Annotated in this window: 47 protein-coding genes and 1 pseudogene (1 of these 48 running past the window's edge); 21 read left to right on the forward strand and 27 right to left on the reverse strand. The window is 67.4% G+C overall.

The window, feature by feature from the left end:
• Both ACFP3H_RS09520 and ACFP3H_RS09525 read right to left on the reverse strand, forming a co-directional pair.
• A pseudogene (locus tag ACFP3H_RS09520) lies at positions 1-602 on the reverse strand (hypothetical protein); the annotation flags it as partial.
• Positions 603-909: 307 nt separating this feature from the next.
• Positions 910-2,199 carry an adenylosuccinate synthase gene (locus ACFP3H_RS09525; protein WP_378602670.1) on the reverse strand — a complete coding sequence of 430 codons (1,290 nt, stop codon included), beginning with the start codon at positions 2,197-2,199 and terminating at the stop codon, positions 910-912.
• Between the two features lie 242 nt (positions 2,200-2,441).
• On the opposite strand from ACFP3H_RS09525, the gene ACFP3H_RS09530 reads away from it, so the two are divergent.
• On the forward strand, positions 2,442-3,071 hold the full coding sequence (locus ACFP3H_RS09530) for a hypothetical protein (RefSeq protein ID WP_378602673.1): 630 nt from the start codon (positions 2,442-2,444) through the stop codon (positions 3,069-3,071).
• Entirely contained in the window at positions 3,068-3,856 is a 789-nt protein-coding gene (locus ACFP3H_RS09535; RefSeq protein ID WP_378602676.1) for a site-2 protease family protein, read from the forward strand. Before ACFP3H_RS09530 ends, ACFP3H_RS09535 begins: the two co-directional genes overlap by 4 nt.
• Here the strand turns inward: ACFP3H_RS09535 and ACFP3H_RS09540 are convergent, their stop codons facing one another.
• Positions 3,857-4,984: an FUSC family protein gene (locus tag ACFP3H_RS09540; RefSeq protein WP_378603189.1), complete on the reverse strand. Its 1,128-nt coding sequence runs from the start codon at positions 4,982-4,984 to the stop codon at positions 3,857-3,859.
• A gap of 64 nt (positions 4,985-5,048) precedes the next feature.
• The gene (locus ACFP3H_RS09545) at positions 5,049-5,483 is read right to left on the reverse strand and encodes a DUF3151 domain-containing protein (protein WP_378602679.1); all 435 of its coding nucleotides are present in this window, start codon (positions 5,481-5,483) and stop codon (positions 5,049-5,051) included.
• 2,930 nt (positions 5,484-8,413) lie between these two features.
• Here ACFP3H_RS09545 and ACFP3H_RS09550 point away from each other — a divergent pair.
• Entirely contained in the window at positions 8,414-9,241 is an 828-nt protein-coding gene (locus ACFP3H_RS09550; RefSeq protein WP_378602682.1) for an Rv0361 family membrane protein, read from the forward strand.
• A gap of 96 nt (positions 9,242-9,337) precedes the next feature.
• Complete coding sequence (locus ACFP3H_RS09555) at positions 9,338-10,396, forward strand: fused (3R)-hydroxyacyl-ACP dehydratase subunits HadA/HadB (protein ID WP_378602684.1); 1,059 nt, start codon at positions 9,338-9,340, stop codon at positions 10,394-10,396.
• Positions 10,397-10,474: 78 nt separating this feature from the next.
• On the opposite strand, the gene ACFP3H_RS09560 is transcribed toward ACFP3H_RS09555, so the two are convergent.
• A complete protein-coding gene (locus ACFP3H_RS09560; protein ID WP_378602687.1) occupies positions 10,475-11,593 on the reverse strand; it encodes a BTAD domain-containing putative transcriptional regulator in 1,119 nt (372 codons plus the stop codon).
• A gap of 28 nt (positions 11,594-11,621) precedes the next feature.
• Positions 11,622-12,659: a class II fructose-bisphosphate aldolase gene (gene fbaA / locus ACFP3H_RS09565; protein ID WP_378602690.1), complete on the reverse strand. Its 1,038-nt coding sequence runs from the start codon at positions 12,657-12,659 to the stop codon at positions 11,622-11,624.
• A 189-nt stretch (positions 12,660-12,848) separates the two neighbouring features.
• On the opposite strand from fbaA, the gene ACFP3H_RS09570 reads away from it, so the two are divergent.
• Together ACFP3H_RS09570 and ACFP3H_RS09575 are read left to right on the forward strand one after the other, a co-directional pair.
• The gene (locus ACFP3H_RS09570; protein WP_378603192.1) at positions 12,849-13,496 is read left to right on the forward strand and encodes a DedA family protein; all 648 of its coding nucleotides are present in this window, start codon (positions 12,849-12,851) and stop codon (positions 13,494-13,496) included.
• A gap of 5 nt (positions 13,497-13,501) precedes the next feature.
• Positions 13,502-14,194 carry a DedA family protein gene (locus ACFP3H_RS09575; RefSeq protein WP_378602693.1) on the forward strand — a complete coding sequence of 231 codons (693 nt, stop codon included), beginning with the start codon at positions 13,502-13,504 and terminating at the stop codon, positions 14,192-14,194.
• Here the strand turns inward: ACFP3H_RS09575 and ACFP3H_RS09580 are convergent.
• From ACFP3H_RS09580 to clpB, 11 genes are all read right to left on the reverse strand, one after another.
• Positions 14,191-15,279, reverse strand: coding sequence for a glycoside hydrolase family 76 protein (locus ACFP3H_RS09580; protein WP_378603195.1), 1,089 nt, complete (start codon positions 15,277-15,279; stop codon positions 14,191-14,193). The two genes, ACFP3H_RS09575 and ACFP3H_RS09580, sit on opposite strands and share 4 nt — an antisense overlap.
• Positions 15,280-15,410: 131 nt before the next feature.
• The gene (locus ACFP3H_RS09585) at positions 15,411-16,076 is read right to left on the reverse strand and encodes a TrmH family RNA methyltransferase (protein WP_378602696.1); all 666 of its coding nucleotides are present in this window, start codon (positions 16,074-16,076) and stop codon (positions 15,411-15,413) included.
• Positions 16,077-16,097: 21 nt separating this feature from the next.
• Positions 16,098-16,409 (reverse strand): DUF4190 domain-containing protein, encoded by a 312-nt coding sequence (locus tag ACFP3H_RS09590; protein ID WP_378602699.1) that lies wholly within the window; start codon positions 16,407-16,409, stop codon positions 16,098-16,100.
• A gap of 123 nt (positions 16,410-16,532) precedes the next feature.
• Positions 16,533-17,564 carry an alpha/beta fold hydrolase gene (locus ACFP3H_RS09595; protein ID WP_378602702.1) on the reverse strand — a complete coding sequence of 344 codons (1,032 nt, stop codon included), beginning with the start codon at positions 17,562-17,564 and terminating at the stop codon, positions 16,533-16,535.
• Positions 17,565-17,726: 162 nt separating this feature from the next.
• Positions 17,727-18,413 carry a lysoplasmalogenase gene (locus ACFP3H_RS09600; protein ID WP_378602705.1) on the reverse strand — a complete coding sequence of 229 codons (687 nt, stop codon included), beginning with the start codon at positions 18,411-18,413 and terminating at the stop codon, positions 17,727-17,729.
• Position 18,414: 1 nt separating this feature from the next.
• Complete coding sequence (locus ACFP3H_RS09605) at positions 18,415-19,473, reverse strand: beta-ketoacyl-ACP synthase 3 (RefSeq protein WP_378602708.1); 1,059 nt, start codon at positions 19,471-19,473, stop codon at positions 18,415-18,417.
• 69 nt (positions 19,474-19,542) lie between these two features.
• A complete protein-coding gene (gene pyrE, locus ACFP3H_RS09610; RefSeq protein ID WP_378602711.1) occupies positions 19,543-20,106 on the reverse strand; it encodes an orotate phosphoribosyltransferase in 564 nt (187 codons plus the stop codon).
• A gap of 5 nt (positions 20,107-20,111) precedes the next feature.
• The gene (locus ACFP3H_RS09615; protein WP_378602714.1) at positions 20,112-20,918 is read right to left on the reverse strand and encodes an SDR family NAD(P)-dependent oxidoreductase; all 807 of its coding nucleotides are present in this window, start codon (positions 20,916-20,918) and stop codon (positions 20,112-20,114) included.
• Between the two features lie 57 nt (positions 20,919-20,975).
• Positions 20,976-22,073 carry a type III secretion system chaperone family protein gene (locus ACFP3H_RS09620; protein WP_378602717.1) on the reverse strand — a complete coding sequence of 366 codons (1,098 nt, stop codon included), beginning with the start codon at positions 22,071-22,073 and terminating at the stop codon, positions 20,976-20,978.
• 119 nt (positions 22,074-22,192) lie between these two features.
• Positions 22,193-22,972 (reverse strand): DUF5666 domain-containing protein, encoded by a 780-nt coding sequence (locus ACFP3H_RS09625; protein ID WP_378602720.1) that lies wholly within the window; start codon positions 22,970-22,972, stop codon positions 22,193-22,195.
• Between the two features lie 63 nt (positions 22,973-23,035).
• Entirely contained in the window at positions 23,036-25,609 is a 2,574-nt protein-coding gene (gene clpB, locus ACFP3H_RS09630; RefSeq protein ID WP_378602723.1) for an ATP-dependent chaperone ClpB, read from the reverse strand.
• Positions 25,610-25,820: 211 nt separating this feature from the next.
• Here clpB and ACFP3H_RS09635 point away from each other — a divergent pair, with 211 nt between their 5' ends.
• From ACFP3H_RS09635 to ACFP3H_RS09705, 15 genes are all read left to right on the forward strand, one after another.
• On the forward strand, positions 25,821-26,810 hold the full coding sequence (locus tag ACFP3H_RS09635) for an NADP-dependent oxidoreductase (RefSeq protein ID WP_378602726.1): 990 nt from the start codon (positions 25,821-25,823) through the stop codon (positions 26,808-26,810).
• Positions 26,811-26,834: 24 nt separating this feature from the next.
• On the forward strand, positions 26,835-27,548 hold the full coding sequence (locus ACFP3H_RS09640; protein WP_378602729.1) for a DUF6882 domain-containing protein: 714 nt from the start codon (positions 26,835-26,837) through the stop codon (positions 27,546-27,548).
• A gap of 123 nt (positions 27,549-27,671) precedes the next feature.
• Positions 27,672-27,986: a WXG100 family type VII secretion target gene (locus ACFP3H_RS09645; RefSeq protein ID WP_378602732.1), complete on the forward strand. Its 315-nt coding sequence runs from the start codon at positions 27,672-27,674 to the stop codon at positions 27,984-27,986.
• 4 nt (positions 27,987-27,990) lie between these two features.
• Entirely contained in the window at positions 27,991-32,862 is a 4,872-nt protein-coding gene (locus ACFP3H_RS09650; RefSeq protein WP_378602735.1) for a WXG100-like domain-containing protein, read from the forward strand.
• Between the two features lie 11 nt (positions 32,863-32,873).
• Complete coding sequence (locus ACFP3H_RS09655; RefSeq protein WP_378602738.1) at positions 32,874-33,779, forward strand: hypothetical protein; 906 nt, start codon at positions 32,874-32,876, stop codon at positions 33,777-33,779.
• Between the two features lie 1,091 nt (positions 33,780-34,870).
• Positions 34,871-35,329, forward strand: coding sequence for a hypothetical protein (locus ACFP3H_RS09660; RefSeq protein WP_378602741.1), 459 nt, complete (start codon positions 34,871-34,873; stop codon positions 35,327-35,329).
• A 781-nt stretch (positions 35,330-36,110) separates the two neighbouring features.
• Positions 36,111-36,662, forward strand: coding sequence for a DUF3558 domain-containing protein (locus tag ACFP3H_RS09665; protein WP_378602744.1), 552 nt, complete (start codon positions 36,111-36,113; stop codon positions 36,660-36,662).
• Positions 36,663-36,679: 17 nt separating this feature from the next.
• Positions 36,680-37,072: a hypothetical protein gene (locus ACFP3H_RS09670; RefSeq protein WP_378602747.1), complete on the forward strand. Its 393-nt coding sequence runs from the start codon at positions 36,680-36,682 to the stop codon at positions 37,070-37,072.
• Positions 37,072-38,439, forward strand: coding sequence for a PPE domain-containing protein (locus tag ACFP3H_RS09675; RefSeq protein ID WP_378602749.1), 1,368 nt, complete (start codon positions 37,072-37,074; stop codon positions 38,437-38,439). Before ACFP3H_RS09670 ends, ACFP3H_RS09675 begins: the two co-directional genes overlap by 1 nt.
• On the forward strand, positions 38,436-39,218 hold the full coding sequence (locus tag ACFP3H_RS09680) for an ESX secretion-associated protein EspG (RefSeq protein ID WP_378602752.1): 783 nt from the start codon (positions 38,436-38,438) through the stop codon (positions 39,216-39,218). The genes ACFP3H_RS09675 and ACFP3H_RS09680 overlap by 4 nt, the downstream gene beginning before the upstream one ends.
• A gap of 272 nt (positions 39,219-39,490) precedes the next feature.
• Positions 39,491-39,856 (forward strand): hypothetical protein, encoded by a 366-nt coding sequence (locus ACFP3H_RS09685; protein WP_378602755.1) that lies wholly within the window; start codon positions 39,491-39,493, stop codon positions 39,854-39,856.
• 146 nt (positions 39,857-40,002) lie between these two features.
• On the forward strand, positions 40,003-41,160 hold the full coding sequence (locus ACFP3H_RS09690; RefSeq protein ID WP_378602758.1) for a globin domain-containing protein: 1,158 nt from the start codon (positions 40,003-40,005) through the stop codon (positions 41,158-41,160).
• 22 nt (positions 41,161-41,182) lie between these two features.
• Positions 41,183-41,941, forward strand: a complete 759-nt coding sequence (locus ACFP3H_RS09695; RefSeq protein ID WP_378602761.1) for an FAD-binding oxidoreductase — start codon at positions 41,183-41,185, stop codon at positions 41,939-41,941.
• A complete protein-coding gene (locus ACFP3H_RS09700; protein WP_378602764.1) occupies positions 41,934-42,110 on the forward strand; it encodes a hypothetical protein in 177 nt (58 codons plus the stop codon). Before ACFP3H_RS09695 ends, ACFP3H_RS09700 begins: the two co-directional genes overlap by 8 nt.
• Positions 42,111-42,175: 65 nt before the next feature.
• Positions 42,176-42,589 carry a hypothetical protein gene (locus ACFP3H_RS09705; protein ID WP_378602767.1) on the forward strand — a complete coding sequence of 138 codons (414 nt, stop codon included), beginning with the start codon at positions 42,176-42,178 and terminating at the stop codon, positions 42,587-42,589.
• Positions 42,590-42,997: 408 nt separating this feature from the next.
• On the opposite strand, the gene ACFP3H_RS09710 is transcribed toward ACFP3H_RS09705, so the two are convergent.
• The 10 genes from ACFP3H_RS09710 to ACFP3H_RS09755 all read right to left on the reverse strand — a co-directional run.
• Positions 42,998-44,167 (reverse strand): globin domain-containing protein, encoded by a 1,170-nt coding sequence (locus ACFP3H_RS09710; protein ID WP_378602770.1) that lies wholly within the window; start codon positions 44,165-44,167, stop codon positions 42,998-43,000.
• 604 nt (positions 44,168-44,771) lie between these two features.
• A complete protein-coding gene (locus ACFP3H_RS09715; protein WP_378603198.1) occupies positions 44,772-45,119 on the reverse strand; it encodes a heat shock protein transcriptional repressor HspR in 348 nt (115 codons plus the stop codon).
• A gap of 53 nt (positions 45,120-45,172) precedes the next feature.
• Entirely contained in the window at positions 45,173-46,375 is a 1,203-nt protein-coding gene (dnaJ, locus tag ACFP3H_RS09720; RefSeq protein ID WP_378602773.1) for a molecular chaperone DnaJ, read from the reverse strand.
• A gap of 18 nt (positions 46,376-46,393) precedes the next feature.
• On the reverse strand, positions 46,394-46,948 hold the full coding sequence (grpE, locus tag ACFP3H_RS09725) for a nucleotide exchange factor GrpE (RefSeq protein ID WP_378602776.1): 555 nt from the start codon (positions 46,946-46,948) through the stop codon (positions 46,394-46,396).
• Positions 46,945-48,810 carry a molecular chaperone DnaK gene (gene dnaK / locus ACFP3H_RS09730; protein ID WP_378602779.1) on the reverse strand — a complete coding sequence of 622 codons (1,866 nt, stop codon included), beginning with the start codon at positions 48,808-48,810 and terminating at the stop codon, positions 46,945-46,947. The genes grpE and dnaK overlap by 4 nt, the downstream gene beginning before the upstream one ends.
• A 291-nt stretch (positions 48,811-49,101) precedes the next feature.
• Positions 49,102-50,856, reverse strand: a complete 1,755-nt coding sequence (locus tag ACFP3H_RS09735; protein ID WP_378602782.1) for a dynamin family protein — start codon at positions 50,854-50,856, stop codon at positions 49,102-49,104.
• A gap of 11 nt (positions 50,857-50,867) precedes the next feature.
• On the reverse strand, positions 50,868-52,574 hold the full coding sequence (locus tag ACFP3H_RS09740) for an IniB N-terminal domain-containing protein (protein WP_378602785.1): 1,707 nt from the start codon (positions 52,572-52,574) through the stop codon (positions 50,868-50,870).
• A 174-nt stretch (positions 52,575-52,748) separates the two neighbouring features.
• Positions 52,749-54,269 (reverse strand): dynamin family protein, encoded by a 1,521-nt coding sequence (locus ACFP3H_RS09745; protein ID WP_378602788.1) that lies wholly within the window; start codon positions 54,267-54,269, stop codon positions 52,749-52,751.
• A 183-nt stretch (positions 54,270-54,452) separates the two neighbouring features.
• A complete protein-coding gene (locus ACFP3H_RS09750; RefSeq protein WP_378602791.1) occupies positions 54,453-56,357 on the reverse strand; it encodes a dynamin family protein in 1,905 nt (634 codons plus the stop codon).
• Between the two features lie 9 nt (positions 56,358-56,366).
• Positions 56,367-57,671, reverse strand: the end of a protein-coding gene (locus ACFP3H_RS09755; protein ID WP_378602793.1) for a hypothetical protein. The gene runs 19,950 nt beyond the window's last position; the window shows 1,305 of its 21,255 coding nt (coding positions 19,951-21,255); its start codon lies beyond the right edge, outside the window; the stop codon is at positions 56,367-56,369.

The following is a 57,671-nucleotide window of genomic DNA, read 5'->3' on the forward strand; positions in this document are numbered from 1 at the left end:
AGGCCGCCGCCGACCGCGCCGACGGCCGCTGCCGGGATTCCGGCGGCCGCGGCACCGACCAGGGCACCGCCCACGGTCGCCGCGGCGATCTTGTCGGAGCGGCTCGGGTCGATGCCCACCGAGCGGCCCTGGGTGGCGATGGCGGCTTCGTCGTTCGCGGCGTCGTTGGCGGCGCCGTCGAGCAGGTCGTCGGGGACCTCGGCCGGGACGGGAGTGGTGAAGTCGCCGACGCGCAGGGTGCGCTCGGGCGGGGTGATCGGGGCGACGGGGGCGACCGGCGCGGGCAGGTGCAGTTCCTCGACGACGATCGGCGGCGCGGGAGTGGCGTACTCGGGCACCGGGCGCGTCTGCGGGCGCTCGGGGGCGAGGTGGGCCAGCGAGTCCGGGGCGCCGGGCTTGGTCAGGTCGGAGCGGCCGCCCTCATCGGTGGCCAGCGGCGCGGTGACACCGGGCTGCACCGGACCCACGTTCCCGCCCGGCTGCGGCACCGCGATGGCCACACCGGCACACGCCACGGCCAACGCCATCGGCAGCACGCCCACGGCCGGGCGGGCGATCCGCCGCACCGTCGAGGAGTTCACATTCATATTCCGACGGATCACGTCGACACCCACTAACCACACTCACAGGACAGCGGCACGTCCCCGCGTGCCGCCCGGCGAACTCTAGCGGTAGCCACGAGATCGCTACAAGCTGGCCCGTCTCCTCGCCGATCGATCAGCACACCTGTCAGCTCGACTTATTACCGTCCGACACACTCGAAAGATCGATGGCTGAAAGGTGTCTGGGAGCCGCTCTGATCGCCAATGTCGTTCAGCGGGTGGCTACCTCGAAGATTCCCGGCACCGAACGAAAAAGTCCGGCACCGAAACTCGGTGCCGGACTTCGCCGTCGACATTCAGCCCGGCATCACGCCAGTACGTCGTGCCGCACGATCGTCTGGTCGCGGCCGGGGCCGACGCCGATGCACGAGATGCGCGCACCCGAGAGTTCTTCCAGGCGAAGCACATACGCCTGCGCGGTGGCGGGCAGCTCCTCGAAGGTGCGCGCGTGGGAGATGTCCTCCCACCAACCCGGCATCTCCTCGTAGATGGGCTTGGCGTGATGGAACTCGGTCTGGGTGGTCGGCATCTGCTCCACGCGCTTGCCGTCGATCTCGTAGGCCACGCAGATCGGCACCGTGTCCAGACCCGACAGCACGTCCAGCTTGGTCAGGAAGTAGTCGGTGACACCGTTGACGCGGGTGGCGTAGCGGCTGATCACCGCGTCGAACCAACCACAGCGACGCGCGCGCCCGGTGGTGACGCCGACCTCGCCGCCGTTCTTGGCCAGGAACTCACCGAAGTTGTCGAACAGCTCGGTCGGGAACGGGCCCGAGCCCACGCGGGTGGTGTAGCACTTGAGGATGCCCAGCACCGTGTCGATCTTGTTCGGGCCGATACCCGAACCCACCGCCGCGCCACCCGCGGTCGGGTTGGACGAGGTGACGAACGGGTAGGTGCCGTGATCGACATCGAGCAGCGTGCCCTGCGACCCCTCGAGCAGCACGGTGTCGCCGCGCTCGAGCGCCAGGTTCAGCTCCAGGCGGGTGTCGGAGATGCGGTGCTTGAACGACTCGGCCTGCTCGAGGACCTCGTCCACCACCTGCTGCGGATCCAGCGCGCGGCGGTTGTAGATCTTGACCAGCACCTGGTTCTTGAACTCCAGCGCGGCCTCGACCTTCTGGGTGAGGATCTTCTCGTCGAGCACATCGGCCACCCGGACGCCGACGCGAGCGACCTTGTCCTGGTAGCAGGGCCCGATACCGCGACCGGTGGTGCCGATCTTGCGGTTGCCGAGGAAGCGTTCGGTGACCTTATCGATGGCCACGTGATACGGCATGATCAGGTGCGCGTCGGCGGAGAGCAGCAGGCCGGAGGTGTCGACTCCGCGCTCTTCCAGCCCGGCGAGCTCCTCGAGCAGCACACCGGGATCGACGACAACACCGTTGCCGATGACGTTCTTGACACCCGGGGTGAGGATGCCCGACGGGATCAGATGCAGGGCGAACTTGTCGCCGTTGGGTAGCACCACCGTATGACCGGCGTTGTTGCCGCCTTGGTATCGGACCACCCACTGCAACCGCTCACCGAGCAGGTCTGTAGCTTTGCCCTTACCCTCGTCGCCCCATTGGGCGCCGATGAGGACGATTGCCGGCATTTCGGAGTCTCCTACAGATCGACGGCAGCACACGCAGCGCTGCAGCTACCTGCCGTACTGAGGCGGTGGCCGGAGACACAGTCTAGCCGACACCTGTTCACGGCCCGTCGACCTGCCCCGTCGAGGCCCTCGGGGCCGCGAGGTGGCCCTGATCGGTTACGGTTACCAGTCGGCAGTGAGTGTGCGTGACCGAGGAGGGTGTAGGCGTAGTTTTGAGTACCCACGTTCTCCGATGCGGCGATATGCCCGTGCCGATCGCGCTGTCCTCGCTCCCCAATACCCAGACCGCCATCATGCCCGACGTCGCGGTGATCGATGAGCTGCTGCCGGTGCTGGCCGCCGACAGCCTGCCGCGCCTGATCGTGCTCGGCGCCGACGCCTCCCTCGCCGTGGTCCTCACCCACCTCATGCGCACCGAACGGTTGCACGTGGAAGTGGGATTCGTACCGGTCGACCCCACCTACGCCTCGAAGGTCTATCAGACCGGCACCGGCAACGCCGCCGCCAAACGCGCGGTGGAGGGCAAGGCGATCGAGACGCCGCTGATCCGCGACGACACCGGCACCGTGCTGGTGGGACGCGCGAGCATCACCGGCGTCGACGGCGCCAAGCTCGTCGGCGAGGCCTACGTCGACGACACCAAACTGTTCACCGGCACCGTCACCACGATGCTGATCTCGCCCACGATGACCATGCCCGGCGTGCGCGCGCGCGTCCGCAAGGGACTGCGCAAACGCACCTGGGTGTCCGGGCGCGCCGCGCAACTCGGCACCCCGGGCGCGGTGGTGACCCGCGACGGCGTCCTCGCCGACCGGACCGTGCCGCGCTCGACCTTCTACCGCTTCGAACAACCCTGGCTGCTGGTGCGATGACCTATTCCTTCCCGTCGGATCGACGCACCGGACACGGTGCCGTGCGGCCGAGCCCGGTGTTCCTGCTGATCGTGCTGATCACCGTCGGGTGCGGTGCGCTGGCCTGGGACGCCGGGATCGACTCGGTGCGCGCCAAGGTCGCGGTGTTCGGGCTGGTGGTGTTCGGCTGGATCATCAGCCTGTGCCTGCACGAGTTCGCGCACGCGTACGTGGCCTGGCGGGCGGGCGATCACGAGGTGGAGGTGCGCGGGTACCTCACGCTCAACCCGCTCAAGTACAGCCACCCGGTGCTGTCGATCGCGCTGCCGCTGCTGTTCATCGCGCTCGGCGGAATCGGCCTGCCCGGTGGTGCGGTGTATGTGGACACGACCCGGTTCAAGACGAGCGTGCAGCGGCTGGTCAGCGCGGTCGGGCCCGCATCGAACGCGCTGTGCGCGGTGGTGCTGCTGATCGTGATCCGGGTGTTCGGGTCGGTGGCCGAACATCCGGTGTTCTGGACCGGGCTCAGTTTCCTGGCGTTCCTGCAGATCACGGCGTTCCTGTTGAACATTCTGCCGGTGCCGGGACTGGACGGGTACGGGATCATCGAACCGTCGCTGAGCTACCAGACGCGCCGCGCGCTCGACCAGTTCAAGCCCTACGGGATGCTGATCCTGTTCGCGCTGATCTTCTTCACCCCGCTCAACCAGGTGTTCTTCAACGCGGTCTACGCCCTGTTCGAGCTGTCCGGGGTGCCCGACAGCTGGGCCGCCTACGGCAGCCAACTCGCCCGCTTCTGGCGCTGATCACTCCTCCGGGGTGACATACGGGTTCGGCACGGTGGGCGGGAGCAGGGCGATCGCCGAGATGCGCTGCATGCCGCACACCACCATCAGATCCACCACGATCGAGCGGATCTGGGCGAACACCACGTGCGCCGACAACCCGGCCCCGACGACGAGTTCGGGGCGCGCGTTCTTGGCGACGCTGCGCAGGGCCCGGGTGGCCTCGGCCTGATCGGGTTGCTCACCCGGATCGGCCAGCATCATCTTGCGGACCACGTCGGTGGCGTGCCCGAGTTGGTCGACCAGGTCGATCAGGCGCGGATCGAGAACCTCGTCGTCGCGGACCAGGGTGAGCGAACGGCGCAGCAGGACCCGGGTGTTGCGCACGGCGTTGTCGAGCGGGTCGGCCGCGTTGTGCAGGCGTTCCAAGCGTTTTCGAGAGTTCCAGTACAGCGGCGATATTCGACTGACCTCACGCCCGCCCGCGAGCGCGTCCCGCAGCGAGTCGATCTGGCTCTGGGTGTTGCGCACCGCCGAGAGCGAATCGGCCACCTTGTTCGAGTTCTGTTCGAGCAGGCCGTCGGCGCAGGAGATCATCGACTTGCTCATCACCGAGAGCACATCGGCGGCGTGCTCGCGAGCGCGACGCACCGGATGCAAGGGGATCAGCGCGACCATCAGCACGCCGACCAACCCACCGATCAACGCGTCGATCATCCGATTGGGGCCCTCGGCGGGCGCCTGGTTCAACGTGGAGATCAGCACGGCCGAACCGGCCGCCTGCATGGTCATCAGCGCGCCGCTGCCCAGGAACACCGACACCGCCATCGCGCCGCCGACCACCAGGGCCACCTGCCACACACCCGTACCGACCTGGGCGATGAACAGGTCGCCGATGCCGATGCCGACCGCGACACCCACCACCAACTCCACCGACCGGCGCACCCGCGCGCCGAACGAGACACCGATGGAAACCACCGCGGCGGTCGGGGCGAAGAACGGTTCGGGATGGTGGATGACGTCGTGGGCGATGAACCACGCCAGCGAGGCACCGAGCGCGCACTGGACGATCGGGATCGTCGACAGCCGCAACCGCGCGACCGACGCCCGATACCGGTCGACGGTGCTCACCTTGGCCGCCGCGACCACCGGGGTCGCGACGGCGGTGAATGGCTTGTGCTCGCTCACCTCGGACTCGGATCCGACCGGCGGCTCAGTCCAAACCGAGCTCGGCCGCGGCGCGCGAATCGCAATCCTCGAGCAGGTCGAGGCAGCGCGCGTACTCCTCGGTCTCCCCGATCGTCTGCGCGGCGCGCGCCAGGGCGGCGACGCTGCGCAGGAAACCCTGATTGGGTTCGTGGCTCCACGGGACCGGGCCGAAACCCTTCCAGCCGTTGCGGCGGAGCAGATCGAGGCCGCGGTGGTAGCCGGTGCGGGCGAAGGCGTAGGCGGCGACGGTGTCGTGGTTCACCTCGCCGTTGGCGCGCTGCAACGCGTTCTCGGCGAGCTGGGCCCAGGCGATCGAGGCGGCCGGGTACTTCGCGGCGACATCGACCGGGTCGGTGCCCGCCGCGATGGCGTCTTCGGCGTCGGTCAGTTCGGGAAGGAGGACCGGCTGCGGTCCGAGCAGGTCACCGAAGGAGGTCATGGGTTCATTGTGCACCGAGGGTCCGACAGGTGTCGTACGGCCCGCCGCAGGTGATCGCGTACCGGACTCGGGAACGCTGCGCGCACGCGCCTACTAGGCTGAGTGCGGAGTGCAACGTTCGAGCCTGAGCGAGGGGTACAGAGGTGTCCGACCCGACCGACGAGAACAACCCGACAGCAGAGCCTGCCGGTCCCGGCGCGTCCGCGCGCGACACCGACGCGTCCGTGCCCCCTCCCGGCGGACCACGGTCGGTCACCGAACCCGACCGGGCGGTGCCCGGCGGGGGTGAGACGGTGGTGATCCGACGTGGCGACCTACCCGGCGCTCCTGCTGCGGGGCAGCGGGATTCGAGTGGGCAGCAGTCGTGGGGTCGGCCCGGGTTCACGCCCGGTGGGGTGCGGCCCGGTGGGCCCGCGCCTCGGGGTAACGCTGGTGCGCAACCGAATTCGGGCGACGGTGGGTGGCGTCGGGTCGACGGTCAGGGTCAGCCGGGTGAGGCTCAGGGTCGGCCGGTGCGGGCTCAGCCGGTGGGGCGGCCGGGAGCGCCGCGGGTGAGTGGGCCCGGTTCTGTTGGGCCGCAGGGTAATCCGCCTGCTGGGCAGGAATCGGGTGGCGGGTCGCCGCTGGCCGGGTTGTCGAGGGGGTTGCCCGGAAGTGAGCGGCCGGTCGACGGTCCTCGCGGTGAGCGTGTCAACCCCGCCGCTGCTGATGCGCCGACGACGGCTATGCCGATTCCGGGGCGCAATGTCGGTGCGGGACAGGGGGGTTCCGAGGATCGCACGGTGAAGTTCGGGGGGTCGCGGGAGGCTCAGAAGGATATTCCGACCGGGGCTATGGAGCAGGCTGATCGGCCCGACGCGGGGGCGAGTGCCGATGCCCGTGTGGCTGATGGTGCTGATTCCGCTAGCACGACGAAATACTCTGTGGCCGGGGCTGCTTCGTCCGGTGATGCTGCGGACGGGGGTGCATCGGAATCCGCTGCTCCCCCGGCAGAGTCGGGTTCGGGACGTTCCGCTGCGGCTGGGTCGGCGACGACGGCTGACGCGGAAGTAGGTGGGGGCGCTGAGGGCGGTTCCTCGGCAAGAGAATCGGGTTCGGGGACGGATGGTGCTGCGTCGGATTCGGGCGGTCTGGGTAAGGCTGTGGGCGCTGCGTCTAGTGGGCTCGGTTCGGCAGCAGCTGGTGCAGGCTCGGCCGGTGCAGGCTCGACCGGTGCGAGCTCGGCTGGCGCAGGTTCGACCGGTGCAGGCTCGGCTGGCGCAGGCTCGGCTGGCGCAGGCTCGGCTGGCGCAGGTTCGGCCGGCGCAGGCTCGGCTGGCGCAGGCTCGGCTGGCGCAGGCTCGACCGGCGCAGGCTCGACCGGCGCAGGTTCGGCCGGTGCAGGTTCGGCCGGTGCAGGTTCGGCCGGTGCAGGAGCAGGCGGTGCGGGTTTGACCAAGGGTGGGGCAGGTTCGGCTGGTGCCGCCGGTGCGGCTGCGGCGGCCGTGAGCATCGGGAGTCGCGATAGTGGCGCTGCCGGAGGCGCGGGCGATGAGGGTGGAGCTGCTGTGGGAGCGGGTGATTCGCGCGGCGGTAAGTCGTTCGACGCTGATTCGACCGAGCGGTTCCAAACCAGCACGCCCCAGGGCGGTCCCGATTCGGAGGATCGGACCGTTTCCATGCGGACGGCGAGTTCGTCCGATGTGCCGACCACCGCGATGCCCGCGCAGCGCGCACCGGGCGGAACCGATCGGGTGGTGCCCCCTGCGGGCGGACGCCCGGCGATGACACCGCCGCCCAACACCCCGCGCGGTCCCGCCGGCCCTCGCCAAGCCGGTCAGCAGGGTCCTGGCGGACCCAACCAGCAGGGCCCCGGTGGACCCGGGCCGCAGGGTCCTGGCGGTTTCGGTGGACCCGGTCAGCACGGACCCGGCGGCCCCGACCAGCGCGGCCCAGTCGGACCGGGCCCGCAACGGCCCGGCGACAACGAACAGCAAGACATCGACGAGCTCGGCCAGCAAGCGACGACCCGATTCGGCGGACCCGGCCAGCGTGGCCCAGGCGCTCCCGGCCAGCAGGGTCCCGGCGGACCCGGCCAGCAGGGCCCCGGCGGACCCGGACAACAGGGTCCCGGCGGACCCGGACAACAGGGTCCCGGCGGACCCGGACAACGCGGAGTTGCTGGTTTCGGGCACCCCGGTCCCGGTGGACCCGGACAGCGAGGCCCCGGCGGATTCGCCGGTCCCGGCCCGCAAGGTCCGGGCGGTCCCGGCCAGCAACGTCCCGGCGGTCCCGGCGAGCAAGGTCCCGGCGGATTCGCCGGTCCCGGCCAGCAAGGCCCCGGCGGTCCCGGCCAGCAACGTCCCGGCGGTCCGGGCGAGCAACGTCCCGGCGGTCCGGGCGAGCAAGGTCCCGGCGGACTCGGCCAGCAGGGTTCGGGCGGACACGGCGAGCAGGGACCTGCGGGTCCCGGCCAGCAAGGTCCGGGCGGTCCCGGCCAGCAGGGCTCCGGCGGTCCCAGCCAGCAGGGCTCCGGCGGTACCGGCCAGCAGAGCCCGAGTGGGCTCGGCCAGCACGGACCAGGTGGACCCGGACAACAGGGGCTCGGCGGTCCCGGACAACAAGGACCCGGGCAGCGTGGGCCGGGCGGGCCCGCGCAGGGGCCTGCTGGTTTCGGGCAGCGTGGGCCTGTGGGGCCGGGGCAGCGTGGAACCGGGCAGCCGGGTAATGCTGCGCAGCAGGGGTCTTTCGGGGCCGGTGAGCATGGGCCTGGTGGCGGGCGGCAGGATGCTGCGGCTCGTGGGCAGTACGGTGCGGCGGCGCTTGGACAGCAGGGATTCGACGGGTCCCGTGGTCCGGGGTTCCAGGGTCCGGCAGGTCCGGGGCAGCGGGTTGATGGTGGGGCTCAGGATGAGCTCGGTCAGCGGGATCAGGGGTCCGGGAACGGGCCTGTGGGTTTGAGTAAGGACGGCGCGGACGGTTCGCGGCCCGGCGGGCCGGGGCAGCAGGGTGGTGGGCACGGGCCTGCCGATGCTGGTGAACGGCCGGGCGGGCCGGGACAGGCTGGGCTCGGGGCGGTCGGGCTCGGTAAGGACGGGGCCGACGGCGGGCCGGGTGGGCAGTCCGGCTGGCAGGGTGGCGATTCCGAGGGAGTCGAGCAGACTCAGCCTTCGCCGCCGCGGGGGGCCGGTGGTCCGGCTCGGGTGCCCGCTTCGGCGCCTTCGCCCGCGGATGTGCAGCCGACGCGGCCCGCGGTGCACCTCGCCGACGGGCAGCAGCGGCCGGTGGCGGCGCCGCAGCGGGTCGGCGCGGCCTCGGGTGCGTCCGGGGAGTCGGGCGCCAAGCGGTCGAAGAAGTGGCTGTTGGCGGCGGTGGGCGCGGTGGTGTTGGTCGTCGCCTTGATCGCGGCGGCGGTCGCGTTCTTCGGCGGCGCGGACAACTCGCCCGAGGGTCAGGTGCGCGCGGTGATCGAGGACTACACCGAGGCCCTGCGCGCCGGTGACCTCGAGGCGTTGCGCGGCAGCACCTGTGGCGAACTGAACCAGTTCTATACGGGCATCACCCCGGAACAGTTCACCGGCGTGCACCAGGTTTCCACCGAACGCGGGTCGATTCCGGTCGTTTCCAGCGTGGACGCGGTCCGCATCACCGGCGATACCGCCCTGGCCGAGGCCACCGTGCACACCGCCGCGGACCCGAACAAACGGACCGCGCGGACCTTCGACCTGCAGCGCACCGACGGCAGCTGGAAGGTCTGCGACCCCGCGGGTACCCCGTAGTTCGACTCGGCCCGTCGTAGCGGACTTTCTGTCTGCTATGACGGGTCACACATAACTGGTGATCCAGATGGGTAAACAAGTAAAGTCTTCCGGATCATGAGCAGGGAACAGTCAGTGGAGCAGTCGGACATCGATACTGTGGTCCCGGATGCGACGCTGGTTGGTCAGCGCTTCGGCTTCCGCGATCACTACGAGGTCGGCCGCGAGAAGATCCGCGAATTCGCCAGGGCCGTGCAGAACCTGCACCCCGCCCATCAGCACGAAGTCGACGCGCGCAAGCTCGGGTACGACGGCGTGGTCGCGCCGCCGACCTTCGCCTCGGTGATCGGCATGAGCGCCACGCGCGCCCTGCTCGACAGCGTGCTCACCGAATACGACCTGTCGCAGGTACTCCAGACCGACCAGGTCTTCGAGCTGTTCCGCCCGATTCTGGCCGGCGACCGGATCAGCACCGAGATCGAGATCGAGTCGATCCGCCAGTTCGGCGACAACGACTTCATCAACGTCGGCTTCAAGCTGCGCAACCAGCACGACCAGGTCACCGTGCAGGGCACCACCACGATCGTGGCCCGCCGCGGCGTGGAGGTCGACCCCAATATCGTCGAGGCCGTCGAGAACATCAGCATGCACGCGCGCCCCGACACGATCGCCGGCGTCGGCGCCGACGACCTGCTGATCCGGCGCACCGGCCCCGCCGCCGAGCTGCCGCAGCGCGAACTCGTCGCGGTCAACACCGCCCCCGAATTCGACACCCTGACAAAGGGATTCGAGCTCCCCCCGGCCACCGCCCGCCTCACCCGCGGCGACCTGGCCAACTACGCTGGTGTGTCCGGCGACCCCAACCCCATCCACTTCAGCGACCGTGCCGCCGAACTCGCGGGCCTGCCCACCGTCGTCGCGCACGGCCTGCTCACGATGGGCCTGGCCGCGCAGTACCTGACCGACTGGCTCGGCGACCCGACCGCGATCGAGAAGCTGAGCGTCCGCTTCTCCGGCTTCGTCCCCGTGCACCCCACTGAAGCGGGCGTCATCGAATTCTCCGGCAAGATCAAGTCGATCGACCCCGACCGCCGCGCCGCCACCGTCCTGCTGAGCGGAATCTCCGAGGGCCGCAAGCTCTTCGGCCGAGCCGCCGCCGAAATCCGCCTCACCTAGGCACTGGACAGTTGATCACCACGCTGTGGTGGCGAAATCTCCCTGATTTCCCGCCACCAGAGCGTGGTGATCTTGAAATCACGCCACGGCGATGAAGATCAGGACCGTTCCGCCGATGCGGATGATGTCGCCGTCGGCCAGCAGGGCGCCGCTGTCGATGGGGAGTTCGTTGACGTAGACGCCGTTGGCGGAGTGCAGGTCCTTGATCAGCAGGCCGGCGCGGCTGGGCATGATGTGGGCGTGGTAGCGGCTGGCCTTGGGGTCGTCGAGGACCAGTTCGTTGTCGGTCATGCGGCCGATGCGCAAGCCGCCGTGCGGAATTGGCAGGGTGCGGCCGTCGGCGAAGCGCAGGTTTCCGTTGCGGATGGACTGGGGAACCTCGGTGACGGTCTCGGTCATCGCGGCGGCTACCTGGTCGGATCGCTTGGCGGCCAACACATTCAGCGGTTCCTGACGCAGGACCTGGCGTTCCAGCTCGAGCAGGCCCGCGCCGGGATCGATGCCCAGCTCCTCGGCGAGCACGTTGCGTACGCGGCGGCACGCTTCCAGCGCGTCGGCCTGGCGACCCGACAGGTACAGCGCCGTGATCAACTGGCCCCACAGCGGTTCGCGCAGGGGGTGCTCGTTGGTCATCGACACCAGTTCGCCGATCACCGAAGACGCACGCCCGCAGGCGATTTCGGCGTCGACACGAGCCGAGGCGGCGAGTAGTCGCTCCTCGTTCATCGCGGTGGCGAAACCGTCGGCGAACTGCAAGCCGACGAGGTCGGCCAGGGCGCGACCGGACCACTCACGCAGGGCGGCGCCGAAAAGATTGCTCGCGCCGGGGTGATCGCCCAGGTCCAGGCAGCGTGAACCGGCTTCGCGCGCGCTCTCGAAACGGCCGAGATCGCAGGCGGTGTCGGGGATTTCGAGGCGATAGCCCGCGCCCTCGGTCCGCAGCACCTGCGCCGAGTCGATGCCCGCGTTGCGCAGGGCCTTGCGGATGTTCGATACGAACACCTGCAGGCTGGCGGCGTAGGAATCCGGCGGATCCTCGTTCCACACCATCTCGGCGAGCACCGCCGAAGACACCGCGCGCCGCCGGTTGACGGTGAGCGCGGCAAGCAGAGCGCGCGGCTTGGGCCCGCCGACCGCTACCGGCTCACCACCGACCAGCAGTCGAACGGGCCCGAGCACACGGACATCAAGACTCATGAGCTCGGGCCCCGTTTGTCGACGAAAATCAGGAACCGCTGACCGAACGACCAGCCGACTTCAAGTCGTTGCAGGCCTCGGTGACACGCTCGGCCATCGAGGTCTCGGCCTTCTTGAGGTAGCTGCGCGGGTCGTAGACCTTCTTGTTGCCGACCTCGCCGTCGATCTTGAGCACGCCGTCGTAGTTGGCGAACATGTGACCGGCGACCGGGCGGGTGAAGGCGTACTGGGTGTCGGTGTCGACGTTCATCTTCACCACGCCGTAGCGCAGCGAATCCTCGATCTCGGACTTCAGCGAGCCCGAACCACCGTGGAAGACGAAGTCGAACGGCTGCGCGCCGGGCTCGAGGCCCAGCTTGGCGGCCGCGACCCGCTGACCCTCGGCCAGCACCTCGGGCTTGAGCACCACGTTGCCCGGCTTGTACACACCGTGCACGTTGCCGAAGGTGGCGGCGAGCAGGTACTGCCCGTTCTCACCGGCGCCGAGCGCGGCGATGGTCTTCTCGAAATCCTCGGGCGAGGTGTAGAGCTTGTCGTTGATCTCGGCCTCGACACCGTCCTCTTCGCCGCCGACGACGCCGATCTCGACCTCGAGGATGATGTTGGCCGAACGACAGGCCTTCAGCAGCTCCTTGGCGATCTCGAGGTTCTCGTCGATCGGGATGGCCGAGCCGTCCCACATGTGCGACTGGAACAGCGGGTTCAGCCCGGCGTTGACACGGTCCTGCGAGATCGCGATCAGCGGACGCACGTAGGTGTCGAGCTTGTCCTTGGGGCAGTGATCGGTGTGCAGCGCGATCGTGACGTCGTAGCGCGCGGCCACCACGTGCGCGAACTCGGCCAGCGCCACCGCACCGGTGACCATGTCCTTCACGCCGAGGCCGGAGGCGAATTCGGCGCCACCGGTGGAGAACTGGATGATGCCGTCACTGCCCGCGTCCGCGAAGCCCTTGATGGCGGCGTTGATCGTCTCCGACGACGTGCAGTTGATAGCCGGGAACGCGAACGAGTGCGCCTTGGCCCGGCCGAGCATCTCGGCGTAGACCTCCGGGGTCGCGATAGGCACAGCAGTGACCTCCGTGTTGTGGGGAGCAAAAACCAATTCTGTCAGGCCACAGCCTAAATTAGGAAGGCGAGAGCGGGATCACCCGGCACTCATCTCACGGGTCGGACCGGTACTGTGGGGGCCGTGACTTTGCTGGCGGTATCGGATGCGGTGACGAGCAACTTGGCGTTGACCCAGTTGCTGGACCCGATGTATCTGCTCCAGGAGACATGGCTGAAGAACGCGGTTCTCCCGGCCATCCTGGCGATTGTGTTCATCGAGACGGGGTTGCTGTTCCCGTTGCTGCCCGGTGACTCGCTGCTGTTCACCGGTGGCATGTTGGCCGCGCAGGGCAGTCCGAGCATCTGGGTGCTGGTGCCGCTGGTGATCGTGACCGCGTTCGCGGGTGATCAGTGCGCGTACTGGATCGGTCGCAAGATCGGCCCGGCCATCTTCAAACGCGAGGACAGCCGCTTCTTCAAGAAGCAGTACGTGGTCGAGACGCACGAGTTCTTCGAGAAGCACGGGCCCAAGACGATCATCCTGGCCCGGTTCGTGCCGATCGTGCGCACGTTCATGCCGGTGCTGGCGGGCGTGTCGAAGATGAGCTACCGCAAGTACGTGGCCTTCGACATCGTCGGCGCGGTGCTGTGGGGTGGCGGCGTGACGATCATCGGGTACTTCCTCGGCAACGTCCCGTTCATTCGGGAGCACGTCGAGGCGATCTTCCTGCTGATCGTGTTCGTGTCGATCCTGCCCGCGATCATCACCGTCGGTAAGAAGGTGCTCGACCGCCGCAATGCTCCGGCAGTCCCGGTGCAGGGCGAGCTGGCGCCGTCGACGAACGAGACGCACTGATCGCTGTGACCGCAGTACCGGCAACCCTGGCAGTGGGCACCTTCGATCCGTTGATCTCGGCGGGTCCGGTGGTGATCTGCGCGGTGGTGCTCGTTTTCGTCTTCCTCGAGTGCGCGTTCATCATCGGGCTGTTCCTGCCCGGTGATTCGATGCTGATCACCGCGGGCATCGTGCTGGCCTCCCACGCCAACGGCGAAACGCAGGTGTGGGCGTTGTCGGTGGGCGCCATGATCGCGGCCATCGCCGGTAATCAGGTGGGCTATGTCATCGGGGCGCGCACCGGGCATCGCCTGGTCGCGCGCAAGAACGGGCGATATATCAACACCAAGAACCTGGCCAAGGTCACCGGCCTGTTGGAACGACACGGATTCCTGGCGGTGCTGGTGGCCCGCTGGATCCCGTGGGTGCGCACGCTGTGCCCGATGGTGGCCGGTGCGGCCAAGATGGACCATCGCCGCTACACGATCGCCAGCACGCTCGGCGCGATCATCTGGGCGCCGGTGCTGCTGCTGATCGGGTACTACGCGGGCGAGTTCCTCGAGCAGGTGCCGTGGCTGATGCCCGCGGTGATCGGCACGCTGATCGTCGGCCTGATCATCGGGACCATCCTGGGGCTGCGGCACTACCGCCAGGAGATGGCCAAGCCCGCCGAGGAGTACGACCTCGAACCCAGCGTGGCGGGCGAGACCGAGCGTTAGAGCCCGGCCGCGGTGACCTGGTAGGCCGCCTCCATCAACATCCAGCCCGACAGCTGCACCGACAGGTCGCGCTCGGGCACGGCCGAGGCGGTGACCGAACCGCCCGCGGTGAACTTGCCCGCGCCCGCGCTGCCGCCGGGCAGCCTGGCCGGTTTGTTCCAGTCGAAGCCGAACAGCGGTTCGCCCTCGACCTCGAGGCGGTTGGCCCAGGCGGCGGTGGCCGAGGCCTTGACGATGGCGGCGGCGGTGCGCCGGTTGGTCTCGGAGATCTTGTCCTCGCCCGGCAGCATCAGCGCGACCACCGCGAGGTAGCGGGCCAGGATGCCGTTGAACAGACCGCCGTCGCCCCCGCCGCCGCCGTTGATCACCAGGCGGGTGGTCATGTGCTCCTCGACCGCGGCCAGCAGCGAGCCGACCCGCGCGGCGTGGCGCTCGTCGTCGGTCTGCACGGCGAGTTCGGCTTCCAGGCCGAGCACGACGCCCTGGCAGTAGCTGAACACCGGGCGTTCGATCTCGCCCGCGGGCAGGTGGATGCCGTCGAGGATCAGGCCGGATTCGGGGTCGCGCAGGGTGGCGTCGAGCCAGTCGGCCATCTGCTGGGCGCGTTCGACCCGGCCAAGGCGCAGCAGCGCGATGCCGGCGGGACCGTTGGCGGGGGCGTTGAAGAAATCGGACTTGATCCGCCACGGGATGCCGCCGCCGACCTCGGGATCCCACGCGCTGTAGAGCTTGTGTTCCAGGGCGAGCAGACCGCGCCGGGCCTGAGTGAGTTCCTGGGTGCGTTCGGCGCGCTCGAGGGCGATGGCCAACCAGGCCATGTCGTCGTAGTAGCGGTTGGTCCAGCCGGTGATGTTGCGCATGCGGATGCCGCGGGCGATGGCGCCGATGCGGCGACGACGCGCGGGGGTGGGGACGCGATTGGCGGCGTCGACCGCGACATCGAGCAGGTGGGCCTGCCACCAGTAGTGCCAGCCGACGAAGGCCCGTTCGCGGCGGGTGGCCGGCCAGCCGACGACACCCAATTCCGTTCCGGGACAACCCCACAGCATCCGTAGATGCCGCGAGATGATCGCGGACTCGGCCATATCGGCACGCTCGGACCACAGCGCCGGGGTGGGCACGGATCCGGCGCGATCTGCGGGCTGTGGGCGCCGGCCGCTGCGCGAGGTCATGCCTCCATGGTGCCAGGTGGCACCGACATTTCGTGCTCGTTCCGTTACCAGGCCACGGACAGATCGGCGTGTTGGCGGATCCAGGCATGCATGGCGATGCCCGCGGCGACCCCCGCATTGATACTGCGGGTGGAACCGAACTGGGCGATCGAAACTGTCAGGGCCGCTGCGTCTTTCGCATCGTCGCTGACACCGGGGCCTTCCTGGCCGAACAGCAGCAGGCAGTTTCGCGGCAACTCGGCGGTCTCGAGCGGCACCGCGCCGGGCACATTGTCGACCGCGACCACGGTCAGTCCCTCGCGCGTGGCGAACTCGCGCAGTTCGGCGAGGTCGGCGTGGTGGACCAGGTGCTGGTAGCGGTCGGTCACCATCGCGCCGCGCCGGTTCCAGCGCCGTTTGCCCACGATGTGCACCGCCGCGGCCGCGAAGGCGTTGGCGGTGCGCACGACCGTGCCGATATTGGCGTCGTGGCCGAAGTTCTCGATGGCCACGTGGAAGGGGAAGCGGCGCGCGTCGATGTCGGCGACGATCGCCTCGCGGGTCCAGTAGCGGTAGGCGTCGACGACATTGCGGCGGTCACCCTCGGCGAGCAGGACCGGGTCGTAGCGCTCGTCGGTGGGCGCGGCGGTGCCGTATTCCTGCTCCCACGGACCGAGTCCGTGCGGGTGCTCGCCCCACTCGGTCGGGCCGGGGAGTTCTGCTTCGTTCACCCGGCAATGCTAGGTGGGGCCTCAGTACGAGGAGGAACCGGCCGACACCACCATCAGCAGCACCGCGCCGACCACGATCAGCACCGACAGCGCGAGCATGCAGGTGCCGATGATCCCCATGATGTAGCCGGCGTTGGCCTGGGAACGACCACCGACTCGACCGCCGCCCGCGTCGATCTCGGCCAGGACCTTGCGGCCCTTGATCCAGGCGAACGGGGCGCAGACACCGCACAGGCTCAGACCGAGGATTCCGAGGATGAGCGCGGTGTTGGCGTCGGGGTGCTCGGGTGGCGGCCCGTAGTAACCCGGGGGTGGGGTGCTCGGATAACTCATGTGGCGCAGCGTAATCGGGTCGGCGGGAGTCCGCCGGTCGGTCGTGCCTCGACGGCCACCGACTCGACCGACGCGCGCCGGACGGGTCGGCCCCGTCAGGCGTGGCGCGACCCTGTGGCCCGGTCAGGCGGGTGCGGACGCCACGTCGGAATCGGTGGTCACTTCGGACGTGGGTGACTCGACGGCGTGCGACGGCCCTTCCAGCGGGACAGCCGCCGGTGCGGGGTCGGCTTCCATGGTGGGCAGCCCGACGATGGGGCGGCCGCGACGCAGGGTGCGCTGCCAGCGCAACGGGTCGAACACGGCCGGTTCGGTTTCCTCGATGAAGGAGTGGATGAGCTTCACGAAGCGGTCGGGATCGAAATGGTGCGGGAAATGGCCAGCGCCGGTGAAGATCTCGATGCGGCTGCCGGGGAAGGCGCGGTGGGCGCGATCGGCGTGGCCGGAGGGGATGACGGTGTCGCGGGTGCCGCCGATGACCAGGGTCGGCAGGTGCGCGGCCAGGTAGCCGCGATCGAGCATGGTGATGGTCTGGCCGCGCCGGTCGGCGGCCGAGCGGATGGTGCGCAGGAAGGCGTTGCGGGCGCCGGGTTCGGCGAGGTGGCCATAGAGGCGGAGCACGTACTCGGCGTCGGGGCCGAGACCGAGACCGCCGAGCGCGGTCACCACCGGGATGGCCGCGGTCACCGCGGTGCGGACCGGCCAGCTGGTGATCGCCATCAGCGCGGGACCGGCACCGGCCAGTGTGGCCAGCCGGAACGCCGGATGCACGCCCGCGCCCATGCCCGCCGGACAGACCAGCGCGATCCGCTCGACCTTCTCCGGGAACTGGTAGGCGAACTGCATGGCGACCCCGCCGCCGAGCGAGTGCCCGACCACGGTGATGCGCTCGATCCCGAGCACGCTGAGCAGATCGCGCATGCCGTTGGCGTAGGCGGCCACGGCGTAGTCACCGCGCGGTTTGGCGGATTCACCGTGCCCGAGCAGGTCGGGGGCGATGACGGTGTAGTGCTCGGCGAGAGCGTCGAACACCGGCGCCCAGGTGCCCGAGCTGTCGGTGATGCCGTGCACGAGCAGCAGCGGCGGGCCGGTTCCGGCCATCCGGAACGCCCTGCGGTAGCCGTGCACCTCGATGTACTGCGTATCCCCGCTCATCTTCGAAGCGTGCGCGCCGGTTGTTGCGGGTGAAGAACACCAGAGTTAACTGTTCTTTCCGCCTCCCCGCGATTCTCGGCCGGACTCAGGGGTGGACGCGGCGAGACTCCGAAAGTGGGACAGTCAGCCCGTCCCCGGCGAGTTACCCATGTTCTTGCGAGATCAGGGCCGGTTTTCGCGGAGGACGTCCACCAGGAGGTACTGGGCGGTCGCGTAGGTCGTCAGGATGACGCCCTCGGTCAGGCGGCGGGTTCGGTCGTCGTGGGCGAAGAGGCGGCGCGCGACGATCAGGGCATCGGAGAGGGTGAACAGCAGCGCGCCGAGGCCGAGGCGGGAGCGGGGGTCGGCGTTCGGGATGTTCAGGCCCGCAACGGTTTTCGCGTCGGGAGCCAGCGACGGGTCCGAGGCGAGGGTGGCGGCGGTGCCGAGAGTGGCGCCGTAGGCGGTGAGCGGGAGGGTGAGGTGGGGAGCCTTGGCGCGGAGCAGGGCCGCGGCGCCCAGCCAGGCCGCGACGCGCGGGAGGGCGATATCGGGACGGGGGCGAGCGCCGCGACGCCACCACAGCAGCGAGTAGCCCGACTGCATGACCGCGAAGGACGAGGCGCCCGCGATGAGGCGGCGGTCGTCGTCGGGGTCGAGCAGCAGGACATCGCCGACCGTGGCCGCGGCGAGCGAGCCGAGCAGGACGGTGCGCTCGGCCGGCGCGAGGTCGCCGCCGGCCACCGTGTCGGCGGCCAGCAGCGGCATCAGCAGGGGCTTGGCGACCCACTGGAGACGGTCACGGCCGGTGACGGCACCGAGAACGGTGACCGCCGCCGCCGCGACATATGCGACGCGCAGCCCTCGCATGTCAGAAGCTCGGTTCCTTCGGCGCGGGCGGCAGGGTGACGACCTGGCCCGCGTAGCTCAGCCCGGCGCCGAAGCCGAGCAGCAGCGCGACCTGACCGCCCTTGGCCTTGCCGGTCACCAGCATCTCCTCGATCGCCAGCGGGATCGAGGCCGCCGAGGTGTTGCCGGTGTTCTCGATGTCGTTGGCCATCGGGATCCCCTCGGCCAGACCGAGGTTCTTCTTCATCAGCTCGTTGATCCGGGCGTTGGCCTGGTGCGGGACGAAGACCTCGATGTCCTCCTTGGCCACGCCGGAGTTCTCCAGCGCCGTCGACAGCGCGCGCGGCAGGGTGACCGCGGCCCACCGGAAGACCTTCGGGCCCTCCATGTGCAGCGACATCCGGCCGATCGGCTCGACGGCGGGATCGGTGCCCTGCATGGCCTGGGCCTTGTTCATGTAGGCCAGGAAGTCGACATCCTGGGAGATGGCTTCGGCGTTCTCGCCGTCGCTGCCCCACACCGTCGGGGAGATGCCGTTCTCCTCGGCCGGGCCGACCACCACGGCGCCCGCGCCGTCACCGAAGATCATCGCGGTGCCGCGGTCGGTGGGGTCGAGGCCGACGGTCATCGTCTCGGCGCCGATCACCAGCACGTAGTCGAACGAACCGGCGCGGATCAGGTCGGCGGCGACGCCGAGCCCGTAGCCGAAGCCGCCGCAGCCGGAGGTGAGGTCGAACGCGGCCACACCGTTGAGGCCGAGATCGTGGGCCACCGAGGGGGCGCCGTGCGGGGTGAGCTTGAGCCAGCTCGAGGTGCACAGGATGACCGCGCCGACCTTGTCGCGGTCGATCGGCGTGTTCTTCAGCGCCCGCTCACCGGCGGCGGCCGCGATCGACTGGATCGTCTCGTCGCCGCTGATCCAGCGCCGGTTGTGGATGCCGGTGCGCTCGAAGATCCACTCGGGCGTCGAGTCGAGGGTCTCGCACACTTCGGCGTTGGAGACGATGCGCTGCGGACGGTAGGCACCGATCCCGAGCATCGCAACGTTGTCGCGACCTTTGTTTACTGCAATGCTCACCACAGGTGACTCACACGTCCTTCAGACATTCCGGACAGACCACGTCGTCGTCCGGGGTTGGCGCTGTTCAGGCTAACCCAGGGCAAGATCATCGAGACCGAGGATGGATCGATATTCCAGGCCCTCCTCGGCGATCACCTGGTCAGCACCGGTTTCCCGGTCCACGACAGTGGCGACGCCGACCACGATCGCGCCCGCGTCACGCAGCGCGCGCACCGCGGTGAGCGGCGAGTTACCCGTGGTGGTGGTGTCCTCCACGACCAGCACCCGCTTGCCCACGACGGTGGGGCCCTCGATCTGACGCTGCATGCCGTGCGCCTTGGCGGCCTTGCGCACCACGAACGCGTCGATCGGGCGACCCGGCGCGTGCATCACGGCCATCGCGACCGGATCGGCGCCCATGGTGAGCCCGCCGACGGAGTCGAAGTCCCAGTCGGCGACCAGCTCGCGCAGCAGCGACCCGATCAGCGGGGCGGCCTGGTGGTGCAGGGTCGCGCGACGTAGGTCGACGTAGTAGTCGGCTTCCTTGCCCGAGGACAGCGTCACCTTGCCGTGCACGACCGCGAGCTCGCGCACGAGGGCGGCCAGCTGGTCGCGATCGGCCTTCGTGAGCGCCTGACGTGCTTGGTCGATCATCTAAGTCATGTCCTTCCGCGTGCGTTGAAGAGTCCGCGATTGATCCGGGCCACCAGGGTGCGCGGGACGAAACCCGCGACCGCGGTGAGCACCTTGTACTGCACGCCGGGCACGCTGATCACCCGGCCGGAGTCCAGATCTTGCAGGCACCCGTCGACCACCTGGTCGACGTCGAGCCACAGGCGCTCGGGCAGCGAACTCATCTCGATGCCGGCGCGCTCGTGGAACTCGGTGTGCACGAATCCGGGGCACAGCGCTTGGACGCGGACACCGGTGCCCGTCAATCCACCCGCCAAACCCTCCGAGAAGGATACGACGTAGGCCTTGGAGGCCGAATAGGTCGACCCCCTCCCCGACAGCAAACCGGCCACGCTCGCCACATTCACGATCGAACCGGAGCCCGCCGCGACCATCGCGGGCAGCGCGGCGCGGGTCAGTTGGAGCACCGAGGTGACGTTGACATCGAGCTGGGCCTGCAGCTCGGCGGGGTCGAGGGTCCAGAACTCCCCCGAGTGCGCGAATCCGGCGTTGTTGACGAGGAATTCGATCCCCTCGGCCGCGCGATCGGCCACCCGCGCGCGGTCGGCGTCGTCGGCCAGATCGGCGACGAGGACCTCCGAGGCGGTGGCGAAACGGCGGGTCAGCTCGTCGGCGAGTTCGCGCAGCCGGGCTTCGTTCCTGGCCACCAGGACCAGGTCGTAGCCGAGGGCGGCGAGGCGGTGGGCGAAGCCGCGACCGATACCGGACGTCGGTCCGGTGATCATCGCGACGGGACGGACAACGCCGGGCAGGCGCACGGGACTATCAGACATCGCTGGTCGATTCCGGTCGAGGAGATGGTCGCGACGACGACCGCCGCGACCGCGCGATCACTTGGGCACAGGGCCCTGGTACGGGCGGAAACCGGGGTGGAAGGGACCACCCGGCTGACCCGGTTCCGCCTCGTCGAGGGGCGGTTCGGTGCGGGGACGCGGTTCGGGGACGACGGCCAGCGAGGGACGCTTGGGCTCGCCGAGGGGGCGGCGGCCGGGGGCGGGCTGGTCTTCGAACTCGGGGTCGTCCAGGTCGGGGTCGTAGTCGTCGGGGCGGGCCGGGCCGCGACCGAGCGGGGCGCGGTCGGCGCTGCGGGAGTCGTCGTCCGGGAAGCGCGCGGCACCGCGGGGCTCATCCTCGGGAAATCGGGCGCGCGGGGCGTCGTCCTCGGCGAAGCGGGCGGGCGGAACGCGCGGGGCGAAGGAGTCGTCGAGTTCGTCGGGGCCGGGGAAGCGGGCGCGGCCGCGTTCTTCGGCGTCGGCGAGTTCGTCACGGCCCGAATCGAATTCGCGCGCGTCGTCCTCGTCGTCGTACTCGGGACGGAAGCCGGGCGCGAGATTGGCGCTCGATCGCGGGCGGGTGAACTCGTTCGGCTCGGCCACCGGCGGCAGCACGTGCAGCAGACCCGACAGGCGCAGCACCACGTCGATCGCGGTCTCCCAGTCCTTGGGGCCGCTGCCGACCGGGAGCATGCCCAGGGTCCAGTTGCCCTCGCTCCACAGCATCTGCACGGTGTCGGACAGCGATTCGATGAACCCGACCATGCGCTGGTCGACCGCGTGGCGGGCGATCTCGGGATCGGTCGCGAACACGACCCGGTCACCGATCGCGCCGAGCAGTTCCAGGTCGTGGTCCTTGGGCGGCGCCGCGGTCTTGAGCCGCATGTCGACGTCGATCTCCGAACCGATCTGGCGGCGCACGGCCACCAGGGTCGCCGCGTCCTCGAGATCGAAGAGCACGAACTTCTCGCCCTTGCGAATCCCGGACACCACATCGACCGCGGACAGGTACCCGAGCTTGGCCAGCGCACCGCGCCGCCAGGTCGAGGGAAGCGCGGGCTCGAGCGACACATAGGTGTAGCCCTGGGACTTCGCCCACACCTGCCGCGCGTGCCCGGTGCGCTGTCGCTGCACCCGATCGAAATACAACAGCACGATCGCACCCACGAGTGCGATCGCTGCTAACCCGAACCACATAGCCGTCATCGTCGCCTAGCCTATCCAGCCGTCGCCGTGATTGCCCGGTAGCACCGGGGTTTTGACGCGCGGGTCGCTCATCGGGGGCCGCTCGGTAACGCCGTACTGATGATGATCTTGGCGTGAATCGACCCGTCTGGGTTCTTGTCGCCCTGCACCATAACCATGTCGCCGACCGGAAGCTCGCTCGCCTTCGTGCTGGTCAGCGAGATCACCTGGGTCGCATCGTCGATCAGCACCCGGATATCGGAGCCGCCGAGGGTGCTCATGGTGATCTCGGTGCCGGTGTTGGCGGTGATGCTGCCCATGGTGGCGCCGAGATCGTCGGTACCGCCCAAACCGGGCAGGCCGGGCAGGCTCGGCGGGGAACCCGGGGTGGTCGGGCTCAGGGTGGGCGGGGCGAGCGGTTGGGTGGTGGTCGGGGCGGCCACGGTGTCGCCGTCGTCGGCGGAGTTGCCGGTCAGGACCAGACCCGCCAGCACGCCGCCGACCGCGATCAGCGCCACGATGCCGAGGACGAGCGCGATCCACAGACCGGTGTGGCGCTTGGGGGGTTCTTCGGGTGGGCCGCCGTCCTGCGGGCGGTATCCGGGCGGCGGCTGTGGTGGGACCTGGCCGTAGCCGGGTTGCTGGGCCTGCTGCCCGTACGGGGGTGGCTGCGCCCCCGGATACGCGCTCTCGTAGTCACCCCACTGGGCGTCGTGCGGCGGCAACGCCTGGGTGGGGTTCGACGGTTGTCCCCATTCGTCGAACGAACTGCCGCCGTAGGGCGCGGTCGACTCGGAGCCCGGCGAACCCAGCCGTTCGGTCGGCGAATCGTCCGGGCGTTGCCCCCACGGATCCTTCGGGTTCGTCATGGCTCCAGGGTAGGACAGGCCGGTGCGTTTGGGAGGTCCCTACGCACCGGCCTGTGGATAAATCTAGGAGCTGTGGATAACTTCGCGTTCGACCACGAGTTTGTCGGTGGCGTCGTCCACACTCACCTTCACCGTGTCACCGTCGGCGACCGCGCCGGAGAGCAGCTCCTTGGCCAGGCTGTCCCCGATCGCCTGCTGGATCAGCCTGCGCAGCGGCCGCGCGCCGTAGGCGGGGTCGTACCCGCGCACGGCCAGCCACTGCTTGGCCTCCTCGGTGACATCGAGGGTCAGCCGGCGCTGCGACAGGCGCTTCTGCAGCTGTTGCAGGTTGATGTCGACGATCGACTCCAACTGTTTGGCGTCGAGCGCGTGGAACATCACCACGTCGTCGAGCCGGTTGATGAACTCCGGCTTGAACGCCCGCCGCACCGCCTCCATCACCTGATCGCGGTCGCCACCGGCACCGAGATTCGAGGTCAGGATCAGGATCGTGTTGCGGAAATCGACCGTGCGACCCTGGCTGTCGGTGAGCCGTCCCTCGTCGAGAACCTGCAGCAGAATGTCGAACACATCCGGGTGCGCCTTCTCGATCTCGTCGAACAGCACCACCGAGTACGGCCGCCTCCGCACCGCCTCGGTGAGCTGCCCGCCCTGGTCGTAGCCGACATATCCGGGCGGCGCGCCGACGAGCCGAGCCACCGAGTGCTTCTCGCTGTACTCGCTCATGTCGATGCGCACCATCGCGCGTTCGTCGGCGAACAAGAAGTCCGCCAACGACTTCGCCAGCTCCGTCTTACCGACACCGGTGGGGCCGACGAACAGGAACGAGCCCGTGGGCCGGTTCGGATCCGCGACGCCCGCGCGCGCCCGACGCACCGCGTCCGACACCGCCTGCACCGCTTCCTCCTGGCCGACCACGCGCCCGGCGACCTCGGTTTCCATCCGCAGCAGCTTGGCGGTCTCGCCCTCGAGCATGCGCCCGACCGGCACCCCGGTCCACGCCGAGACCACGTCGGCGATGTCGTCGGGGGTGACCTCCTCGTTGAGCATCACCTCACCACTGGCGGCGGTGCCGCTGGCGGATTCGGCCGTGGTGAGTTCCTTCTCCAACGCCGGGATCCGGCCGTAGCGCAGCTCCGCGGCCTTGCCGAGATCGCCGTCGCGTTCGGCCCGCTCGGACTCCCCGCGCAACGCCTCGAGCTGCTCCTTGAGCCCGCGCACCGAGTCGATCGCGTTCTTCTCGTTCTGCCAGCGGGTGGTGAGCTGGCTCAGCTTCTCGCGATCATCGGCGAGCTCCTGGCGCAGTTTCTCCAGGCGCTGCTTGGACGCGGCGTCGGTCTCCTTCTCGAGCGCGACCTCCTCGATCTCGAGGCGCCGGACCGCGCGTTCGACCTCGTCGATCTCGACCGGGCGCGAGTCGATCTCCATGCGCAGGCGTGAGGCCGACTCGTCGATCAGGTCGATCGCCTTGTCGGGCAGGAAGCGCGAGGTGATGTAGCGATCCGACAGCGTCGCGGCCGCCACCAGCGCGGAGTCGGTGATCCGCACGCCGTGGTGCACCTCGTAGCGCTCCTTGATGCCGCGCAGGATGCCGATGGTGTCGGCCACCGACGGCTCGCCGACCAGCACCTGCTGGAAGCGACGCTCGAGGGCGGCGTCCTTCTCGATGTACTTGCGGTACTCGTCTAGGGTGGTCGCGCCGACCAGGCGCAGTTCGCCGCGGGCCAGCAGCGGCTTGATCATGTTGCCCGCGTCCATCGCCGAATCGCCGGTGCCGCCCGCGCCGACGATGGTGTGCAGTTCGTCGATGAAGGTGATGATCTCGCCCGCGCTGTTCTTGATGTCGTCGAGCACGGCCTTGAGCCGCTCCTCGAACTCACCGCGATACTTCGCGCCCGCGACCATCGCGCCGAGGTCGAGGGAGACGACCTTCTTGTTACGCAACGACTCCGGCACATCGCCTTCGATGATGCGCCGGGCGAGCCCTTCGACGATGGCGGTCTTGCCGACGCCGGGCTCGCCGATGAGTACCGGGTTGTTCTTGGTGCGGCGACTGAGTACCTGCACCACGCGGCGGATCTCGGTGTCGCGGCCGATCACCGGGTCGAGCTTGCCCGCGCGGGCGGCCTCGGTGAGGTCGGTGGAGTACTTCTCCAGCGCCTGGTAGCTGGCCTCGGGGTCGGGGCTGGTGACGCGGGCGCTACCGCGCACCGTGGCGAAGGCGTCGCGCAGGGCTTCGGGGGTGGCGCCGTGCTTGCGCAGCAGTTGGGCCACTTCGGAATCGCCCTCGGCGAGCCCGACCAGCAGGTTCTCGGTGGAGACGTACTCGTCACCGAGTTCGGTGGCCAGGCGCTGGGCGGCGGTGATCGCGGCCAGTGCCTCGCGGCCGAGCTGCGGGGTGGTGGTCGCGCCGGTGGCCCGGGGCAGCTTGTCGGCGATGTCGCCCGCCTCGCGCTCGACAGTCGCCGGGTCGACACCGATGGCCTTGAGCAACGGTGCGGCGATGCCGTCGGTCTGGTCGAGCAACGCCACCAGCAAGTGCGCCGGACGGATCTCCGGATTGCCTGCGGCGGAAGCGGCCTGCAGGGCGGCGGTCAGCGCCGCCTGCGTCTTGGTGGTGGGATTGAACGAGTCCACGAATCTCCTTGGGTATGTCCGGTATCGACTGGTTCAACGCTCGCAAAGTTGAGTCTGTTCCGCTCAACTCCAAAAATCTTCTCCAGACTTCGGATTCGTGCTTCACGGTACGCCGCGACACCACCGAAGACGATCAATCACCGCATGTCGGACGCCTATCCGCCTAGGATTGCGGTGCCCGACTCACCCCCGATGCGAGGAGTTCACCCCCATGCGCGCGATCGTGGTTCAGAAGTTCGGCGCCACACCCGAGCTCGCCGATGTGCCGGTGCCCGAGGCCGGTGCGGGCGAGGTCCAGGTGGCACTCGACGCGGCCGGGGTCAACCCGTTCGACCTGAAGATGGCCGACGGCATCCTCGACGGCAAGATGCCCACCGATTTCCCGATGATCCTCGGCGTCGACGGTGCGGGCACCGTCTCGGCTATCGGTTCCGGGGTCACCAAATTCAAGGTCGGCGACAAGGTGGTCGGCAAGTTCCTCACCGCCCCCGCCGGACACGGCAGTTGGGCCCAGTACTCCACCGTTCCCGAGGACGCGACGCTCGTCTCGATCCCCGACGGCGTCACCACCGTGGCCGCCGCCGCCCTGCCCGTCGCCGGGGTGACGGCCCAGGACCTGGTGGACGCCGCCCAGATCCAGCCCGGCCAGACGGTGCTGATCGTCGGCGCCACCGGCGGGGTCGGGTCCTTCCTGGTCCAGCTGGCCAATATCGCGGGCGGCCACGTGATCGCCACCGCCCGCGGCGATGCCACCGATCAGGTCGCGCGCCTCGGCGCCAGCGAAACCGTCGACTACACCCAGATCCGCCCCGACGACCCGAATTTCAACGACCCCGACCCGGCCGTGCACCGCGACTCCAGCGTCACCGACGCCGTGCGCTTCACCCACCCCGACGGCATCGACGTGCTGTTCGACCTGATCAGCGCGCCCGGCGATTTCGCCCGGCACGCGAGCCTGGTCAAGCGCGGCGGTCGGGCGTATTCGATCACCTGGGCGGCCGACGAAGCGGTCCTGCACGACCAGGGCATCGCAGGCGGCAACTTCCAATCCAAGGGCGGCTCCCCCGAATTGAGCCGTCTGCTCGCCCGCGTCGCCGCCGGTGACGTGGTGGTCCCGGTGCAGCTGACGGTGCCGCTCGAGGCCGCGCCCGCGGTACTCGGAACGGGTGGCGCACGCGGAAAAACCGTTCTCGCGATCTGATTCGTCCTCGGTACGCTCGGCGCCATGTCTGATGTGACCTTGGCGAACCTGCTCGACGATGCCGCGCTGTATTCCTTCGAGCATCAACTGCACCTCGCCGATGTCGCGGGCGATCGTGGGTGGAACGTGAATCTGGCGCTGGGCCGGTTCACGCTGACCGGGGCGCAGCCGATCGAATGCGAGCGGATGCATCTGCTCGGGTCGGCCGCGCCGGGACCTGCCTCCTGGCTGTGGGGGTGGGGAAATCCGGCCGGATACCCGGAACTGGTCACCGGTCTGTCGCAGCGGGTGCGCGAGTTCGGAATCCGCTACGGGATCAGCGAACTCGCCGATGCGGACGTGCCGTTCGCCGCGCTGCCCGGCGCACCCGACCGGGTCGAGGACGTGGTGAGCCTGTTCATGGACGCGGCCAAGGCGATCTCGGGGGTGTGGACCGGCTACAACGGCCCGGTCGGCGGCGGGACCAGGGCCGCGTTCCTGATCGAGCATCCCTCGTTCGCGTTGCCCGCGCCGTTCGCGCCGCGCGTCGCGCGCGTGATCCAGCAGGGGCTCACCGAGTTCGCGATCACCGACCGCCGTCGCGCGCTGCACGCCTATGCCAACCATCGCGGGTTGGACATCGCGTGGTCGCCCGACCACACCACCGCGACGGTGACCGGGCCCGGGATCGCCGGGGACATCACCTTCGACGAGATGGCCAGGACGACGGGCATGAACCTGCGCATGGGCGGCGAATAGCGCTGGCACACATCGCAATAGCCAAACCGCTACGAATGAGACATACGGCACAATAGGGATCCGCGCACCGACCTCGTGCGTCCAACATGTCGACAGCATTGTTGGGCGAGGTTGGGATGTGGGATGAGTTCGATCAAGGCCGATCCCGATGCGCTGCGTAGTACGCGGTCCTCGTTCGATTCGGTCGCTTCGACTCTGTCCGAGGCCCTGACCACCCTCACCGCCGCCCTGGACGCGGAGGGCCAGTGCTGGGGTGGTGACGAGATCGGCCAGGCCTTCGCCGCGAACTACACCCCGGGCGTCGAACAGGGCAAGACCTCGGTGGGCAATCTCGCGAAGTCGATGACCCAGCTCGGCACGAACATGGTCACGATCGCGGACAAACTGGTCGAGCAGGACACCGCCAACGCGGCCGGACTGAAGGCGACGGGGATCTAGTTTCGTGGGCATCGAGATCCCCGATTCTCTGCAGTGGGTCGCGAAATACATTCTCGGCGCGGGCGATTGGCCCGACGGTGACGAGACCGCGATGCGGCGGTTGGCCGATGCGTGGACCAGCACGGCCAACACCCTCGACACCGTCGACGAGGACGCCGCGCGCACGTTGACCGCGACCCTGTCGGCGCTGTCGGAAGGCGAGACCCACGACGCGATCGCCGCGTACCGCGACAAGCTCCTCGCCGGCGACGAAGCGGCGTTCACCGCCATTCGGAAATGGTGCGAGAAACAGGCCGAACTGCTCGAAGACGGTGCCAACGACATCGAGCACACCAAGCTGGTGATCATCGGCACGATGATCGTGGCCGCGGTCGAGATCGGCATCGCACTGGCCACCGCGTGGACCGGCGTCGGCGCCGCGGCCGGGGTGGCGGCGCGGATCGCGGCCCAGGTGGCGGTGAAGATCGCGATGAAACAGCTGCTCACGCGAATGATCGCGCGCGGCATCGCCAAAGCCGCCGCGCGGGCCGCCTTGCGCGGCGCCGCGTTCGAGGCGTTGGAAGAGGGCGGGATCGACGCGCTCGCCCGCACGATCCAGGTCGCCAAGGGCGACCGGACGATGGACGACTTCGGTTGGTCCGACCTGGGATTGGCGACCTTCGGCGGGGCCGTCGGTGGCGCGGTGGGCGGTTCGCTGGGTGACAAACTCGGCGGCGTCGGCGACAACATCACCTCCGGGCTCGGCAAGCTGGGCGCCAAGTCCGTAGCCGGCGCGGCGACCGAACTGGGCGCGGACCTGTCGGCGCAGGTGGCCACCGCGGGGGTGGCCTCGGCGCTGATGGGGCAGGAATTCCAGCTCGACATCGGGGTGGATACCTTCACCAGCGCTGGTGCGGGTGGGGTGCAGAGCGGGCTGGAGTCCGCGGCGCACGGAGGTGGCGACAATTCGGGGAATTCGGCGGCCCCGAATGTTCCCGAGGTGGGGGACCTCGGGTCCGACAGTCCTGGTTCCTCGGCGAACGATGGTGACGGGCCGGGGACTTCACCCGCTTCGACCGGGACACCGGAGTCGGGTTCGCCAGGGGGCGTGACGCAACCGGCGGGGTCGCCGGGTGGTTCGACGCAACCGGCGGGGTCGGGTTCGCCCGGTGGAGATGGGTCGCCGTCGACCGGGAGCCCGGCCGGTACTCCTGGCGACGGTTCTAATGGTGCTTCGCCGAGTTCTGGTGCACCAGGCGGGGATTCGACTGGTTCTGGCTCACCGGGTGATAGTGGGGGTGGGGATACCTCTCCGAGTGCGAGTTCCCCGGGCGACGCTTCACCTAGCCCCAGCAGTCCCAACGGCTCGGGTGCGCCCGCTGACACCTCGGGCGGCGCGAACCCCTCCACCGGTTCACCCGACGCTGCCGGTAACTCCAACCCCGCACCCGCCGGACCTTCGACACCGACCGACAGCACGCCCGCGACACCGAACGACGGCGGTGCCACGAACCCGGGTTCCCCCAACAATGGGACTCCCACGCCATCGACACCGGGCGACTCCAGCCCGTCTCCGGCCAACCCCTCGGCTCCCACGGACAACGGTTCGACGAACCCGACCAGCGGAACACCGAGCACCGATTCCCCCGCCACACAACCGACTCCGGGCAATACGGACACGCCAACGCCTGCACCCACACCTTCCTCCAATCCCTCGTCACTGGACCTTCCACCGGCCGACTCCCCCACCACGACTCAGCCGCCCATCACATCCCCCGATCAATCCGGCGTCCCATCGGCGACGCCGACCACCGCCTCCCCGACCAACGGCGACCAGTCACCGAGCCCGACGAACCCGACAACCGGCACACCGCCGTCCGCCCTCGGCAGCCCCAGCACAGGCGCGCCCGTCTCTGCGCAGTCCCCCGCCGACACCACCCGCCAACCCCAACAGGGCGACCCCGCGACAAACGCCGCGGCGACCACCACCGCCGCCCCACCCGGCACCGCGCCGCTGACCACCGCGCCGACCAACGGCACTCCCACTCCCGCGACGGCCACCGCACCCTCGCCGCCGATGACACCCCTCGGCGCACCGATCAACCCCGCCAGTCCCCAGCACTCCCCCGCGAACACTCCCCAGCCCTCCACATCGGTCACCCCGACTACGCCCGCGCCGGGTTCACGTCCGAACTCTCCCCAACCGTCCACACCCAGCTCTCCCCCGTCCTCTACACCCACCACGCCGACAACACCGCCGAACACCACGCGACCGGGCTCACCGAACACGACAAACCCCAACCCCGGAATCGCCGCGACCAACGGGACCACCGCCACCAATGGGACCCCGAACGGAAACGGCACCCCGAACGCCCTCGGTACCGCAGGCCCCGATACGAACAGTGCCGCGAACGCACCCGGTGCCCGCGTCACAAACGGCACCCCAACCACCACCGACCCCTCCGGCGCCCAACCGAACTCTCCCCACCCATCCACAGACCCCACTCCGTCGACCACTCCCGCCGACACCACCGCATCGACAACCACCACCTCCGCTCCCCGAACTGACATCTCCCCCCAAGCCCTGGAAGCCGCGCGCCAGGCCCGCCAAGCCCGCGAATCCCTCCGCCCGCTCACTCCCGCCAACAACCAAGCCCTGCAGGTAAACCCACCCACCGGCCGCCCCTACCGCAGCGCCGAATACCCCAACGCCTTCAACCAGCCGGTCCGGGTAGTCCGCCTGGATGTCGCCGTAACCGGTTCTCCCACAACACCTCCCACCACCCTCGACACCGTCGCCGACAATGTCCAGACCGCCACCGACCTCGCTTTCAATCAGGGCAACCGATTCCCCCTCGGCGACTGGCTCCTGGTCGACACAGTCCCCACCACCAACCCCCGCACCGCCGACCTCACCATCGACGCCGACACCACCCCCACCCTCACCGACCTCGCCAATTCGGTCCGCACCCACCTCGGCCTCTCTCCACGCGCCAACCCGACCCTCACTCCCGACGACCTGAACCGCATCGGCTCCGACATCTCCCGAGCCGATCTCACCCGCTCCACCACCCCCTCCTGGGCCGACCAGCACCCGTCCCCGAACACCAACCCCGACAGCACCGTAACCCCCACCACCGACACAAACCCCGAACCCACCGTCGACCTCGACGCCATCCACAACAACCACGCCGAACAAACCCCCGCCGGCATCTCCCACCACCGCGGCGACCCCACCATGGGCGACCTCCCCCACCGAGTCCCCGCCGACCCCCACCGCTTCACCGCCGACACCCACATCACCCCCGACGGCCACGCCGTCATCGGTGGCCAAACCCTCACCCCCGAGCAATACGGCGACCTCCTCCGCCGCTCCAACTGGGACGGCGTAACCCCCATCCGCCTAATCGGCTGCGACGCCTCCACCAACGGCTTCGCCGACCGCCTCGCCCAACACCTAGGCGTAGTAGTCCTAGCCCCCACCCAGGCCGCCTGGACCGACACCAACGGAAACGTCTTCAGCGCCAGCACCGTCACCAACCCCGACGGCACCCGCACACCCCGCATCCCACCAGACGGCCAATGGCAGACACATCACCCCAACGGCACGAATTCAATTAATGACACCAATCCTCACGCTCCCGGTAGTCGACCTGGAAATCTGAACGCAGAGTCTGCTGTCAGTCGAGCCGTTCGCCCGGGCGACCGAGTCAACCCCACCCATAACGACATCGACTGGCAAGCACCACCATTCGACCAGACTGTCAACCGTGTCGTGCAGGATGGCGAACCCTTCTACAGCATCCATCGAGATCCTGCGGATAACCCCACGTTGGAGCCCCGAACTCGATATGAAATAACCGATTCGACCGGCCGACGAACTACGGTCTACACCGACGGCTCGAACCCACCTCGCATAACACATATCGACACCAGAGTAGACAACACTCGCACTGGATATCCGGGCAATCCGGTAGCCAACCCGGATGCGAGTTGTCCGCTGCCCAACGTTGACTACAGAGTCGACACCGGCGACCCTGAACCATTCACGTTTCACACCGATGCCAGTGGCCACCCGCAGTTCGAGCTCGATACATTTGGGCGCCCAACAGGTCAGGACTTCGAAGCAGGCGGCGAGAACTATCGATCTATTCAGGACTGGAATGCGAGCAGTCAACCATTCAGTCTACGGACAGATCTAGAGCCAAATTGCCGATACGAAGTATTTGACGAGAACGGCGATTGGCATGGAGATTTCTACACCGGACCGGCTGATCCAGAAACTGGCCAGGCGTCATTTACTCACATCGAAACCTGGACCAACAACAATCCGGAACTCGGCAATGCTTCGACAATGCGCCGAAACGACCAACGCGGTCCGGGAGATAGTCTCGCCGATGGACTTCCACACACGAATACGCGATACAGAGTCGGCGACCGCGTATTCCACACAGACGATGTCGCGAACGGTTCGACATCGTTCACACCTGACTATAGCCCTGGAGGACATCCTCCCCGCGCAGGAAGTGTGCAGGCTCGCGTGGGCAATGCCGGCGAAATCGACTATCCTGGTCAAGATTTCCGCGGTGGTCACACCCATGATCATGTGGCGGGCTCAATAAATGAGGCGCTCGGCCTCATTACGCAACTCTGGCGAGAGAACAACATACTACTTCCAACAACCGACCCACTGAGCCGTCACAATGATAGCTGGCGGAGATCCGAGATGGATCGCCATAATCTACACAGAGCAGGTCATACATTAGAGCGTGTTAGAGTCATCCCGAGCAACTCGTCCGTGGGTGTAACACCAGACTACGTATATTGGGTAGTGCAAGAGACCAACCCGAATAGCAACCGAATCGTCCTACACTTCAGAAGCCATCGGAATTACTAGGAGCTGACAGCGTGAACGTGCCACATCCATTTGAACGCCTAGAATTCCCATCTCAGACCAGGGACGAAAAGTACGCGCAGAGTGAACGAATCCTTCTGTGGACAGCGGGCCGAATTATTAAGGCCGCAGAGCCGGGATGGGAGCGCATTGAAGTAAACGTGCTGGGTTCTGGCACCGACTTCGATGTCAAGTACACCATTCTCGACGCTGACGGCTCCTCGGGGATTGGCGATTTGCCACCGGAAATAATGCGCGCCTTCGATGATATGCGCATCCTACGGTACGAGGAGGGAGTTGGCACATGGCTCTCACTGCGCATGTACATAAAGGCACCCGATTTTCTAGATGCCACGTTCAACGTATGGGTTGATCCAATCTGGGACCCGTCAATCTCTGCGGCTGCTTATGAAAATGATCTTCGACATTACCCACGGACTGACGAATACATTCCTCGCTGGCTGAAGGCGAAGTTGAACACGAAGACTCCCCTTCCGCCAGTGAAGCCGGGTGAAGACCCGCCGATGGAAAGTTATGTGGAACTGATCGAAACTCAAACCAATATTTCCCTACCCCCTGGATGGACATACGCACAGATTCATTTTCGCGAAGTCGGTAATCATCGGGAAATCAATGGCTTGATGCAAGACATCTCCGGCAAAATGACACCCTGGACGCCCCCAGTAGAGGTTGCCGATAGGTTCAGTGAATATCGCGCGGCAACGCGCTCTCGCCCAGCCGTATGGTTCTCTGCACGTCTTGAAGTCTGGTACACCGGAAAATACAATTTCGACATGTATGGAACCACGGAGCCCAAATGGGCGAATCAGCCCTCTGTAGATGATTTCCGCGAAGAAGTTCGACTGGCCGGATTGTACAGTGTTCCACTTCCAGATTGGATAATAAGCGGCGCCAGCTGAACGCAAACTTCGGCCAATGGCCCGGCCCGGTAGGGGAACCTGGTTGGGGAACCTGGTTGGGGGTAGATCTCACTCTCCATTACCCAAACCAGTACTCAAAGTAAAATATATCCGCAACAAAGACGAGATGACGAAGATTCCCGATATCGAAGATTCTCGACGTGAACTTGAACTCTATCCACGCACCCCAGACAACATCCCCGACTGGATGCGAGGATGATTCGAGTGAAAGTTCAAATCGCGACAGTCGAACCCATGGCATCCCAGCAACCGCTAGGACGACGCATCGCTGCTGAGCAGGTATCCCACACCCATTCGAACGCCTAGAATTCCCACCTGAGCCCAGGGGTGAGCGTATCAATCATGCACCGCAGTGGGCTCTTGAGAACAGCTGCTGGACACTGGATGAGCGCCCGACGTCAGAATCATAGCGAAGGATGGAGTACGACCAAGCATCAGTTGGTCGCTCACCTACCGGGGAGATTATTAGAATTGACATCTTCGCAGAACGTCACACACCAAATGTTCGAACACCCGACCGGTTACATGTGTTGCCAACCAACGCAGACGATTATATTCAGGTAAGGAACTTTCACAATGTCCCCGGACCAGCGCGTAATCCCGCATCCGGATCGTGACTACCATCATGATGAACAGACGCTCAGCCTTCTCCGTGCCGTAGGAGAGAATCTGGCGCAGTTGGCGCCAACCGGTTGGCAGCGTCTAGATCTTGAGTATCGCGGAACTGCGACAGTATCTGACTATGGGCTTTGGTGCACTCTCGATGACGGCGAGACATTTCAGATACCCGAACCCTTGTTCAATGCAAGCAGGGCACTTGATGAGCTCCGAGGCTCGATGTACAAACCGGGCCGAGGCACGTGGTTTCTCGCCCGATACAATATCAGTGCTGATATGGAATACCGAATAGTATTCGACTACGATCACGACCCATTATGGCGAGCACCCACAGACATTGGAACATGGTAAACAGATCTCCGGATCTATCCACGCGATCCCGAGCATGTCCCAGATTGGTTGAAAGAGATGCTTTCCGGCGAATACCTATATCGTAGCGAAAGAGGCGAGCAGTGAGTGATCCGATGTTTATCGAGGAGCAGGCTGAGGTACTTGCAGAGATTACCGACAGACTGGAGATAACAGCCCCACCCGGATGGAATCGAATCATCCTGCAGTATGTCGCAATCGGCGATAATAACTGGGGCGGAGCCAGTGCAGTGGTCTTCAATAAGCAAGACCAGATGATACAAATCTGGAAGCCTCCTATCGACGTCGATGAGATGTTCGCCAAATTGAGAGCAGGAATGTCCCGGCCCGGCCGTGGAAGTTGGATGAAAGTCGACTACGTTCTTTACTATCCCGACTATTATTCGGTCGATTATGCGAATACTATAGACTTGAGCGAATTCTATACCGATAATTTGCCAACGCCAGCTGACTGCATCCGCGAAATGGCATTGTTCCCGCGCACGGAAGGTAACATTCCACACTGGATGCATGAGCTACTCGGCAATACTCAGTCACGCTGATCGGGTCGCCGAGGAATCCACTGCAGAATGACGGCTGCAACGAATAGTTAGTTCTAAAACTGCCGGAGGTTGTTGAAAGTCCGGGCTCTTGACGAGTAAGGAGTAGCCGTATGGCCGAACGAGCCTGGAGCGAGAAGTACCTGGTCAGACGCGCGAACCGCCGTTTGTCCGTGCTTCGACATGCCGAAGAAGTCAGCGGCAACGCGCCCGAAAACTGGTCCCGATATCTTTTCAGGCACGAACCTTGATCGGGAACTATGGATATGCCGACTGAAAGCATTCGAGAAATCATGGATGAAATCGACGTCGCCGAAGTCAGTATTGAACTGGCAAGGCAACAGGAGGGCCGCCGCGCTTGAGTATAAGAATTGGACGTACGGCGTAGCGACACCGGTCAAGACTGCTCCGGGAGTGTTCACTTGGGATTGCTTCTCATATCAGGGAAGCGACGGAAGATTGATAGACTTGTTCGACCGCAGAGCCATCGACAAGGCGGTGTCAGTCACAGCCCGCCAACTGATGGAAGCCCAAGGGGAAGAGTGCACGGGAGTGAAGTTGGCCATCGGAGGGTGTCTCATGTGGGACTGACCTGCTCAGCGCAGGGAAACGGCCGACCAAGTGAGCTGCGAGCGGCCAGTGGTAGGTGCCGAGGACGGGGCAGGTTGGTCCGCCTGTCACGGCCGGGGTCGGTGGATTTCAGGATGAGGGGAACCAGATGGTGGTGGGGTGCGTCTAAGTTCGTAGTGGCGGGTTGCGCCGTGGCCGACCGGGTAGGAGTGCTGTGCGAAGCGTTGTGGTGGCGTGTGGGCTGATCGGTGTTGCCGTGCTCACCGGGTGCCAGGGGACCGAAGGGGTGGCTGGGCCTACCTCGGCGGTGCGGGATCCGGACAGTGTCGAGGTGTTCAATCCGTGTCGGGGGGCGTTGTCGGATGAGGTGTTGCGCGGGGTTGGACTCGATCCGGCGACGAAGATCATCACTACGGATCCACCGACAGGTGTTTCCGCATGGCGGATTTGCAGCTGGGCCCCGCTCGGCAATCAGTCCGATACGGGACGGCGGCGGGTTGCCGTCCTGTCGACCAGTCACACCCTGGATGAAGCCCGTAAGAAGGAAAGTGCCGTCAACGTGCGGGATTCCACCGTCAACGGACGCCCGGCTCTGGTTTCGCAGGAGCAGAGCGACCCGGACAGTTGCTTCGTATCATTCGCCGCCGAGCAGGGGATGTTCGAAGTCAAGGTGGGGTGGCTGAGTACCGAAGGCCCACGCGTCGGAGATACCTGTGAGATGGCGGCGAGCTACGCGGCCGCTCTAGAGCCGAATCTGCCGGAATAGTCCAGGGGAGGATCAGAATGACTCAGGATCACGCCACGTACTGGCGAAATATGAAGCAGCAGGCCATCAATGGCGAATTCAAGCTCGACGAGGATCTCGGGCAAGCCCTCGCCGCCGTGGTTGACCAGTACATCACGGACCTCGAAACACAGAAGTTCGAAGCAAATACGCTCAATCGCCTGACCGGCTGGGGCGGCCTCCCCTCCGCCACCACCATCCGGCAAAAACTCGAAGCCAAAGCAGTCGCGGGCGGCGGCGGAGACCCCAACGATTCAGCAGTGAAACGCCTCGACCAGCACATCGCCATCGCCCGCGACCAGCGCGACACCTTCCTCGCCGCGATCGGCAAACTCCAAGCCGTCGATCAGCAGACCGCGGGCGCGCTCGGTGCGACAGGGGCCAGTATCTGATGGGATTCTGGGAAGGACTCGGCGATGTCGGCGAATTCGTCGGCCACGTAGGCACACTCGGCATCTTCAAGGTCATCGACAATCACGACAGGTCCGACAACGCCGCCGAGGACCGCACGAACCTCGACAACAAAGGCAAGGAAGCGTGGGAGGGCGATCGGCGGATCATCGGTGATGAGTGGTCGCGGTTGGCCGCCGGTGCTGAGGTGACGATGGAGGGAGCGAAGGTCACTCCCGAGGCGTTCAGCACCTGGTCGCACGAGCAGATCTGGAATGCCCTCAACGGCAACGGCACTGAACCCGCTGTCGACGCCGGACAGATCAACGCCACCGCGGACGGATGGCGTCGTCTCACCACCGGAACCGAGACCGCGGTGACCAACTACCGCACCAACTTCGAACGGGTGCTGTCCGAGAAGTGGTCCGGCAGTTCGGGATCCGCCGCGATCGAAGCGGTGAAGAGCTACACCACCGAAGCCGCGAAACTACCCGCGACCTTGCAGATGGTCGCCAACGGCATCGACTACATGGAAGGTCTGCTCGGTCAGGCGAAGATCGCCATCCCGAAACCGGAGAATGTCTCCACCTTCGACGAGTTCATCGGCCATATTCCCGGCAACGGCGTGGTCAAAGCCGCCAAGCATCGCGCCGATGAGGCCGAAGAAGACGCTCGACTGTTCATGATCGGCACCTATCAGCCCGGTTCGGTCACCGTCGACAGCCAGACGCCGGTGCTCCCGCTGCCCAAGGACACAGTGAACAACCCTGGTGACGCGGGGCCGGGCGGCGGCAATCCCGGTGGTGGCGGCAACGGTGGCAATGGTGGTTCTCCCGGAACCGGTCCCGCTGCGACCCCGAGTACTCCGGATACCACCGCACCACAGGCGACCGACCAGGACGACGACGAGACCGACGACCTGAACGAAGACAACGACACCGGCGATGACACCACGCCGAGTACCGACGACCCCACCGACACCACACCCGCCGCGACCACTCCGGCGGGAACCGGAACCCCGACCACGCCCGGCGGCGGATCGCCGGGAACGGGTTCACCTGGCTCGGGCTCACCGGGCGGGGGATCACCCGGATCCGGTGTTCCCGCAGGCGCACCGGGTGCCGCCGTGCCGGGCACGCCCGGCGGTGCGGCCGCGGCCGGATCCGGTGCTCGCGCCGGCACATCCGTCGGTGCTGGTGGTCGTGGCATGAGTGGGATGCCGGGAATGATGGGCGGCGGACGTGGTGGTGGCAAGGGAGAGGACGACGCCGAGCACGCGATTCCCGACTACCTGATCCAGGATCGCGAGGACGAACTCATCGGCCTGCTCCCGCCGACCCTGCCGCCGGGCGGGGTGATCGGCGCGTGAGCTGGCAATACGCGGAACCGCAGGTCACGGGACACTGGAAGCTGGACCCGCACGCGTTCGCGATCGGTGTGGAGGGACACGGTCGCGACCGCCTGCCGTATCCCCTGACCTACCGACCCGAATTCGCCGAAACCCACGAGGTCGATCACGAGCGTCGCCTCGCCGCCTCCACCCGATTGCGGGAGGTATACGACGAGGACCTGCACAGGGTCTTCCGGGCTCTACTCGAACCGGAGGTACGGGTCGAGATCGACGGGCTGCGCGGGCCGGGTCAGTCCGAAGTGGTTCGCGTGTACGCCGGGATCGTGGAAGACCGGGCGGCGTTGGCCGTCCAAGCGGGCGGCCCCACACGCGAACAGGGTGGCGACATCACCCTGAGTATCGTCCCGCTGGTCGACTTGGCCGCGGAGATCGTCGCGAAACTTCCTCGCGCCCAAGGCGGTTCGACACCGCGCTTCGAAGGACGGCGCAGCGACCTCGACACCGCCACCTACGGACGGCACCCCACCCGCCTGTCCCCCGCCGAACAAACGCAGCGATTCTTCCGCCGCCCCCGCATCGGCACCGGCGAGATCACCGTCTACCCCGGCTACCAACTCGACGCCCGCCCCACCACCGACGGCAAAGCCTTCCTCTGGCTCGACTACCCCGACGACGGCCGCTACCTGATCCAACACCACGACCCCGACAACTTCACCGTCATCCCCGGCCCACCCACCGAACTCCAACGCCGCATCGCCAACCACCTCGCGATCTTCACCGAGCGGCGGTCACAGTGACCCTCGATATCGACGCTCGAGAAGTGCGCCGAAGGGGCACGCCAGGTACACACACGGGTTGTCGAGGCCATCGAGACTCGCCCGATTCATCACCTCGAGTTGGACCACTCCACCCTGCGGCGGGAAGACCACGTCGCAGATGAGATTTCGGGACGGTGACGTCGGTGAAGCCGACATTCCGGGCTTGGCCTTCCGGCCGAGAGTACTGCCTTGACCAGGGAGATCAGCACGGGCGTGCGACTCGAAAAGGGGAGCGCGTAGGTTGTCCGAGCATGAGCGAACTTCGACTTTCGGTGCCGTTCGACGGGCGTAGTCCCGAGGGCAAACCGGTGGTGAACCGGCCGGCGGTGAACTCCGATATTCAGGAGCAGGTGTTGGCCTACCTCGAGCAGGCGCCGGTGATCTTGAGCGCGCGCAGCTACGACGCCGACGACTTCGATCCGAGTGCGCGATCGGTGCCGATGAACTTCCACACCGACGGGGTGTACGTGTGGCCGGGTGCGGTGCCGTACTACCTGCGCAAGTACGGGTTGCCGCCCGAGCCCGCGCTGGTGCAGCACATCGTGGGCAAGGGGTTCGAGATCGGCGAGGTCGACGAGGCGGCGCGGCAGGCGGCGGTGCAGAAAGTGGTCGGCTGAGAGAGAGGTTTGACGTTGCGGTAGTCGGGGAAAGGGCGTGACGAGCATCCCTGCACCCAGACGGCCGTTTCGGGGGATACTGGGGTGGGCTCCGTCGCAGGACGGGGCCACATCGCAGCAATTGGAGAGAAACGGAGTCCGACGACGTGGATGCGCGTTCGCTTGCGCTGGTCCGCGCCGATTTCCGCGGGGTGTGGGAGACGCCCGGTGGGTCCGAGCGGCTGATCAGCGCTTTCTACGGTCACCTGTTCGCCCAGGATCCTCGGCTGCGTGAGCTGTTCCCGCCCGCCCTGGACATGCAGGCCAAGCGGATCACCACCGCGGTGCAGTTCGTGCTCGACCATCTCGAGGACTTCGAGCGCGCGCAACGATTCCTCGAGCAACTCGCTCGCGACCACCGCAAGTACGGGGTCGAAGCCGACCACTACGACATCGCGGGACGCGCGCTGCTCGCGGCGTTGCGCACCTATCACGGCAACCGGTGGACCAGGGAACTCGACGAGGGCTGGCGCGATGTCACGCTGCTGATCTCGGCGTCGATGGCGATCGGGGCCAACGAGGACACCTCCCAGCCGTACTGGGACGCGACCGTGGTGGGGCATCGGCGGGTGCTCGACGACCTCGCGATCGTGCGACTGCAGGCCGACGGGCCGATACCGTTCAAAGCCGGGCAGTACCTGCCGGTCGCGGTGCCGCAACGTCCCAATATGTGGCGCTACCTCTCCCCCGCCATCCCGGCCAACCCGTACGGCGAAGTCGAATTCCATGTGCGGCGGATCAGCGGCGGGTGGGTGAGTCCGGCGATCGTCAACGACACCAAGGTCGGGGATCGGTGGAAGATCGCGGGGCCGCTCGGTGGGCTGCACGTGGACCGGGAATCGGGACGCGACGTGCTGATGATCGGGTCGGGAACCGGGATCGCGCCGTTGCGGGCGCAGCTGATCGAGATGAGTCAGCGCGGAATCAATCCGCGCGTGCACTTCTTCCTCGGCGGACGCTACCCGGGCGACCTCTACGACCTGGGCAACATGTGGCAGCTCTCGCAGTCGAACCCGTGGTTGACCGTGGTGCCGGTGTGCTCCGAACACACCGATCCCTGGTGGTATCCCCAGGATTCGACCCAACAGCCGATGGGGATGCCGCGCCGGCTCGTCGGTAATCTGGGAGCGGTGGTGACCAGTTTCGGTGCGTGGTCGGACCGACAGATCCAGATCGCCGGATCGCCGTCGATGATCGCCGACACCCGCCGCGCACTGCTGCGCGCGGGCACACCGAGTGAGATCATCGCCGCCGACCCTGTCTGAACCCGCTGCGCGAAAGAGGCCGATGAGCACCGAGTTTCCCGATCCCGCCTGGACGGCGACCGTCGTCGGCCACCACCGCCTGCGCAACGACCTGGCCGTGATCCGACTGATCGGCGACTTCGTGCCGTTCGAGGCGGGCGGGTCGGTACAGGTGGAGGTACCCCAGCATCCCGGGGTGCGGCGGCGCCTGTCGCCCGCACTGCCGCCATCGCTGGACGGCAAGCTCGAATTCCATGTGCGGACGGTGCCAGGGGGGTGGTGCTCGAGTTCTATCGTCGCCGACACCAAACCGGGTGATCAGTGGCGAATCAATGCTCCCCATGGGGTTTTCGCGGTTGATCCCGATGCGGTGGAGCTGGTGATGATCGCCGGGGGTACGGGGCTGGCGCCGATGCGCGCGCAGATTCTGGACCTGGCGCGGCGGGAGACACCCCCGCGCACCTATCTTTTCGTCGGTGGGCGCTCGCCACGTGATCTCTACGCCAACGACATGCTGTTCCTGCTGGCAGGCGAATTGCCTTGGCTTTCAGTGATTCCGGTTATCGAGAATCCGGATGATCCTGCGGTGCGGGATGAATGGCACGAGCAGACCCGCTCGGATATCGGCTTCGGGCCCGCGGAAATGCTGCACGGGACGCTTGCCGACGTGGCCGCCGCACACGGGCCGTTCACCAAACATCAAGTGCTGGTGTGTGGTTCGCCCGCGATGGTGCGCACCACGGTCGACCGCCTGATCGAATCAGGAACTCCCGCGACGAATATCATCGCCGAAGGTGCCTGAAAGCTGCGTCCTGAAGAAGCGCCACTACGAAGCGACGCAGTTCACCCGCCGTTTGATGGCTGACGACACACCCGCACGGATACGGGGATACCTGACAGCCGTTGCCGACGTACTGACCGCGCTCGACGCCAAGGCGAAGAAGTCGATGACAACTGGTCGGGAGCCGTAGCCGCCGCCTACAACGAAGCGCACACGGAGTGGCGAGCCGGGGTCACCGCTAGCAGAGGAGATTCCATGAGCACGCATATTTCCCGCTTGGACGATGCACTGACAAGGTCACGTAGCGAGGATGGATCGACGCGAGTGAATGCGATCCCAGACCTTGGCCTGATGATCAGCGAGCCGGAGGCTAGAGCTAGGCTTGTTGAAATGCTGGACGACGACATCGTCACGATGGAGGTCGATGCAGCAGAAGCGCTCGTCCGCCACGGAGGAGATGCGGGGCTTGCGGCTGTGCTCGACGTTCTCGGACGGAGACGTGATGACCCAGATGCGGACTATATTGCATACCGATTGTGCGAATTGGATGCCAGTGGCGAACAGCCGATTATGGATATCGCAGAATCCATACGAGGACATCTTTCCGAGAATGCCGTGGCGGGTCTCGACGACTTGATAGTCCTGCGATTTCCTAACAGGGAAAAGTAGGCCGTGAGATCGGGTTATCCGATTAATAGCCTGGTCGCATGAAGGAGATCCGCGCGGGTGGCCCGTAAGTGGTCGGGGAAGATCGGGCTGGACGACGAGTTCGAGGCTGCCGTCGCCACGATCGATCAGTATGCGAGCTTCGAGGAAGACAGCGCCCCGTGGCGAAGCTGATCCTCGATACCGGGGTGCTGGTCGCCAGTGATCGCGGCACGGTCGACCTGACCGGCATCATCAGTGACAACGACAATGTCGCTGTGACGATCGTAGTGATCGCGGAATACCTCACCAGGTCGCCGGTCAGACCGACCCCGCGAGACAGGCGAACTCGCGAGCGTTCCTCGCCGAGTTCCGTGCCATCGTGCCGAGCATCCTGTACGACGACGCGATCGCTGACTGGTCGGCTGACTCTCAGAACAATGGATCGTGGCGGATCGATTGGGCTTGGGTGCCTGCTGCCATGAGGCGGAACTTGGTGGTTTGGACCATGGAGGGGGAGCCGACTATTTGGACGTCGCGGTCGGACCAGGGGCCGTAGCTGGCGACCACCTTGCCGATCTGGCCGGTCATGCGGGGTTCGAGGCCGGGTAGGTCGGGGTGGGGGTTGTCGGAATCGACGTACCACCATGGGTTTTCGTCGCTCTCGGTGACGGGGGTGACGGTGAGCCATTTGTTGGCGACGGCGAGCTGGCTCAGGACCTGGAGGTCGTAGAGGTCGCACGGGTGGTGACCGCCGACGAACAGGTGGACCTTCGGGTTGACGCGGCGCTGGGCCATCGCCATGATCTGGGCGCGCAGGGGGGCGATGCCGGTGCCGCAGCCGACCATCAGCATCTTGCGTTTGGTGTTGCGGGGAACGCCGAGACCGCCGAGAGGCGAACCCAGCCGCCACTTGTCGCCGACGGCGGTGTGCGCGACCATCGCCGGACTCACCCACCCGCCGAGCACACTGCGGATGTGGAACTCGATCTCGCCGTTGGCATTCGACGGATTCGCGGGCGAGAGGTAGCGCCACATGCGGGGGCGTGAGGGGACCTCGACGCTGAGGTACTGGCCCGCGGCGTACTGCATCGGCTGGTCGAGTTGGACGCGGATGATCGACAGGTTGCGCAGCACCTCGCGGCATTCGACGACGGTGCCCGACCACGCCGCGGGCGTGACCTCCTTGTCGGCGGCGGCGATCATCGCGCCGCTGATGGTGGCCAGGCCCTCGTCCCAGGCGTTGGCGACCTCGTCGGTCCACATCTCGGTGCCCGCGAACTCGCGGATCGCGGTCTTGAGCGAGTTGGCCACGGCCACATAGTGAGCCGGTTGCACGCCGTACTTGCGGTGGTCGCGCCCGAGCTGGGCCAGGAACGGCAGGAGCTTGTCGGGCTCCTCGAGCCGGTCGAGGGTGTAGGAGATCGCTTTGACGAGTCGATCACGCTGGGAGTCCATGGCGGCTGGGAAGTAGTCGCGGACACCGGGATAGTCGGTGAAGAGGATCGAATAGAACGACCTCGACAGCTTCTCGGTTCCACCGTCTTCCGCAGCAACCGCCTTGAACGTAGTACGGATCAAAGCGACAGTCCGCGAATCCATATGTGTCACAACCTCGTTTCGCCATCGAACGCTAGCCGCGCCGGCGAGTGACGGGCTGGGAAAACACTCGTCAGCAGCCGATGCGAGAAGTCTAGGCGAGGTTTGCCAGCTTCGGAATCGTACTCTTAAACATCACGCGTGTAATTCTCGAAAAACAAGGTGCGACTCATGATTGCCTCACCAAAACATACCTACAGATCGTTAATTGACGGTGAACAGTGCCTCACGTACCTCGAAAGTTCCTGGCATAACACCCATTTCGGTGCTATCGCAGCTGGTAGAGCGACTCCTCCGCTACGGCGCACCGCCGCCACAATCCGACGCGCCGTGCCGTGACACGCGGGGCAGCAATCTCGGAGTGGCTGACCGACAGCGCCGAATTACGCGCCGTCCAGGGCGAATTCAGCGTCCACCCAGCAAACTTTTCGAGCTCGTCAGCGATATTTCGCCACCTCAACGCCCTGCGCGGCAACATCGAGCCGGCAACATCGCGAATAAGTGAGTTGCTGGAGAGTCACCAGCGAGTCGCCCGAGATTGCCCGGAACGACAACGGCCCCCGGCTCCCACCCACCGAAATGGTCGAGAACCGGAGGCCCGCTGGTGTCAACGACGGTTACGCGGCTGCCACACCACCAGCGCGGTACTGCGCTGCGGCGGCGACAGATCCGGCCGATAGCCGGCCCGCAACCGCTCCAACTCCGCGCTCATCTCCTCGACGCGCTGCTGCAACGCCTCCACCTGATTGGTGAGTTCGATGATGCGCTTGATCCCGGCGAGATTGACGCCCTCGTCCTGCGACAGCCGCTGCACCTCGCGCAGCACCTCGACATCGCGAGCCGAGTAACGCCGACCGCCACCCGAAGTCCGTTGCGGGGTGACCAGACCCAGCCGGTCATAGGTACGCAACGTCTGCGCGTGCATACCGGCCAGCTGGGCCGCCACCGAGATCATGAAATACTCGGCACGCGCGGCCGCACCCGAAACGGACTTCGGATCATCGGACACTACGCACCGGCCCAGCCGGCCCGCGGCTCGAAACCGCTGGCCTTCTCCGCCTCCTGATACCGCTTGAGCGCATCGGTGGCATCGGAATCGAGCGACTGCGGCACCGCGACCTTCACCGTGACCAACAGATCACCGGCACCACCGGCGGCACCACGCTTGGGCACCCCGCGACCACGCACCCGCAGGATGCGACCGTCGGCGGTCCCCGCGGGCACCTTCACCCCGACCCGACCGTCCAGCGTCGGCACCGACACGGTGGTCCCGAGCACCAGTTCGCTGTAGCTCACCGGCAGCACCAGGGTGAGGTCGTCGCCCTGACGGCCGAACACCTTGTCCTGACTGACATGCACGGTCACATACAGATCGCCCGACGGCGCGCCACGAAGGCCCGCCTCGCCCTGACCGGCCAGCCGGATCTTCTGACCGTCACTGACACCGGGCGGAATCCGCACGGTGATGGTGCGGGTGCGGTTCTGGATACCGGTCCCCGAGCAATCCGAACACGGATCGTCGATGATCGAACCCGTACCGCGGCAGTCGTCGCAAGGCTCACTGAACCCGAACGCGCCCTGATTACGGCTGACCACGCCCGCACCGTTGCAGTGCGGACACACGCGCGGACTGGTGCCCGGCTTGGCACCGCTGCCGTGGCAGGTCGTACACGGCGACGGGCTGGTCATCCGCAGCGGAACAGTGACGCCCTGGGCGGCCTCCCGGAAACCCAGCGTCGTCTCGGTCTCCACATCGGCGCCGCGCCGCGGCCGGGTCGCCGCCCGGCCGCCGCCACCCCGGTTGAACAGCCCACCCAGCAGATCGCCGAGCCCGCCGTCCCCGGCAGCGCCCGCGCCACCGGCCTGACCGAAGATGTCACCGATATTGAAGTCCTGCGAGAAACCACCACCGGCACCGGCACCGGGGGTGAACCCGCCACCGCCGCCGTAGCCGCGCCCACGCCCGCCGCCACCGGCGAACATGCGACGCGTCTCGTCGTACTCCTTGCGCTTGGCCGGGTCCGACAGCACGGCGTTGGCCTCACTGACGGCCTTGAACCGCTCCTCGGCCTTGGTGTCACCCGGGTTGGAATCCGGATGCAGGTCACGCGCCAGCTTGCGGTAGGCCTTCTTGATCTCGTCCTGCGAGGCGCCGGAGGAGACACCCAGCTCCTTGTAGAAGTCCTTTTCGATCCACTCCCGTTGGCTCACCGGGCATCTCCTCCTTTCCTACTGCTCGTTCGCGTCGGCATCTGCGTCCGATGCCCCCGCGGTCTCGGCGTCGGTCACCCCGACCAGCGCGTGCCGAAGCACGCGGTCGCCGAACCGATAACCCTTGCGCATGACCAGCCCGATCACCGGATCGGCGCCCGAACCCTCATGCTGCACGGCCTCGTGCAACGTGGGGTCGAACGGGTCACCGACGGCGCCGAACTCGACCAGACCCTGCTTGGTGAGCGCGGTCTCGAGCTTGTCGGCGACCGACTTCAGCGGACCGGTCTCCAGGTCGCCGTGCGCCCGCGCCCGGTCCAGATCATCGAGGACCGCGAGCAATTCGGTGACCACCGACGCCTTGGCGGCATCGATATTGGCCTGCCGGTCGCGCTCGACGCGGCGGCGGTAGTTCGCGTATTCCGCGGTCAACCGCTGCAGGTCGGCGGTGCGCTCGGCCAGCTCATCGCTTTCCGGCGCGACATCGACGGGGGCGGAGTCCGCCGCAGCGGCCTCCGTGTCCTCGACGATGTCGGCGATCAACTCCTGCTCGGAGGAGTTCGCCTCGGTCACTTCTTGTCCGTGTCGACCGGCTCGTCCACGACCTCGGCGTCGACGACCTGATCGTCATCGGCCTGGCTCGGACCCGCGCCGTTGCCCGACTGCGCGTCGGCGGCGGCGGTGGCCTCGTAGATCGCCTGGCCGAGAGCCTGCGACTCGGTGGCCAGCTTCTCCACGGCCGACTTCACCGCGGAGATATCGGTGCCGTCCAGCGCGGCCTTCGCCTCGGCGACCGCGGACTCCACCTTCGCCAGCTGATCGGCCGACACCTGCGCGCCGCCCTCGCTCAGCTTCTGCTCGTTGATGAACTTCTCGGTCTGGTGCACCAGCGACTCGGCCTGGTTGCGGGTCTCGGCCTCCTCACGGCGCGCCTTGTCGTCGGCGGCGTGCGCCTCGGCGTCGGCGACCATGCGGTCGATCTCCTCCTTGGACAGACCGGAGCCGTCCTGGATCTTGATCTTGTTCTCCTTGCCGGTGCCCTTGTCCTTCGCGGTGACGTGCACGATGCCGTTCGCGTCGATGTCGAAGGTGACCTCGATCTGCGGCACGCCGCGCGGGGCCGGGGGCAGGCCGGTGAGCTCGAAGGAGCCCAGCAGCTTGTTGTGCGAGGCGATCTCGCGCTCACCCTGGAACACCTGGATCTGCACCGACGGCTGGTTGTCGTCGGCGGTGGTGAAGGTTTCCGAGCGCTTGGTCGGGATGGTGGTGTTGCGCTCGATGAGCTTGGTCATCACGCCACCCTTGGTCTCGATACCGAGGCTCAGCGGGGTGACGTCGAGGAGCAGCACGTCCTTGACCTCGCCCTTGAGGACACCGGCCTGCAGCGCGGCGCCGACGGCGACGACCTCGTCCGGGTTCACGCCCTTGTTGGGCTCACGGCCGCCGGTCAGTTCCTTGACCAGGTCCGAGACAGCGGGCATACGGGTGGAACCACCGACGAGCACGACGTGGTCGATATCGGCCACGTTCAGGCCCGAATCCTTGATCACGGACTGGAACGGCGCGCGGGTGCGATCCAGCAGATCGGAGGTGATCTTCTGGAACTCCGAGCGGGTCAGCTGTTCGTCGAGGAACAGCGGGTTCTTGTCCGCGTCGACGGTGATGTAGGGCAGGTTGATCGAGGTGCTCTGGCTCGAGGACAGCTCGATCTTCGCCTTCTCGGCGGCCTCGCGCAGACGCTGCATGGCCATCTTGTCCTTGGTCAGGTCGATGCCCGAGGACGCCTTGAACTTGTCGACCAGCCAGGTGACGATGCGCTCGTCCCAGTCGTCGCCACCGAGGTGGTTGTCGCCGGAAGTGGCGCGGACCTCGACGACGCCCTCGCCGATTTCCAGCAGCGAGACGTCGAAGGTGCCGCCACCGAGGTCGAAGACCAGGATGGTCTGCTCTTTGTCGCCCTTGTCCAGGCCGTACGCCAGCGCGGCCGCGGTGGGCTCGTTGACGATGCGCAGCACGTTCAGACCGGCGATCTGGCCGGCTTCCTTGGTGGCCTGACGCTGCGCGTCTTCGAAGTAGGCCGGGACGGTGATCACGGCGTCGGTGATCTCCTCGCCCAGGTAGGCCTCGGCGTCGCGCTTGAGCTTCATCAGCGTGCGCGCGGAGATCTCCTGCGGGGTGTACTTCTTGTCGTCGATCTCGACGTTCCAGTCGGTGCCGATGTGGCGCTTGACCGAGCGGATGGTGCGGTCGACGTTGGTGACCGCCTGGTTCTTCGCGGGCTGACCGACGAGAACCTCGCCGTTCTTCGCGAAAGCGACGACCGAGGGGGTGGTGCGCGAGCCTTCGGAGTTCGCGACAACGACCGGCTCGCCGCCTTCGAGTACGGCGACGACGGAGTTCGTGGTCCCGAGGTCGATTCCGACCGCACGAGCCATAGTGGTTTCCTCCTGTTTGACGTTCGAGTTACAGCAACGCTGAGCGTGGTGGGCTCAATCTTGCCCTCGAGATCCACCGCGAGTCAACCCGAAGTTGAGTCAGGGTCGCTCAATGTTGTTGATCGGCACAACCAGCAGCTACGGACATACATTCCCCCGCCATTCTTGCCACGGGCGCGCTCAACGTCAGCCCCTGATGCGTGATCGTGACGGTCCGGAGATCTCGACTGGTTTGACCTGCGTCGATGCCGGAGGGAGCTGTGACACAGGGTCGCGGCTGTGTTAGGGAGATCACACCGGGGCGGCGACGAGGCCAGACTGATGACGCAGGGCGGCCAGGGTCGAGAGTTGGTGCTCCACGACAGCGGAACGCTGATCCCGGTGGGCGGCATGGGTGCTCGCGGCGTGCTGCGCGGCGGTCAGGGACTCGTCGATCGAACGCAGCGCGCGCTCGGCGACACCGGCGTAATGGTCGCGCAGAGCGCGGTGGATGTGGTGCATGCGGTCCTTGGCGTCCTTGCCCGCCTGGAAGGCGATGTCGTCGAGGAAGCGACGCACAGCCGCCTTCGCCTCGCCACGGCGGCGGGTCAGGCGGGCCTGCTTGTCATCGCGATAGGCCTTGCCGCCGACCAGGATTCCGGCGCCGATCGACAACGGATTCAGCATGGCCAAACCCGCGAACGTCGTCGCCAGACCGACCATCAGGACACCGCCGTAGGAACCGCGCATACCGACCAGGACCTTGGAGATCGCGCTGATATCGGGCTCTAGCTCGGCCAGAGTGCCCGCGTACTCGACGGATTCGAGGGTGAGATCGGGCAGATCAGTGGCACCGAGTTCGCGGAAATGCTCGGCCACCCGTTCAGCGAGAGCCTCGGCGCCGGTGTGCGCCCACAGGAAATTGTCGCCGAGGGCGGTGTCGACGGTGCCGGTGAGCCATTCGGCGATGGCCTGCCAATGGCGGCCCGGATCGTGGTCGTCGATCCATTCCTCGCCGGTGCGGCTGATGGAGCGCAGGCGTTCGCGCAGGTCGTGGTCGACATCGCCCGCGAGATCGGTGATGCCGTCGGCGAGAGTCTGCTGCCAGGCCGCCGTGCGGCGATGCAGTTGCTGGGCGGCCGATTTCGCGGACTCGAGTTCGGCGATGGTGGCGGCGGCATGGCGCGGGTCGCGCAGGGCCTTCAGTTCGCTGCCCAGGGCGAGGGTGAGATGTTCTGTCGCCGACGCAATTTCGCGCGAGACCGATTCGCGCGCCGCCGCGATGCCGCGGGCGACGACCTCGCGCAGGAACTGATAGACCTCGCCGTAGCCGGATTCGGCGCCGAGTTGCGGGTCCTGGAGACGCAGGGCATGGGCTCTGAGCAGGGCCGAGACCGGCAGCAGCGGCAGGTCGAGGTGGGCCGCGCGCAGGTGATCGCGGTCGGCGTCGAAGACCTGACGCCAGTGAGGGTAGAGGTCGGTCTTGGACAGCAATACCGCTGTGGGGGTGCCGTATTCGGTCAGTTGGCGCAGGAAGTCGAGCTCCGGGGCGGTGAGCTCGGTCGAAGCGTCGGTGACCATCACGACCGCGTCCGCGGTGGGCAGCATTTCCAGGATGGCGCGGGCGCCCGCCGTCGCACGGGCGCCGATGCCGGGAGTATCGACGATGACGATGCCGTCGGCCAGCAGGTCGTTGGGGACATGCAGGTCGATGCGGGAGACGGACCTGGGCGGAGAATGGGACTCGCGCGCCTCGAACGGGAACTCCGCGCGCGACTCCCCCGCCTCCGGTGTGACCGTGACAGTTTCGGCTCGCGGCTGCTCGGCAAAGGACAACTGCCACGGGATCGTCGTGGTGGCCTCGTCGCCGACCGGGCACAGGTGCGCGTTCAACAGGGCATTGACGAAACGGCTCTTGCCCTGGGAAGGATGGCCCGCCACGATGACACGCCTGCGCGGATCACGCAGGCGGGCAGCGGCGGTGTGCAGACGGGCGACGAGATCGTCGCGGCCGGTGGAGCGGGCGGCCGCGACGGTGTCGTCCAGGAGCGACAGCAGAGGGTCCATCGGGGGACCGACTAGTGGAAGAGTTCGTCGGGGGTTTCGAAGGGTTGATCGGGGGCGAGGGAACCTACGAGCAGGCCGGAGTCGCCGGTGAGAGAGGACTCGTGCAGGGCGGGGCCGAAGGCGCTGTCGACGTCCACGGCGGACCAGGTGTCGGCGTGGACGTTTGCCGAAGGGGTTGTGGGGGCGTCGAAGTGGGGGGTGGGTTCGACGGTGGTGGCGGTGTGGATGCCGGTGGTGGCTGTGGTGGTGGATTCGACTGTGGTGCTGGTGGTTGCGCCGAGGTCGGTGGCGGTGTGGACGGCGGTTCCGGCTGTTGTGCCGAGGGTGGCGGTGGTGGCGGTGAGGTCGGCGGCCGATTGGACGCCTGCGCCTGCTGAGGCGGCGATGTCGGTGGCGGTGTGGACGGTTGTTCCCGCTGAGGTGCCCAGGTCAGAGGCCGTGTTCACAGCGGTTCCCGCTGATGCACCCAGGTTGGTGGCGGTGTTGACAGCGGTTCCTGCTGAGACGCCCAGGTCGGCGGCGGTGTGGACAGCAGTTCCTGCTGAGACGCCCAGGTCGGCGGCGGTGTTCACAGCGGTTCCCGCTGAGGCACCCAGGTTGGTGGCGGTGTGGAGGCCCGCGCCCACTGATGTGCCCAGGTCGGTGGCCGTGTGGACGGCTGTTCCCGCTGAGGCGCCCAGGTTGGCAGCAGTGTGGACGGCTGTTCCCGCTGAGGCGCCCAGGTTGGCAGCAGTGTTGACAGCGGTTCCCGCTGAGGCGCCCAAGTCGGCGGCAGAGTGGACGCCTGCGCCCACTGATGTGCCCAGGTCAGTGACGGTGTGGACGGCCGTTCCCGCAGTCGCGCCGAGGGTGGTTCCTACCGTCGTGCCGAGGGTGGTCCCTACCGTCGTGCCGAGGTCGGTGGCGGTGTGGACGGCGGTGCCGGCTGAGGTACCGAGGCTGGTGGACAGGCCGGTGGGGGCGGCGAGAGAGGTGGTGAGGGCGGTCGTGGTGGCCAGGACGGTGTCGACGGTGGTGGTCGCGCCCAGGGCGGTGCTCGCGTCGACGGCGCCGACGAAGGAGGGGGCCAGGTTCACGTCGGTGGCGAAGGCGGAGTTCAGGGAGGTTTCCAGGCCGGTGACGGTGGCTGCTTGGAAGGCCGCGCCGAGGGTCGCGCCCGCGCCCGCGGTCAGGCCCGCGGCGATCTGGGCGCCGAGATCGGCGTTCGCGGTGGCGATTCCGGTGAGGTCGGCGTCCGCGTCGGCGAGCGCGCTCAGGCCGATCTGGGCGGTCGATGCGGCCAGACCGGTGAGCGAGGACGTCGCGGCGGCAAACATGTCGGTGCCCCCGTTCATACTGATGTCCGACGCACCGCTGAGGTACGTGGTCAGGCCGGTCGAGCTGGTCATCGCGGTGCCGAGATCGGTGGCGATATCGGCCGTGAGACCGGTGCCGAGATCGACATCGGACGCGGCGACAGCCGTGGCGGTGCCCGCGAAGGTCGTGGCAGCGCCCGCGGCGGTCGCGGCGGTGCCCGCGGCGACGATCGCGTGCACGGGGTTGTTGGGGTCCGGGCGAAGGGTGGCGGCGATCGTGGGGGCCGCGGCGCTGATTTCAGCGGGGGTAGCCGAGAGATGGGCATCGCAGAGGGCCTGGACGGGGTTGGCGCAATAGTTTGCTGCGGCTTGGGGATCGCGCAGCAGATTGAGGATGAAGTCGAGAATCGTGGTCGGGTTCATGGGGCTCGGCTCCTTCGGATCACGGGTGCGGACCGGATCCGTGCTCGGCTGTCGGTGGGTGCTTTTCACGCGTGGACTAGCGAGTCTTCGGAAGGATATTCCGCATCCGGGACCTTTTCGTTACGCGTGTATCCGAGTAAGCTCGAGCGGGAATCGAAAAGGTAACGGGGACACTCAGCTCGGTAACTGAGTGAGTGCTCCCTCGGCACTGCGAACCGCGGTCAGACACGCGGTGGCGGTGGCCTTGTCGATCAGGGGATGACGCGAGCGGGTGAGCCACTTGTGGGCCGCGGCGATCGCGTGAGTGCGCAGGGTTTCGGGGTCGGTGTCCGAGGGGAGGCCGAGGCGCACATGGGGAGCCACGCCGGCACCGCCGACCAGGCGGAACAGTTCGGCGAGATCATCGGGCGGCAGGGGAAGCTCGTCGGTACGGAGCCGACCGAGCAGGCGTAGTTCGGCGAAGCCGTGCACATCGGCGAGCAGGGTGCGGATCCGTGGGAGGAGTTGATCGGCCGCGGTACCGGGGTGGGCGGAGATGACCCGGTCGAGCGTGGTGAGGGCCGAGTGCGCCTTGAGTTGGTCGGCGCGCTGGCCGAATTGGACATCGAGGACGGTGCGCAGGTCGTCGATGCCGCTGCGGGCCGTCAGTTCGGCGGCCAGCGCGGTGGCGTCGCGAACGCCGGTGCGGACGAGTTCGGTGGCCATGCGCACGCCGAACATGCCGAACCGGTCGAGGAGTTGGGCGCGGGTCAGGGGTGAGACCGGCAGATCGATGTCGGGGCGGGAGAACCGGTCGGCCGAGAGCATGGCCAGTTCCAGGGTTTCGGGTGGGAGGGCGGCCAACGCGGCGAACGCCGCGAATTCGGGTTGGGTCAGGGTCGCCGCGGCGAAAGCCAGCAGGCCGGCCACCGGGATGACGGCCTGACACAGGCCGGTTCGTTCGAGTTCGGTGGCGAATCGGGACGCGACATCACGGGCGGAATCGAGGGCATCGATACGGCCCGCGCTGATCTCGTCGGCGCGGGACACGACCCCGACCACGCCCAGATGTCCGGATTGGCCACCGGAACCCAGTTCTTCGAGAAAGTGCACGTCGGTGGCGTCGAGGCGCCGCAACAGATACACCACGGCGTCCGCGCCGGGGATGGTCAACGCGTCGGCGTCGATGTCGGCGGGGGTCAGCAAGCGCATGGTGCGCTCGGAAACATCACGCGAGAGAGACGAGGTACCGGGGGTGTCGATGATGGTGGTACGCGAGAGTTCGGCGGTGGGCCAACGGACTTCGAGGTGGTCGACCAGGTGGTCGCCCCTGGGGTTCCAGCGCAGGCTGTTCATCTCGAAGGTGAGTCCGTGCGAGCCGGCGCCGCGCCGCACCACCACATTGGCCGAGGCGCCGTTGGCCGCGTACGCGGTGACCATCGGGGTCGCGCCGGTGCGGTACCAGGTCACCACGCGGGTGCACTCGGTCGCGTCGGTGGGAGCGATGGCCTGCCCGACCAGGGCGTTGAGCAGCGTCGACTTGCCCGCCTTGATGGAACCGGCCAGCGCCACCCGCAGGGGCTGGCGCAAACGGTCGGCGCAATCGGCCAGCAGGCTTCGGGCCAGCGGGTCGTGCCCGAGCGCGCGACCCGCCGACGCCACCAGCCGGCCCGCCTCGGACAGGCTCTCGGCCACCGACGCGGTCGGGCGAACCACACTGCCGTTCGCACCGGTGACAGGCGTGGGGTCGCCCTGGGCTCCCCCGCTTCCCGAGACAGGGGTGTCCGCGTGATGCCTCATCTTCGCGCGGCCTTCTCGGTACGAGAGGCCGTCCACGCGGCCGACTTCATCTATTCACTTAAACACACCCTCCGACTGATTCGGCGCGCGGTGCGCGGCTCACTTGGCCTTCTCGTCGACCGAGACCGGACGGACACCCGCCGAGGGCGGCATGTACGAACGCTGCCGACTCGCCGGACCCTCCAGCTCGAGCATCCCGTCGGCGTAGCGACGCAGTTCGGCCACCCGCACCAGCTGGTGCTCGAGCTCGCCGCGCCGGTCGGAACGATCCGTCACCGCACTGTTGGCGGCTTCCTGCGCGGCCCGCAACGACGCGTCGATCGAGCGCACCGTGCGGTCGGCGACACCGGTGTAGTGATCGCGCAGCGCCCGGTGGATGCGGTGCATCCGGTCCTTGGTCTCCTTACCCGCCTGGAACGCCACGTCGTCGACGAAACGGCGCACCGCGGCCTTGGCCTCGATCCGCTTGCGAGCCAGCCGCTGCTGCTTGTCGTCCTTGTAGGCCTTACCGCCCACCAGCACACCGGCGCCGATCGAGAGCGGGTTCAGCAGGGCGAGGCCGGCCAGCGTGGAGGCGAGACCCACCATCAGCACGCCACCGTAGGAACCGCGAAGACCGACCAACACCTTGCTGGTCACACTGATATCGGGCTCCAGACCGACCAGGGTGCCCGCCGCGGCGCCCTTGCCTTCCGAATCCATCGCGTTGTCGACATCGGGCAGGTCCACGGCGCTGGCCTGGCCGAAGTGCTCGGCCACCTGTTCGGCCAGGGTCTCGGCTCTGGTGTGGGTCCACAGGAGGTTGTCGCCCAGGGCGGTGTCCACGGTGCCGGTGAGCCATTCGGCGATGGCCTGCCAGTGCCTGCTCGGATCGTGCTCGTCGATCCAGTCCTCCGCCGTGTGCGCGACCGCGCGCAAGCGTTCACGCAGGTCGTGGTCGATATCGCTCATCAGGTCGGTGATGCCGTCCGACAGCGTCTGCTGCCAGTAACCGGAATTGCGGCGCAGATCCTCGGCGGCGGTGCGGGCCGAGGTGAGCTCCCTGATCGCCGCGTCGGAACGTTGCGGATCGCTCAGCGCCACCAACTCGCTGCCCAGCACCAGGGCGAGGTGCTCGGCCGCCGAATGCAGTTCCCGCGCCACCGCCGCCTGCGCCGAGACCTGATCGCGGGCCACGACCTGTTCCTTCAGGAAACCGAACAGCGCGCCGAACCCCGACTCGCGACCCAGCTGCGGATTGTTCGAGCGCAGGGCGTGCGCCCGCAGCAGCGACGACACCGGGATCATCGGCACCTCGAGCCCGGCCCGCGCGATATGCGCGCGATCGGCCTCGGCGACCTGACGCCAATGCGGGTACATGTCGATCTTGGTGATCAACACCGCCACCGTCGGGCACAGCTCACGCACCTGACGCAGGAACGACAGCTCCGGTTCGGTCAACTCGGTCGAAGCGTCGGAGAGCATGAGCACCGCGTCCGCGGCGGGCACCATGCCCAGCACCGCCGCCGAATAGGCACTGGCATGCCCGCCGACACCGGGGGTGTCCAACAAGACGATGCCCTCGCTGAGCAACTGATTCGGCACCGCGGCCTCGATGCGGGCGATCTGCCTGCCCTGCGCGTACGGGCTGCGGGCGTCGATCGTGCCGATCTCGTCGAAGGGCACCTCCACCCGGATCTCGTTCGCGCCGGCCGCGGTGAGCACCAACTCCGCCCGCGGAACCGGACCGTACTCGAGTTGCAGCGGGATGGTCGTGGTCAGGTCGTCGCCGACCCGACAGACATCCAAGCCGAGCAGAGCATTGACGAAACGGCTCTTGCCCTGCTCGAGCTGACCGGTCACCACGATGCGCCTGCGCGGATCGTTGACTCGCTGCGCGACCGCCTCCAACCGCGCGACCAGATCGTCGCGGTCGGCGGCGCGCGCCGCCTCGATCGTGTCACCGAGCACCGTCAGCAGCGGGGTGCCCGCTACCGACGGTGTCGTCTTCACTGGTGTTGTCATCGTGGAAACTCAGAGCAGCCCGTGTCCGCCGAGCAGGCCGCCGCCGTCATCGCTGTCCGGCGTGGTCGTCGACGAGTTGCCCAGCAGGCCCGTGTCCGTGGCGCCGAGGCCGGGACCGAACGCGCCACCCACATCGACTCCGTCCAGCGAACCGGTGAGGGAGCTGGTGGTGTCGGCCAGGCCACCGGTCGCGGCACCGGCGGTATCGGCGACCGCGCCCGTGGCGGCACCGGTGGTGTCGACCAGACCGCCGGTCGCGGCCTCGGTGGTGTCGTACACCGGAGCGGTGGGCGCCGGCGTCGGCAGCGGGGTGTAGTCGTAACCGGGCAGCGGGCCGGTGGCGTCCTGGATCGGCGCCGTCACCCCGCCCACGGTGTCGCTGACGGTACCGCCGAGACCGGAGGTGGTGTCGAAGGGAGCGCCCGCACCGTTCAGATCGGTCGGCAGGCCGCCGCCGAGCAGGCCACCCTCGCCACCGAGCAGACCGCCGGTGACTCCGTCGACCGTGCCGAAGCCGGTCTCCAGGCCCGACCCGACCGCGTCGGTCGCGCCGCCGAGGACGCCGCCGGTGGCATCGGTGGGCAGGATGCCCGCGGTGCCGGGGAGGCCGTCCACGTTCGGGACGAGGCCACCACCGGTGGGCAGGGACCCACCCAGATCGTTGGTCGGGAGGCTGCCGGTGAGGCCACCGACCACGCCACCGAGATCAGCCGTCGGGGCGCTACCGGTCAGGCCACCGACGACACCGCCGAGATCGGCCGTCGGTGCGGTGCCCGTCAGGCCACCGACCACACCACCGAGATCGGCCGTCGGCACACCCGCACCGGTTGTCGGCACGACGCCACCGAGCAGGCTGCTGGCCGGCAGACCCGCGCCACCCGCGGGAACCAGGCCGCCGAGCAGGCTGTTCACCGGAAGACCCGCGCCGCCGGTCGGAACGATCCCACCGAGCAGGCCGCTCACCGGCAGGCCGCTCCCGGCCGGGACGACGCCGTCGAGGAGGCCGCCGCCCGCCGAACCACCGGTGATCGCGCCGGTCACGGCATCGACCGGGCCGAAGCCGGTCTCCAGACCGGTGCCCGACGGGTTCGGCTCACCGGGCGCGATCCCGGCCAGGTCGCCGAGGCCGGTGGCCAGGCCCGCGTTGTTGAAGGTGTTGCCGAGATCGAAGCCCAGATCGTCATTGCTCAGGCCGATCAGGCCCGCGGTGGTGGCCGCGGCCGCACCGGTGAGCGCGCTGGCCGCGTTCGCCGCCGACGCCGCGCCATCAGCGGCCGAGGAGGTCGCCGAGCTGTACGGCGAGGAGTTCGTCGA

The sequence above is a fragment of the Nocardia lasii genome, assembly GCF_042658545.1.
Lineage (GTDB): Bacteria > Actinomycetota > Actinomycetes > Mycobacteriales > Mycobacteriaceae > Nocardia > Nocardia lasii.

Bases quoted from the DNA above. Each gene is read 5' to 3' on its own strand.
- ACFP3H_RS09525 (WP_378602670.1), bottom strand. From the start codon at position 2,199: ATGCCGGCAATCGTCCTCATCGGCGCCCAATGGGGCGACGAGGGTAAG.
- ACFP3H_RS09530 (WP_378602673.1), top strand. From the start codon at position 2,442: ATGCCCGTGCCGATCGCGCTGTCCTCGCTCCCCAATACCCAGACCGCC.
- ACFP3H_RS09535 (WP_378602676.1), top strand. From the start codon at position 3,068: ATGACCTATTCCTTCCCGTCGGATCGACGCACCGGACACGGTGCCGTG.
- ACFP3H_RS09545 (WP_378602679.1), bottom strand. From the start codon at position 5,483: ATGACCTCCTTCGGTGACCTGCTCGGACCGCAGCCGGTCCTCCTTCCC.
- ACFP3H_RS09555 (WP_378602684.1), top strand. From the start codon at position 9,338: ATGAGCAGGGAACAGTCAGTGGAGCAGTCGGACATCGATACTGTGGTC.
- ACFP3H_RS09560 (WP_378602687.1), bottom strand. From the start codon at position 11,593: ATGAGTCTTGATGTCCGTGTGCTCGGGCCCGTTCGACTGCTGGTCGGT.
- ACFP3H_RS09570 (WP_378603192.1), top strand. From the start codon at position 12,849: ATGTATCTGCTCCAGGAGACATGGCTGAAGAACGCGGTTCTCCCGGCC.
- ACFP3H_RS09580 (WP_378603195.1), bottom strand. From the start codon at position 15,279: ATGGCCGAGTCCGCGATCATCTCGCGGCATCTACGGATGCTGTGGGGT.
- ACFP3H_RS09590 (WP_378602699.1), bottom strand. From the start codon at position 16,409: ATGAGTTATCCGAGCACCCCACCCCCGGGTTACTACGGGCCGCCACCC.
- ACFP3H_RS09595 (WP_378602702.1), bottom strand. From the start codon at position 17,564: ATGAGCGGGGATACGCAGTACATCGAGGTGCACGGCTACCGCAGGGCG.
- ACFP3H_RS09600 (WP_378602705.1), bottom strand. From the start codon at position 18,413: ATGCGAGGGCTGCGCGTCGCATATGTCGCGGCGGCGGCGGTCACCGTT.
- pyrE (WP_378602711.1), bottom strand. From the start codon at position 20,106: ATGATCGACCAAGCACGTCAGGCGCTCACGAAGGCCGATCGCGACCAG.
- ACFP3H_RS09615 (WP_378602714.1), bottom strand. From the start codon at position 20,918: ATGTCTGATAGTCCCGTGCGCCTGCCCGGCGTTGTCCGTCCCGTCGCG.
- ACFP3H_RS09625 (WP_378602720.1), bottom strand. From the start codon at position 22,972: ATGACGAACCCGAAGGATCCGTGGGGGCAACGCCCGGACGATTCGCCG.
- ACFP3H_RS09635 (WP_378602726.1), top strand. From the start codon at position 25,821: ATGCGCGCGATCGTGGTTCAGAAGTTCGGCGCCACACCCGAGCTCGCC.
- ACFP3H_RS09640 (WP_378602729.1), top strand. From the start codon at position 26,835: ATGTCTGATGTGACCTTGGCGAACCTGCTCGACGATGCCGCGCTGTAT.
- ACFP3H_RS09645 (WP_378602732.1), top strand. From the start codon at position 27,672: ATGAGTTCGATCAAGGCCGATCCCGATGCGCTGCGTAGTACGCGGTCC.
- ACFP3H_RS09670 (WP_378602747.1), top strand. From the start codon at position 36,680: ATGACTCAGGATCACGCCACGTACTGGCGAAATATGAAGCAGCAGGCC.
- ACFP3H_RS09675 (WP_378602749.1), top strand. From the start codon at position 37,072: ATGGGATTCTGGGAAGGACTCGGCGATGTCGGCGAATTCGTCGGCCAC.
- ACFP3H_RS09685 (WP_378602755.1), top strand. From the start codon at position 39,491: ATGAGCGAACTTCGACTTTCGGTGCCGTTCGACGGGCGTAGTCCCGAG.
- ACFP3H_RS09695 (WP_378602761.1), top strand. From the start codon at position 41,183: ATGAGCACCGAGTTTCCCGATCCCGCCTGGACGGCGACCGTCGTCGGC.
- ACFP3H_RS09705 (WP_378602767.1), top strand. From the start codon at position 42,176: ATGAGCACGCATATTTCCCGCTTGGACGATGCACTGACAAGGTCACGT.
- ACFP3H_RS09710 (WP_378602770.1), bottom strand. From the start codon at position 44,167: ATGGATTCGCGGACTGTCGCTTTGATCCGTACTACGTTCAAGGCGGTT.
- ACFP3H_RS09715 (WP_378603198.1), bottom strand. From the start codon at position 45,119: ATGATCTCGGTGGCGGCCCAGCTGGCCGGTATGCACGCGCAGACGTTG.
- dnaK (WP_378602779.1), bottom strand. From the start codon at position 48,810: ATGGCTCGTGCGGTCGGAATCGACCTCGGGACCACGAACTCCGTCGTC.
- ACFP3H_RS09735 (WP_378602782.1), bottom strand. From the start codon at position 50,856: ATGGACCCTCTGCTGTCGCTCCTGGACGACACCGTCGCGGCCGCCCGC.
- ACFP3H_RS09740 (WP_378602785.1), bottom strand. From the start codon at position 52,574: ATGAACCCGACCACGATTCTCGACTTCATCCTCAATCTGCTGCGCGAT.
- ACFP3H_RS09750 (WP_378602791.1), bottom strand. From the start codon at position 56,357: ATGACAACACCAGTGAAGACGACACCGTCGGTAGCGGGCACCCCGCTG.